This is a genomic window from Anabaena sp. FACHB-595 (assembly GCF_048568275.1).
GTDB lineage: Bacteria > Cyanobacteriota > Cyanobacteriia > Cyanobacteriales > Nostocaceae > Trichormus.
In genome coordinates this window covers 5,145,686-5,203,356 of record NZ_CP183473.1, presented here as the reverse complement: position 1 = coordinate 5,203,356, position 57,671 = coordinate 5,145,686, and the positions used below count along the sequence as shown (strand labels likewise).

51 protein-coding genes (1 of these 51 cut by a window edge) are annotated in these 57,671 nt (G+C 41.8%); 30 read left to right on the top strand and 21 right to left on the bottom strand.

What is annotated here, in order from left to right:
• The first annotated feature begins 707 nt into the window (after positions 1-707).
• Positions 708-1,625 (top strand): polysaccharide deacetylase family protein, encoded by a 918-nt coding sequence (locus ACN222_RS21720; protein WP_010998482.1) that lies wholly within the window; start codon positions 708-710, stop codon positions 1,623-1,625.
• Between the two features lie 85 nt (positions 1,626-1,710).
• Here the strand turns inward: ACN222_RS21720 and ACN222_RS21715 are convergent, their stop codons facing one another.
• Positions 1,711-6,390, bottom strand: coding sequence for a glutamate synthase-related protein (locus ACN222_RS21715; protein WP_010998481.1), 4,680 nt, complete (start codon positions 6,388-6,390; stop codon positions 1,711-1,713).
• Between the two features lie 880 nt (positions 6,391-7,270).
• Between ACN222_RS21715 and ACN222_RS21710 the strand changes: the two genes are divergently transcribed.
• From ACN222_RS21710 to ACN222_RS21670, 9 genes are all read left to right on the top strand, one after another.
• Positions 7,271-9,253, top strand: coding sequence for a phosphodiester glycosidase family protein (locus tag ACN222_RS21710; protein ID WP_010998480.1), 1,983 nt, complete (start codon positions 7,271-7,273; stop codon positions 9,251-9,253).
• 389 nt (positions 9,254-9,642) lie between these two features.
• Entirely contained in the window at positions 9,643-10,065 is a 423-nt protein-coding gene (locus ACN222_RS21705; protein WP_010998479.1) for a phosphomannose isomerase type II C-terminal cupin domain, read from the top strand.
• A 230-nt stretch (positions 10,066-10,295) separates the two neighbouring features.
• On the top strand, positions 10,296-10,634 hold the full coding sequence (locus ACN222_RS21700) for a HesB/IscA family protein (RefSeq protein ID WP_010998478.1): 339 nt from the start codon (positions 10,296-10,298) through the stop codon (positions 10,632-10,634).
• Positions 10,635-10,730: 96 nt separating this feature from the next.
• Positions 10,731-11,114 (top strand): 30S ribosomal protein S12, encoded by a 384-nt coding sequence (rpsL, locus tag ACN222_RS21695; RefSeq protein WP_006196398.1) that lies wholly within the window; start codon positions 10,731-10,733, stop codon positions 11,112-11,114.
• Positions 11,115-11,614: 500 nt separating this feature from the next.
• The gene (gene rpsG / locus ACN222_RS21690; protein ID WP_010998477.1) at positions 11,615-12,085 is read left to right on the top strand and encodes a 30S ribosomal protein S7; all 471 of its coding nucleotides are present in this window, start codon (positions 11,615-11,617) and stop codon (positions 12,083-12,085) included.
• Positions 12,086-12,225: 140 nt separating this feature from the next.
• Positions 12,226-14,304, top strand: coding sequence for an elongation factor G (gene fusA, locus ACN222_RS21685; protein WP_010998476.1), 2,079 nt, complete (start codon positions 12,226-12,228; stop codon positions 14,302-14,304).
• Positions 14,305-14,326: 22 nt separating this feature from the next.
• Positions 14,327-15,556 carry an elongation factor Tu gene (tuf, locus tag ACN222_RS21680; RefSeq protein WP_010998475.1) on the top strand — a complete coding sequence of 410 codons (1,230 nt, stop codon included), beginning with the start codon at positions 14,327-14,329 and terminating at the stop codon, positions 15,554-15,556.
• 201 nt (positions 15,557-15,757) lie between these two features.
• Positions 15,758-16,075 (top strand): 30S ribosomal protein S10, encoded by a 318-nt coding sequence (gene rpsJ / locus ACN222_RS21675; RefSeq protein WP_010998474.1) that lies wholly within the window; start codon positions 15,758-15,760, stop codon positions 16,073-16,075.
• 201 nt (positions 16,076-16,276) lie between these two features.
• Positions 16,277-16,927, top strand: a complete 651-nt coding sequence (locus ACN222_RS21670; protein ID WP_010998473.1) for an LON peptidase substrate-binding domain-containing protein — start codon at positions 16,277-16,279, stop codon at positions 16,925-16,927.
• A gap of 40 nt (positions 16,928-16,967) precedes the next feature.
• Here ACN222_RS21670 and pheA read toward each other — a convergent pair whose 3' ends face one another.
• The gene (gene pheA, locus ACN222_RS21665) at positions 16,968-17,840 is read right to left on the bottom strand and encodes a prephenate dehydratase (protein ID WP_010998472.1); all 873 of its coding nucleotides are present in this window, start codon (positions 17,838-17,840) and stop codon (positions 16,968-16,970) included.
• A 437-nt stretch (positions 17,841-18,277) separates the two neighbouring features.
• Here pheA and ACN222_RS21660 point away from each other — a divergent pair, with 437 nt between their 5' ends.
• The gene (locus ACN222_RS21660; protein WP_010998471.1) at positions 18,278-18,865 is read left to right on the top strand and encodes a DUF1997 domain-containing protein; all 588 of its coding nucleotides are present in this window, start codon (positions 18,278-18,280) and stop codon (positions 18,863-18,865) included.
• A gap of 79 nt (positions 18,866-18,944) precedes the next feature.
• Here the strand turns inward: ACN222_RS21660 and ACN222_RS21655 are convergent, their stop codons facing one another.
• The 4 genes from ACN222_RS21655 to ACN222_RS21640 all read right to left on the bottom strand — a co-directional run bounded on the left by ACN222_RS21655 (position 18,945) and on the right by ACN222_RS21640 (position 25,640).
• The gene (locus ACN222_RS21655) at positions 18,945-19,622 is read right to left on the bottom strand and encodes a ribonuclease HII (protein ID WP_010998470.1); all 678 of its coding nucleotides are present in this window, start codon (positions 19,620-19,622) and stop codon (positions 18,945-18,947) included.
• Positions 19,623-19,892: 270 nt separating this feature from the next.
• A complete protein-coding gene (locus ACN222_RS21650; RefSeq protein WP_419756873.1) occupies positions 19,893-21,956 on the bottom strand; it encodes an Rne/Rng family ribonuclease in 2,064 nt (687 codons plus the stop codon).
• Positions 21,957-22,511: 555 nt separating this feature from the next.
• Positions 22,512-25,151 (bottom strand): TIGR03960 family B12-binding radical SAM protein, encoded by a 2,640-nt coding sequence (locus ACN222_RS21645; RefSeq protein ID WP_010998468.1) that lies wholly within the window; start codon positions 25,149-25,151, stop codon positions 22,512-22,514.
• A 150-nt stretch (positions 25,152-25,301) separates the two neighbouring features.
• Positions 25,302-25,640 carry an STAS domain-containing protein gene (locus tag ACN222_RS21640; protein ID WP_010998467.1) on the bottom strand — a complete coding sequence of 113 codons (339 nt, stop codon included), beginning with the start codon at positions 25,638-25,640 and terminating at the stop codon, positions 25,302-25,304.
• Between the two features lie 473 nt (positions 25,641-26,113).
• On the opposite strand from ACN222_RS21640, the gene ACN222_RS21635 reads away from it, so the two are divergent.
• Together ACN222_RS21635 and ACN222_RS21630 are read left to right on the top strand one after the other, a co-directional pair.
• Entirely contained in the window at positions 26,114-26,320 is a 207-nt protein-coding gene (locus tag ACN222_RS21635) for a hypothetical protein (RefSeq protein ID WP_010998466.1), read from the top strand.
• A gap of 215 nt (positions 26,321-26,535) precedes the next feature.
• Positions 26,536-27,708 carry a pyridoxal phosphate-dependent aminotransferase gene (locus tag ACN222_RS21630; protein ID WP_010998465.1) on the top strand — a complete coding sequence of 391 codons (1,173 nt, stop codon included), beginning with the start codon at positions 26,536-26,538 and terminating at the stop codon, positions 27,706-27,708.
• A gap of 16 nt (positions 27,709-27,724) precedes the next feature.
• On the opposite strand, the gene ACN222_RS21625 is transcribed toward ACN222_RS21630, so the two are convergent.
• On the bottom strand, positions 27,725-28,087 hold the full coding sequence (locus tag ACN222_RS21625; protein ID WP_044522158.1) for a hypothetical protein: 363 nt from the start codon (positions 28,085-28,087) through the stop codon (positions 27,725-27,727).
• Positions 28,088-28,353: 266 nt separating this feature from the next.
• Between ACN222_RS21625 and clpS the strand changes: the two genes are divergently transcribed.
• On the top strand, positions 28,354-28,635 hold the full coding sequence (gene clpS / locus ACN222_RS21620) for an ATP-dependent Clp protease adapter ClpS (RefSeq protein WP_010998463.1): 282 nt from the start codon (positions 28,354-28,356) through the stop codon (positions 28,633-28,635).
• A 159-nt stretch (positions 28,636-28,794) separates the two neighbouring features.
• Positions 28,795-29,625 (top strand): CPBP family intramembrane glutamic endopeptidase, encoded by an 831-nt coding sequence (locus ACN222_RS21615; RefSeq protein WP_044522157.1) that lies wholly within the window; start codon positions 28,795-28,797, stop codon positions 29,623-29,625.
• A gap of 13 nt (positions 29,626-29,638) precedes the next feature.
• Here the strand turns inward: ACN222_RS21615 and ACN222_RS21610 are convergent, their stop codons facing one another.
• From ACN222_RS21610 to ACN222_RS21585, 6 genes are all read right to left on the bottom strand, one after another.
• Complete coding sequence (locus tag ACN222_RS21610) at positions 29,639-30,535, bottom strand: beta-1,6-N-acetylglucosaminyltransferase (RefSeq protein ID WP_010998461.1); 897 nt, start codon at positions 30,533-30,535, stop codon at positions 29,639-29,641.
• A gap of 222 nt (positions 30,536-30,757) precedes the next feature.
• Entirely contained in the window at positions 30,758-31,729 is a 972-nt protein-coding gene (mdh, locus tag ACN222_RS21605; protein ID WP_044522156.1) for a malate dehydrogenase, read from the bottom strand.
• Positions 31,730-32,011: 282 nt separating this feature from the next.
• The gene (locus tag ACN222_RS21600) at positions 32,012-32,224 is read right to left on the bottom strand and encodes an NAD(P)H-quinone oxidoreductase subunit O (RefSeq protein ID WP_010998459.1); all 213 of its coding nucleotides are present in this window, start codon (positions 32,222-32,224) and stop codon (positions 32,012-32,014) included.
• Positions 32,225-32,354: 130 nt separating this feature from the next.
• A complete protein-coding gene (locus tag ACN222_RS21595; protein ID WP_010998458.1) occupies positions 32,355-33,206 on the bottom strand; it encodes a DNA-formamidopyrimidine glycosylase in 852 nt (283 codons plus the stop codon).
• Between the two features lie 236 nt (positions 33,207-33,442).
• On the bottom strand, positions 33,443-33,655 hold the full coding sequence (locus ACN222_RS21590; RefSeq protein WP_010998457.1) for a photosystem I reaction center subunit IV: 213 nt from the start codon (positions 33,653-33,655) through the stop codon (positions 33,443-33,445).
• A gap of 309 nt (positions 33,656-33,964) precedes the next feature.
• Entirely contained in the window at positions 33,965-34,549 is a 585-nt protein-coding gene (locus ACN222_RS21585; RefSeq protein ID WP_010998456.1) for a PAP/fibrillin family protein, read from the bottom strand.
• Positions 34,550-34,792: 243 nt separating this feature from the next.
• Between ACN222_RS21585 and ACN222_RS21580 the strand changes: the two genes are divergently transcribed.
• From ACN222_RS21580 to ACN222_RS21570, 3 genes are all read left to right on the top strand, one after another.
• Positions 34,793-35,029 (top strand): DUF3134 domain-containing protein, encoded by a 237-nt coding sequence (locus ACN222_RS21580; protein ID WP_010998455.1) that lies wholly within the window; start codon positions 34,793-34,795, stop codon positions 35,027-35,029.
• Positions 35,030-35,107: 78 nt separating this feature from the next.
• The gene (gene mraY / locus ACN222_RS21575) at positions 35,108-36,217 is read left to right on the top strand and encodes a phospho-N-acetylmuramoyl-pentapeptide-transferase (RefSeq protein ID WP_010998454.1); all 1,110 of its coding nucleotides are present in this window, start codon (positions 35,108-35,110) and stop codon (positions 36,215-36,217) included.
• A gap of 404 nt (positions 36,218-36,621) precedes the next feature.
• Positions 36,622-37,059 carry a COG3650 family protein gene (locus ACN222_RS21570; protein WP_010998453.1) on the top strand — a complete coding sequence of 146 codons (438 nt, stop codon included), beginning with the start codon at positions 36,622-36,624 and terminating at the stop codon, positions 37,057-37,059.
• A 390-nt stretch (positions 37,060-37,449) separates the two neighbouring features.
• Here ACN222_RS21570 and ACN222_RS21565 read toward each other — a convergent pair whose 3' ends face one another.
• Positions 37,450-37,692, bottom strand: a complete 243-nt coding sequence (locus ACN222_RS21565) for a DUF6761 family protein (protein ID WP_010998451.1) — start codon at positions 37,690-37,692, stop codon at positions 37,450-37,452.
• Between the two features lie 537 nt (positions 37,693-38,229).
• Between ACN222_RS21565 and ACN222_RS21560 the strand changes: the two genes are divergently transcribed.
• Positions 38,230-39,000 (top strand): response regulator transcription factor, encoded by a 771-nt coding sequence (locus ACN222_RS21560; protein WP_010998450.1) that lies wholly within the window; start codon positions 38,230-38,232, stop codon positions 38,998-39,000.
• Between the two features lie 69 nt (positions 39,001-39,069).
• On the opposite strand, the gene ACN222_RS21555 is transcribed toward ACN222_RS21560, so the two are convergent.
• From ACN222_RS21555 to ACN222_RS21540, 4 genes are all read right to left on the bottom strand, one after another.
• Positions 39,070-39,825, bottom strand: coding sequence for an ABC transporter ATP-binding protein (locus ACN222_RS21555; RefSeq protein WP_010998449.1), 756 nt, complete (start codon positions 39,823-39,825; stop codon positions 39,070-39,072).
• Between the two features lie 85 nt (positions 39,826-39,910).
• A complete protein-coding gene (locus ACN222_RS21550) occupies positions 39,911-40,465 on the bottom strand; it encodes a hypothetical protein (RefSeq protein ID WP_010998448.1) in 555 nt (184 codons plus the stop codon).
• An 81-nt stretch (positions 40,466-40,546) separates the two neighbouring features.
• The gene (locus tag ACN222_RS21545; RefSeq protein WP_010998447.1) at positions 40,547-41,008 is read right to left on the bottom strand and encodes a DUF4079 domain-containing protein; all 462 of its coding nucleotides are present in this window, start codon (positions 41,006-41,008) and stop codon (positions 40,547-40,549) included.
• Positions 41,009-41,158: 150 nt separating this feature from the next.
• Positions 41,159-41,533, bottom strand: coding sequence for a DUF1830 domain-containing protein (locus ACN222_RS21540; protein ID WP_044522154.1), 375 nt, complete (start codon positions 41,531-41,533; stop codon positions 41,159-41,161).
• A gap of 519 nt (positions 41,534-42,052) precedes the next feature.
• Between ACN222_RS21540 and ACN222_RS21535 the strand changes: the two genes are divergently transcribed.
• Positions 42,053-43,642 (top strand): photosystem II high light acclimation radical SAM protein, encoded by a 1,590-nt coding sequence (locus ACN222_RS21535; RefSeq protein WP_044522153.1) that lies wholly within the window; start codon positions 42,053-42,055, stop codon positions 43,640-43,642.
• Between the two features lie 94 nt (positions 43,643-43,736).
• On the opposite strand, the gene ACN222_RS21530 is transcribed toward ACN222_RS21535, so the two are convergent.
• Entirely contained in the window at positions 43,737-43,946 is a 210-nt protein-coding gene (locus tag ACN222_RS21530; protein ID WP_126987440.1) for a hypothetical protein, read from the bottom strand.
• A gap of 88 nt (positions 43,947-44,034) precedes the next feature.
• On the opposite strand from ACN222_RS21530, the gene ACN222_RS21525 reads away from it, so the two are divergent.
• On the top strand, positions 44,035-44,436 hold the full coding sequence (locus ACN222_RS21525; RefSeq protein WP_010998444.1) for a DUF2809 domain-containing protein: 402 nt from the start codon (positions 44,035-44,037) through the stop codon (positions 44,434-44,436).
• An 84-nt stretch (positions 44,437-44,520) separates the two neighbouring features.
• Here ACN222_RS21525 and ACN222_RS21520 read toward each other — a convergent pair whose 3' ends face one another.
• Positions 44,521-45,744 carry a PrsW family intramembrane metalloprotease gene (locus ACN222_RS21520; protein ID WP_126987443.1) on the bottom strand — a complete coding sequence of 408 codons (1,224 nt, stop codon included), beginning with the start codon at positions 45,742-45,744 and terminating at the stop codon, positions 44,521-44,523.
• A 180-nt stretch (positions 45,745-45,924) separates the two neighbouring features.
• Between ACN222_RS21520 and ACN222_RS21515 the strand changes: the two genes are divergently transcribed.
• On the top strand, positions 45,925-47,319 hold the full coding sequence (locus tag ACN222_RS21515) for a DICT sensory domain-containing protein (RefSeq protein WP_010998442.1): 1,395 nt from the start codon (positions 45,925-45,927) through the stop codon (positions 47,317-47,319).
• Complete coding sequence (locus tag ACN222_RS21510) at positions 47,316-47,957, top strand: pentapeptide repeat-containing protein (protein WP_010998441.1); 642 nt, start codon at positions 47,316-47,318, stop codon at positions 47,955-47,957. Before ACN222_RS21515 ends, ACN222_RS21510 begins: the two co-directional genes overlap by 4 nt.
• 49 nt (positions 47,958-48,006) lie before the next feature.
• Here ACN222_RS21510 and ACN222_RS21505 read toward each other — a convergent pair whose 3' ends face one another.
• Positions 48,007-48,276: a hypothetical protein gene (locus ACN222_RS21505; RefSeq protein WP_044522151.1), complete on the bottom strand. Its 270-nt coding sequence runs from the start codon at positions 48,274-48,276 to the stop codon at positions 48,007-48,009.
• 314 nt (positions 48,277-48,590) lie between these two features.
• Here ACN222_RS21505 and ACN222_RS21500 point away from each other — a divergent pair, with 314 nt between their 5' ends.
• The 7 genes from ACN222_RS21500 to ACN222_RS21470 form a co-directional block, all read left to right on the top strand.
• Positions 48,591-49,274: a hypothetical protein gene (locus ACN222_RS21500; protein WP_010998438.1), complete on the top strand. Its 684-nt coding sequence runs from the start codon at positions 48,591-48,593 to the stop codon at positions 49,272-49,274.
• Between the two features lie 33 nt (positions 49,275-49,307).
• On the top strand, positions 49,308-51,200 hold the full coding sequence (locus ACN222_RS21495; RefSeq protein ID WP_044522148.1) for a hypothetical protein: 1,893 nt from the start codon (positions 49,308-49,310) through the stop codon (positions 51,198-51,200).
• Positions 51,201-51,210: 10 nt separating this feature from the next.
• Entirely contained in the window at positions 51,211-52,680 is a 1,470-nt protein-coding gene (locus ACN222_RS21490; protein ID WP_010998436.1) for a DUF1802 family protein, read from the top strand.
• A 440-nt stretch (positions 52,681-53,120) separates the two neighbouring features.
• Complete coding sequence (locus ACN222_RS21485; RefSeq protein ID WP_010998435.1) at positions 53,121-53,777, top strand: Nif11-like leader peptide family natural product precursor; 657 nt, start codon at positions 53,121-53,123, stop codon at positions 53,775-53,777.
• A 160-nt stretch (positions 53,778-53,937) separates the two neighbouring features.
• A complete protein-coding gene (locus ACN222_RS21480; RefSeq protein WP_010998434.1) occupies positions 53,938-55,449 on the top strand; it encodes an AAA family ATPase in 1,512 nt (503 codons plus the stop codon).
• Positions 55,450-55,579: 130 nt separating this feature from the next.
• Complete coding sequence (locus tag ACN222_RS21475) at positions 55,580-56,062, top strand: SH3 domain-containing protein (protein WP_010998433.1); 483 nt, start codon at positions 55,580-55,582, stop codon at positions 56,060-56,062.
• 614 nt (positions 56,063-56,676) lie between these two features.
• A protein-coding gene (locus ACN222_RS21470) for a peptidoglycan-binding domain-containing protein (protein WP_010998432.1) crosses the window boundary here: on the top strand, positions 56,677-57,671 show its 5' portion. It continues 532 nt past the right edge of the window; the window shows 995 of its 1,527 coding nt (coding positions 1-995); it begins with the start codon at positions 56,677-56,679; its stop codon lies off the right edge, out of view.

Here is a 57,671-nt window from a genome sequence, read left to right as displayed (position 1 = left end):
CATTCATTTAACTCAAAACTTAATTTTTTCTTTAAAAGGTAAACATGGTAGTTAGCAGTAAAATATTTCTTATCAACAAGCGACCTTATACAGCATTTTTTAGGTGATCGAATATCTAGTCTTTATCGCTCATGAAGTTTCACAAAATTAACCAAGAAATTGCTGTGTTCTATTAGACGTTTGAATAAATGAATTAATATAACTCAAGAATTGTCTTTGCTTCTGTTTGCTTAAAATCTATGCAATGCAGCAGGATTATGACTCAGTAAGAAGTGAGAAACTTCATCACTTAACAACATTGAATGATAGTAATTTTTCTATTGGAGAATACCGAAAATTTGATGGCTTTTCATATCTTAGCTAAGACGTTTATATCCATTGTCTAAAAGCTAAAATCTAACCCATATCTTTGGTAACTATACTTCACAAGTAGAAACATAAGCTCCACACAGTGAGGATAAGTTTATTTATGATATTCAACAATAGCAGTTACTACATAGATTATTAGCCTATCCTATTGGCTGATTTAGTGTATGAAGCCAACCTAAATCAGCTATAGCTGGTATATTTTTAAATTTCCTTTAATTTGTATTAAAAATTTCAGGATTAATAGAAATTAGCTCAGTATTTAAATGTTAATACAGAAATGTGTAAAAAGTTACTGTCGTCATCGTCACAAAGAATTCTACCCCTGAAGGAGCTATGAAGTGGAAAACAATAAGTCTTTTCTTTGGCCACAAGGAATATTATTTGCATTATTAGCTCTCAGTGCTAGTTTGAGTGTTGGTGTGATGATGTTGCTCAAACCAAACGCATCAGACGCACAAAGCAGAGTCAATATCAACAATATCAACATAACTACTACACCCGCTAAAGCAGGAACTCGGCAGCGAATTGAGAAATTCAAATCGATGATGCTGACTAGTTGGCAGCAAGAAGCAAAAACTAAGGGTTTGTCTTATGCTGTTCCGTCTCGTTTTCAAGGTGCGACTATCAAAACAGCAAAACTCACCCACGGACAGAAAGTCATTGCACTTACTTTTGATGACGGTCCTTGGCCTGAAAGTACTACACAAGTATTAGATATTCTTAAACAAAATAATATTAAAGCAACGTTTTTTGTCGTTGGACAAAACGTAAAAAATTACCCAGATTTATTAAGAAGGGTGGCTGCTGAAGGACACGCCATCGGCAATCATACTTGGCATCATTGGTATCATTTCATGAATCCTCAGGTAGCAGCTTATGAAGTTAATAATACAACAAACCTTATATATCAAATAACAGGTGTGAAAACAGACTTATTTCGTCCACCGGGAGGCATGATGAATAATGGACTAGTCTCCTATGCCAGAAATAATAAGTATGCGGTGATCATGTGGTCATCAGACTCAATTGACTACTCACGTCCCAGCGTACCACGGTTAATTAATAATGTGTTTAGACTAGCAAAACCTGGTGGGATTGTACTTATGCACGACGGTGGTGGTAATCGGACTCAAACTGTACAAGCATTACCAGAAATTATTGCTAGATTTCGCAAGCAAGGTTACAGTTTTGTAACTGTTCCCGAACTCTTAGAAATGCAAGATAAAGATGAAAAATTAATTGCTAATCAAAAGTAATTTGTAATAAAAAAAGACGCGATACATCGCGTCTTTTTTTTAGCTAATAGTCAAAAGTAACTGTTAACCTACTAATAACCAATCACTAGACAGAACTCAGATATTTCTCTACTACAGCTTGGGGGTTAGCTTCTGGGCTTTCAGCCTCTGAAGGTGGTACTAGTTGCCAGAATTTAGGCAAGTATTCCTGCCAATTGTCTAAGATCATTTGAGCTTTTGGCGAACCTGTACGTTCTGCATGAGCTTGAATTAAGTCTTGCAGTTGTTTCTCCCCGGCTGTGGTTAGCACCCGTTGAATTTTCACGATTTCCCGGTTAACTAATTCAGGGAATAAACCATCTTCATCTAAGAAGTAAGCTAACCCACCAGTCATCCCCGCAGCTACGTTGCGTCCTACTTTGCCAAGGACGACAATTGTGCCACCTGTCATATACTCGCAGCAGTGATCACCAGTACCTTCAATTACGGCTACACCTTTAGAGTTACGTACAGCAAAGCGTTCTCCGCCTAAACCATTGGCAAACAATACCCCACCTGTAGCACCGTAGAGACAGGTATTACCCACAATGACGTTTTGTGCAGGATCATAAGTAGCCTCGGTTGGTGGTTTGATAATAATTTCACCACCATGCATTCCTTTACCTACGTAGTCGTTGGCTTCTCCCTTCAGGGTGAGAATAATACCAGGGAGGTTGAAAGCACCAAAGCTTTGACCGACGCTACCTGTGAAATTAAGGTTAATTTGTCCCTCAAAACCACTATCACCGTATTGAGAAGCGATCGCCCCAGCTAGTCTTGCTCCCAATGTTCTGTCAGTATTGACTATAGGTAAGGTTTTGGTAACAGCAGATTGGTTGCGAATGGCTGCTTGAATATCAGGGTCAGCCAGCAATTGGTCATCCACAACTGGGCCGTTGCTGTGGACTTGTTCATGGACCAACCAACTACGATTTTCTTTGGTGTCTGGTAGCTGGAGTAAGCAGTTGAGGTTGATAGCTTGGGTTTTGGGAAGTTGTACGTCTTTACGTGTTGTCAGGATGTCAGCCCGGCCGATGATTTCCGACAAAGAACGATAGCCAAGTTTTGCTAACAGATGACGCACTTCTTCCGCAACGAAGTAGAAGAAATTAACAACGTGTTCGGGGATACCTGTAAAGCGTTTGCGTAATTCTTCTTTCTGGGAAGCAACACCTACAGGACAGTTATTGGTGTGGCAGATTCTCGCCATAATACAGCCTTCTGCAATCATGGCGATGGAACCGAAGCCGAATTCCTCTGCACCCATCAACGCCCCAATTAACACGTCCCAACCACTCTTGAGACCGCCATCTACACGTAAAACCACGCGATCGCGCAGGCTATTTTCCATCAATACCCGATGCACTTCACTCAAACCTAGTTCCCAAGGTGAACCAGCGTGTTTAATGGATGAGAGTGGTGATGCACCTGTACCACCGTCATGACCAGAAATTTGGATGATATCCGCATTGGCTTTCGCCACACCAGCCGCAATTGTCCCAATACCAATCTCTGCTACCAATTTCACTGATACTTGGGCTTTAGGGTTGATTTGGTGTAGGTCAAAAATCAACTGTGCTAAGTCTTCAATGGAATAAATATCATGGTGCGGTGGTGGTGAAATCAAGGTTACACCAGGCTTAGACCGCCGTAACATGGCAATGTATTGGCTGACCTTTGGCCCTGGTAGCTGTCCACCTTCCCCTGGTTTTGCACCTTGGGCAATTTTGATTTCGATTTGTCTGGCGCTGGCTAAATACTCTGGTGTGACACCAAAGCGTCCTGATGCGACTTGCTTGATGGCACTAGAAGCTGTGTCTCCGTTCCGCAAACCTCGCAAATGGGGCAGAGTTGGTGAGTGTCCCGATGCGTCCACATCATCTAATACTTTGTAACGTACTGGGTCTTCTCCACCCTCACCAGAGTTGGATTTACCACCAATCCGGTTCATGGCGATCGCTAATACTTCGTGGGCTTCCCGTGACAATGCACCCAAGGACATCCCTCCAGTACAGAAGCGCTTGACAATATCGCTCACTGATTCTACTTCTTCTAGAGATATGGGGGTGCGATCGCTGTGGAAATCTAGCAAGTCTCGTAAGGCTGTAATTGGTCTGTCTTGCAAGTACTGTTTGTAAACTTCGTAGTGGTCGTATTTCTTCCCATCTACAGCTTCGTGCAGCGCTTTTGCCAGCTTGGGGTTGTTCATGTGATACTCGCCGGTAGGGCGGTAGTTGACAAACCCTAAGTTTTCTAACTTGTGGGTTGCTAGTTCTGGGAAAGCCTTGCTGTGGATGGACAAGACCTCTTGGGCTAACTCGCTGACACTCAAGCCACCAATGCGAGAAGCTGTTCCTTGGAATCCCAAAGCTAACAAATCGCCACCAATACCGATGGCTTCAAAAATCTGCGCTGCTTGATAGCTGGAGAGGAGGGAAATTCCCATTTTTGAGAGAATCTTCAACAAACCTGACTCTACAGCTTTACGATAGTTGGCGATCGCTTGCTCTAATGAGAGGCTAGTGATTTTACCCCGTTCCATGAACTGTTGGGTTGCAGGGTCTGACCACCAATTCCGCACTGTCTCCAACGTCATGTAAGGACAAACAGCACCTGCGCCATAGCCAATTAAACAAGCAAAATGGTGTGTACTCCAGCATTGAGCCGTATTGACAATTAAAGATGTCTTCGTTCGCAATCCTTCCCGAATTAAGTAGTGATGCACTGCACCCACGGCTAATAGGGGCGGAATATAACTATATTCTGTGCTGATACCCTCACCTGCGCGATCGTTCAAAATTAGAATTTTCGCACCAGCCCGGACTGATTCAGCTGCTTGTTGTTGCAAGGCTAGGACTGCTGCTTTTAGACCATCTGGCCCACTAGCGATCGCAAACAAAGTAGACAATTCAGCCGTAGCAAATCCCGATAGCTTAATCGCTGCCAATTCTGACTCTAATAGTACTGGCGATTCCAGCTTCAGTCTTCTAGCGTATTCTGGCTTGGGTTCCAATAAGTTACCTCTCTCGCCCAGTTCCACTTTCAAAGACATCACCAGCTTTTCCCTTAATGGGTCAATTGCTGGGTTGGTTACTTGGGCAAAACGCTGTTTGAAATAGTCATAGAGCAAGTGGGGTTTGTCTGTCAGCACTGCCAAGGGGATATCATCGCCCATACAGAAAGTCGGTTCTGAACCAGTGGCGGCCATCGGTTGAATCACCATCTCCACATCTTCTGTGGTGTAACCAAAGGCTAATTGCTTACGCAGTAAGGTTTCTTTGTCAATCTTCGCAGTGGTTACATGACCATTACCATTACCGTTGCCATTACCATTACCGTTACCATTCACCTGAATGGTAACTTGCTTAAGTTCTTGACGGTACTTTTGTAGCCATTCCCCATAAGGTTGCTGTTTGGCAATGCGCTGCTTAATTTCCCAATTTTTTAGTACTTCATGGTTAACTAAATCCACCGCAATCATTTGTCCAGGGCCTAGTCTACCTTTCTCAATAATGTCTGCTTCTGGGAAATCTACTACCCCAGCTTCTGAAGCCACCACTATATAATCATCTTTGGTAATGAGATAACGAGCTGGTCTTAAACCATTCCGGTCTAATGTTGCACCTACTGTTTTACCATCCCCAAATACCAACAGTGCTGGCCCGTCCCATGCTTCTTGCAAACCACTGTAATATTCGTAAAAATCAATGATTTCGGGATAGTTACGCAAGGATGGTTGATTTTGGTAAGCTTCTGGAACCATAATCATCAAGGCTTCCAAGGGGCTACGCCCAGAATGCACCAATAATTCGAGGACGTTATCGAGAGTTGCCGAGTCACTGTTTCCCATGAGAACTGATGGCTTGAGTTCGTCAAAGCGATCGCCCCAAATGGGATGACTCAAGTTAGCTTCTCTAGCCATCATCCAGTTAATATTTCCCAATAGGGTATTAATTTCCCCGTTATGACCCAATAGCCGCATGGGTTGCGCTAATGGCCACTTGGGCATAGTATTCGTACTAAAGCGACGGTGATAAACAGCAAAGGCGCTCTTATAAGCTGGATTTTGTAGGTCTAGATAAAATGCTCCTAAAACTGCCGATCGCACCATGCCCTTATAAACAATTGTGCGACTGGACAAAGAACAAATGTAAAATTCTTCAGAGATACTTTTTACCGCTTTGAATAGACGCTTACGGGCGATGAAAAGTTGCCTTTCTAGTGCATCACCACTGTTATCGGCGCTCAATATAACTTGCTCAATTCGGGGTTGATTTTCTTTTGCCTGTATCCCCAATAAATCAGGTTGTACCGGAACTACTCGCCAGCCCAATACAGTAAATTTTTCTTCCGTGGCAATTTGCTCAAAAATGGCTTTGGCTTTTCGGGCAACTTCTCCATCTTGTGGCAAAAAGATCATGCCCACAGCAATATTTTTGCTTGACAAAAAGTCTATCTGTCCCTGGGGATAATCTTGTTGCAACAATTCCCAAGGAATAGCGGTTAATATACCTGCACCGTCACCAGAATCTTGGTCAGCACTACAACCACCCCGATGTTCTAAACAGGTCAAAGCCGCTAAAGCTTTAGCCACAATTTCGTGACTGCCATGATTTTGACGATGAGCTATAAAACCTACACCACAGGCATCTCGTTCTTCTACTAACCACCTTTGCCCCTGGTAGGTATCCCCTGAATTATTATTCGCCGTGATTTGTTGGTTTTGATGCGTCGAGTTATCATTCATAGCCTGTTCCTGAGATCGTTGAGTCACGAATTGCGCCACTGTTTGTGAGAAAAATTGCTAAATTTCGTATTCTATGAATACATAAAATCACTGAAATTTAGAGAAAAAAAATTTTAACTCCGGCTTTTTACTACCCCCGTTAAAATTTTGACGTTATGTTTTATGTGTTTATTCTATGGAAGACAAAATCTCTGTGCCTTGACAGTCCCCTAATTAATATCGTCCAGCTTGATATTTTCTCAATTTCTTTGTTTTAATTTTTCCAGCGAAGCGTATTTTTGAGCGCTAGCAATCACCTAAGGTGGGGCATAGCCCATCGCACATCAACTTCACACTTCACTGTTCTTTGGCTAGAAATAATCCTGATTTAGCAGCAAAATCAGCGTAGTACAATATATACCCCTTTGACAATTACTCAAATATTTTCATTGTTGTGAGATTTTCGCTGTTACCACTACACTCCCTACTGTGTAACCTTCACTCAAGTAGCAACAGCAGGAACAATGTATCAGGATTTAATATCTTATCCAAATATAATAACCAAAACTACTAAGCTGTCAGGCCTTTAACTTGCACATCTTTTCGTGATGGCTGTTGACAGTTGACAGTTAACCGTCAGTACTCAACAAACCATACAAGTGAGTATGTAATTTAAAAGCGTAGTAGCTTATTTTTAGTTTTGTTATAACTAATGCTAGTTAAAGCATTCAGTTACAGTGGCTTTTGTGGCAAAATTCTAGCTTGTCATCTTTAAGAGATAAGAAGCCAACATATATCATATCATATTTATTACTAAATTAGCTCTCTATGTTTCAAGATTTCCACACAATTAGCTAACTAGGTCGTTGGGTGATAGGTTTCAAAAGTAACTATGTAAATTATGGACAAAATGACAAATTATTGCCGACGAAAAAATCACAATATTGTTACTAAACCATTAAGATACAGTTTCTTGCCAGCTATTGTGTCCTCTCTAACGGCAATATCACTATGTTTGACTGCTGCCTATGCCACTACCGCCCAGCAGCCACAAAAAGTTGGACAAGCTGCACCTCGTTCAACACCACCGGCATCAGTGAGATTATCTTCAGGTAGCCAAATTTCTCTCAATGGTCGCACCTTACCAGGAGCTTGGTTGCAGCAACCAGGAGCAATACTGATCAGCGACGGCGCTCTTAGGCAATTAATCGGGATAGATTTATTAAGCAGCAACAACCCAGCTAGACAACCAGTTGTGTGGTTTTCATCAACTACCCAGCCATTAGTTTTAGCAACGAAGCTTCAGGGTGGATATCGCTATCTAGATATTACTAATTTTGCCCAAATAGCAGGATGGCAGATCCAACCCCAAGGTAACACATTAGCGATCGCTACTCCCTCAGGGCAAGTAAGAAATATTCGCTCTAGTCAGCGACCAGGAACCCCACTTGTCCCATCTTTGCCAGCAACTCGCATTGTTGTGGACTTAAACCGCCCGACACCTTGGCAAGTCAGACAAGGGCAACCAATCAGACCCCCAGTTGACCCCAATACACCCGATGCCAAGCCTCCCGCGTCTACCCATAGAGAGTGGACAATCGTCCTAGAAGGCATAGCTGATGAGGGTTTAATTCAGCGCTACACACCTTTACCAATAGCGCCGCCACCTGCATCTGATCCAAATTTACTCAAACAATTACCGACACCTGAACCATTAATCACAAAAGTAGAGGTGGTGAATAACCAAACCCTAATTCGTCTCAGGGTTCCCTTGGCTTTATCTCCTAAGGTTAGCACCATCAATAACCCCGATCGCCTAATTATCGACTTGCGTCCTGACCCTTTGGAACCAAGAGATATAACCTGGGCAACAGGACTGCGCTGGCGACAACAGTTTGTCAATTTAGGTACAAATCGTTTCCCTGTCGTCCTCTTGGAAGTCAACCCCAGGACTATCGGACTAACTTTAAAACCAATTGTCACCAACCCAGATACTTTAGTAGGCACGGCACCCATATTGCAAACGGCCCAACGCTACTTTGCAGTAGGTGCAATTAACGGGGGATATTTTAACCGCAATAACCGCTATCCCTTAGGCGCAATTCGTCAGAATAATCAGTGGTTATCTAGCCCTATCTTAAATAGAGGTGCGATCGCTTGGAACGATGCCGGACAATTTTACTTTGGTCGTCTCAGCTTACAAGAGACTTTAGCGACATCTAGTAATTTGCGAGTACCAATCTTAGCCCTTAACAGTGGCTATGTCCAGAACGGTATAGCTCGTTATACACCAGCCTGGGGCAAGATGTACACTCCCTTAACTGACAATGAACGAATTGTCATAGTCCAAAACAACAAAATTACCAATCAGTTTCCAGGGAATAAAGCAGGTCAAACTAACTTTCCTATCCCTAACAATGGCTACTTACTTACATTACGTGGCAATGCCACCACGGTAGCATCACAACTCCCCGTCGGTACTGATGTGCAGATTACCAGCGCCACTACACCTGGTGAGTTCAACCGTTACCCCCACATCATTGGAGCCGGCCCCTTACTCCTCCAAAATAGTCAAATCGTCCTCGATGCCAAAAGCGAACAATTTAGTAACGCTTTTATTGCTGAAAGGGCTGTTCGTAGTGGCATCTGCACTACCGCAAATAATACCTTATTGATTGCCGCAGTCCATAACCGTGCAGGCGGCCCAGGCCCAAACCTAGCAGAACACGCTCAACTGATGAAACTGTTAGGCTGTGTAAACGCCCTCAACCTAGACGGTGGTAGCTCAACTAGCCTGTATCTAAGTGGGCAACTCTTAGATCGCTATCCTAACACCGCCGCCCGCGTCCACAACGGCATCGGGATTTTTCTCCGACCAAAATAGGGGTCTAGGCAGATAGTTTAGATAAGTAAGTAGGTGGATGTGAATATTGATGATTAGGGTTGTGCAGGAGAAAAGAGGGTTTTAGCCTAGTTTCTCTTTCTTAAGATAGCTGTGTTTTTCCCACCGACTTACTGAGTCGAAACCTTCATAACTCATCCTCATCGCCAGTTTTCAAATTTAAAGCTGAGAATAAGCGGATGTTCTACTTGATGAAGAATTGATATAAACCTAGAGTTTCAACTAACATTCTGTACCCTACCCAGTTTCACTTTGCTATGTTTAGCAAGGTGCTGAAAAATTCCTGATTTCACGGTTGTAAAATCCCTCTAAATTTTCCATCAATTATTCAGAAGTAATGATAGTTTGTTTTGTCTGCAAATGAGGTAACTATGGCTCAAACTCAAGAAACCACAACAAAAACTCACACTTTACCCCTACCTACTACCATTACTAGCCGTGGTGTTGCTGCAACTGAGTTGCGTCCTTGGGGTTCTTTTACAGTACTGGAAGAAGGACGTGGATACAAAATCAAGCGGATTGAGGTGAAACCTGGACATCGCCTCAGCCTACAAATGCACCATCACCGTAGTGAACACTGGATTGTTGTCTCTGGTACAGCCAGAGTAGTATGTGGTGAAAAAGAAATCTTATTAGGTAATAATCAGTCTACCTACGTACCCCAATGTACTGCTCACCGTCTGGAGAATCCTGGCGTAATTCCCTTAGTACTCATTGAAGTACAGAATGGTGAATATTTAGGTGAAGATGATATTATTCGCTACCAAGATGACTACTCTCGGACATCTAATTAAAGACTATTGGCAAACTATCTCCGTCTAATAACTTAAATACTAACTTTTCTTTGTGCCTCTGTGTTTAAAAGCGTTTCCAGCACCAAGGCACAGAAGCGCAGAGAATTAATATTAAGATATCATCTGTTGGACTTTACCCTGCTTTCTTGCCTTTTCGCTGACAAGTAAATTCTTTTGGCAACCCATCTGTAATACTAAAAGATGGTGTCTTCACTTGCCCAAACTAGTATATGATTCATTTGAGCCAAGCCGCAGCCAGTGAAATCAATCGCTTAAAAGCAAAGCAGCATTCCACGTCCTTATTTAGACTCACCGCTAAACCAGGTGGCTGTTATGATTGGTTTTACGAGATGTCTTTCGATGAAAAAATAAAAGAAGGCGATCGCATCTTCGACATCAATAATATTCAAGTAGTAATCGATAATGCCAGCTATAATTACATCAATGGTTTAGCCATAGATTATTCAGAGGATCTTATGGGTGGTGCATTTCGCTTCCAAAACCCCCAAGCGATCGTTACCTGTGGCTGTGGTAATTCCTTCTCTACCACTGCACCATCTAATGTTTAACGAATAATATGGAAGTTTGACATAAAACAACAAAAAAAGATATAATCAGGATTTGTTAAAACTTAGACCTATAAGCAGCTTCACGCGCTGTGACTCATGCCAACAATACAGCAATTAATACGCACTGAACGCGAAAAAGCGCGTCAGAAAACTAAGTCCCCTGCTCTGAAGCAATGCCCTCAACGTCGGGGTGTTTGCACCAGAGTATACACAACTACACCTAAAAAGCCTAACTCGGCTCTACGGAAAGTAGCACGGGTCAGACTTACATCGGGATTTGAAGTTACTGCTTACATCCCAGGGATTGGTCACAATTTACAAGAACACTCAGTTGTAATGATTCGTGGCGGACGGGTGAAGGACTTACCAGGTGTAAGATACCACATCATCCGGGGAACCTTGGATACAGCCGGAGTTAAAGACCGCAAACAAGGTCGTTCCAAATATGGAACTAAGCGCCCGAAAGAAGCGAAAAAATAAATCAGGCGATTAATCGTGTTTGATTACGATTAGTCGCTTCATCAAAAGCTCCTAAATTCAGGTAAAAGAATCAATGCTTGTTCTGAAACAGTAATTGATTCACAGAATAAATAATCTGTTTCTGAAAATCTGCTCTAGCCTCTACCGCCACCTGCACTCAGCGAGCAAGTGTAGGCATGATAAAAAGCCCTGTAAACGACAACAGCATTTAATCATAAATATTTCGGTATTAATAATGCTGTTTGTTTGTCTACTAAATTGAAGTAGCCATCATGAACTGAGTAAATCAGGATGGATGAAAAAGGACAGAACAAGAGGTTAGAGACTAGTGTTTACGCACCACTCAGCCCTCGGAACTTTTTCAAGTCAGCAAGTCTCTTAAATTGGGTTTGCTGCAACCGTAGAGCCAAAATGCGGAATTATGAGTTGCTCTAGCACTCAGAGAATACGCTGTCTGATAGCATATAATTTCGTTGCCAAATCCGAATTAAAGGTAAAGTATGTCTCGTCGTGGTGTTATTCAAAGGCGGCCAGTCCCGCCTGACTCTGTATATAACAGTCGCCTGGTGAGTATGATCATCCGGCGGATTATGCGTCATGGAAAGAAATCACTAGCTGCACGCATTGTTTATGATGCGTTGAAAACAATTGAAGAACGCACTGGTAACAATGCTTTAGAAGTTTTTGAAAGAGCAGTGCGGAACGCAACACCTTTAGTAGAAGTAAAAGCGCGCCGTGTCGGTGGCGCAACCTACCAAGTACCGATGGAAGTGCGTACAGAACGTGGTACTACCCTAGCACTACGTTGGCTGGTACAATTTTCTAGAAGTAGACCCGGACGGACAATGGCCAGCAGGTTGGCTAATGAGCTACTAGATGCTGCCAATGAAAGCGGGAACGCGATTCGCAAACGGGAAGAAACACACCGGATGGCGGAAGCAAACAAAGCATTTGCACACTATCGTTACTAAGTACAAAAGCGGTATATCGTGCATCAAAAAGCGGTATATCGCGGAATTACCGTACACCAGTCGGTTTTCCCTAAAAGTATAGAATCTTAACAAAGAGTAATATACAAGATATCATGAGGCAAAAACTATAGGAGGTTATTGTGGCACGTATAAACCCGCTAGAGAAAGTACGCAATATCGGTATTGCGGCGCATATAGATGCGGGCAAAACCACGACAACAGAGAGAATATTATTTTACTCTGGAATAATTCATAAAATTGGTGAGGTTCACGAAGGAACTGCTGTAACCGACTGGATGGATCAAGAGCGGGAGCGGGGAATTACCATCACTGCTGCGGCAATTAGTACCAGTTGGAAAGATTATCAAATTAACATTATCGATACTCCAGGTCACGTAGACTTCACAATTGAAGTTGAACGCTCCATGCGGGTGTTAGATGGTGTAATTGCGGTATTTTGTTCCGTGGGTGGTGTACAACCCCAATCAGAAACTGTGTGGCGGCAAGCAGACCGTTACAAAGTACCTCGGATTGCCTTCATCAACAAGATGGATCGTACAGGAGCGAACTTTTACAGAGTTCATGAGCAAATGCGCGATCGCTTGCGGGCAAATGCCATTGCCATCCAATTGCCTATTGGTAGCGAAAACGACTTCAAAGGCATTGTAGACTTGGTGCGGAAACGTGCATATATGTACAACAACGACCAAGGTACAGATATCGAAGAAACTGATATCCCAGCAGACTTACAAGATCAAGTCGAAGAGTACTACACCAAGCTGGTAGAAGCAGTCGCAGAAACCGATGACGATCTGATGTCCAAGTACTTCGATGGCGAACCACTGACAGAAGAAGAAATTCGGTCTGCCCTACGGAAAGGTACAATTGCCGGTACAATCGTACCCGTGCTTTGTGGTTCCGCTTTTAAAAACAAAGGTGTGCAGTTAATGCTGGATGCAGTGGTAGATTACCTACCCGCACCCACAGAAGTACCCCCCATACAAGGTACACTTCCCAACGGCGATGCTATAGAGCGTCGGGCTGACGATAACGAACCGTTAGCAGCTCTGGCCTTCAAGATTATGGCTGACCCTTATGGTCGCCTCACCTTTGTTCGCGTTTATTCTGGCGTTCTGAAAAAAGGTAGCTACGTATTAAATGCTACCAAGAACAAAAAAGAACGGATCTCCCGTTTAGTTCTTATGAAAGCAGATGACCGGCAAGACGTAGAAGAACTACGTGCAGGTGATTTGGGGGCTGCACTAGGATTAAAAGACACCTTGACTGGTGATACTATCACTGATGAAGGCGCACCAGTAATTCTGGAATCCCTATTTATTCCAGAGCCTGTGATCTCGGTAGCGGTTGAACCCAAAACCAAGAACGACATGGATAAATTATCCAAGGCTCTGCAATCTCTCTCAGAAGAAGACCCAACCTTCCGCGTCAACGTTGACCCAGAAACCAACCAAACTGTAATTGCAGGGATGGGAGAACTCCACCTAGAAATTCTCGTAGACCGGATGTTGCGTGAATTCAAAGTGGAAGCCAATGTTGGTGCGCCACAAGTAGCTTACCGCGAAACGATTCGTAAACCAGTTACTAACGTGGAAGGTAAGTTCATCCGTCAAAGTGGTGGTAAAGGTCAATATGGTCACGTTGTGATCAATTTGGAACCAGGAGAACCCGGTACTGGCTTTGAATTCGTCTCTAAAATTGTCGGTGGTGTAGTACCTAAAGAGTACATAGGCCCTGCCGAGCAAGGTATGAAAGAAAGCTGTGAATCTGGTATTTTAGCTGGATATCCACTAATTGACGTGAAAGCAACGCTAGTTCATGGCTCTTACCACGATGTAGACTCTTCGGAAATGGCTTTCAAAATTGCTGGATCAATGGCGCTGAAAGAAGCTGTGCTTAAAGCTTCACCAGTACTGTTAGAGCCTATGATGAAAGTCGAAGTGGAAGTTCCTGAAGACTATATTGGGAACGTCATTGGCGACCTCATCTCCCGTCGGGGACAGATAGAAAGCCAAAGCACTGAACAGGGACTCGCTAAAGTGGCATCAAAAGTTCCACTAGCGACTATGTTCGGCTACGCCACTGATATCCGGTCGAAAACCCAAGGTCGGGGTATCTTTACGATGGAGTTCAGCCACTACGAAGAGGTGCCTCGCAGCGTAGCTGAAACTATCATTGCAAAAAGCAAAGGGAACGCTTAATTAAAAAAGGAAACGAGGATTCATGGCACGCGCAAAGTTTGAAAGAACGAAACCCCACGTAAATATCGGTACGATTGGCCACGTTGACCACGGTAAAACAACCTTAACGGCAGCAATCACCATGACCTTGGCAGCCCTTGGTCAAGCGGTCGCTAAAGGCTACGATCAAATCGACAACGCACCAGAAGAAAAGGCGCGGGGTATCACCATTAACACAGCCCACGTTGAATATGAGACCGCTAACCGTCACTACGCTCACGTAGACTGTCCGGGTCACGCTGACTATGTGAAGAATATGATCACAGGTGCGGCTCAGATGGATGGAGCAATTCTCGTAGTTGCTGCTACCGACGGTCCTATGCCTCAAACTCGTGAACACATCCTGCTAGCAAAACAGGTAGGCGTTCCTAAGCTAGTAGTCTTCTTAAATAAAGAAGACATGATGGAAGACGCTGAACTACTAGAACTAGTAGAACTGGAATTAAGAGAACTGTTGACCGAGTACGAATTCGATGGTGATGATATTCCCATCGTCAGAGGTTCGGGGTTGCAAGCTCTCGAAGTTATGACCAAGAATCCTAAGACCCAACGCGGAGAAAATCCTTGGGTAGATAAAATCTACGAATTGATGGATGCTGTAGATTCTTATATTCCCGATCCAGAGCGGGATATAGATAAACCATTCTTGATGGCGGTAGAAGACGTGTTCTCTATCACTGGTCGTGGTACTGTTGCTACCGGTCGGATCGAACGCGGTAAAGTCAAAGTTGGTGATGTTGTAGAACTAGTAGGTATTAGAGATACCCGCAACACAACCGTTACCGGGATCGAGATGTTTAAGAAGAGTCTCGATGAAGGTATGGCTGGAGACAACGCTGGTGTACTGCTACGCGGTATCCAAAAGGCGGATATTGAACGTGGTATGGTGTTAGCCAAACCTGGTTCCATCACTCCTCACACCCAATTTGAAGGCGAAGTTTACGTTCTCACGGAAAAAGAAGGTGGTCGTAAAACTCCCTTCTTCGCTGGCTACCGTCCTCAATTCTATGTGCGGACAACTGATGTAACAGGTACCATTAAAGCCTTTACTTCTGATGAAGGTGAAACTGTAGAAATGGTAATGCCAGGCGATCGCATCAAAGTCACTGTTGAATTAATCAACCCAATTGCGATCGAGCAAGGGATGCGCTTCGCTATTCGTGAAGGTGGCCGCACCATCGGTGCTGGTGTCGTTTCCAAAATCGTCAAGTAGCACCTTTTTAACCTAATAAATAAGAGCAGAGATGCCGAAAGCTTCTCTGCTCTTTTATCTGAACTTACATAAGGTACTGGGGATTAGGTATTAGGAAAAGACAAGAAGGACAAACAGTGATTTTTGTCTAAGTGTCCCAATCCCCAACCCCCAATCTCCAACCCCCAATCCCTCGATTCATCAGAACCTGGAAAATTTAAGATGGCAACTCTACAGCAGCAGAAGATTAGAATTCGTTTACAAGCTTTTGACCGTCGTTTATTAGATACATCTTGCGAGAAGATAGTTGACACAGCTAACCGTACTAACGCTACAGCCATAGGCCCAATTCCCTTACCCACAAAACGGAAGATCTACTGCGTCCTGAGATCGCCACACGTAGATAAAGATTCCCGTGAACATTTTGAAACCCGTACTCACCGCCGGATTATTGACATTTACCAGCCTTCATCTAAAACCATCGATGCGCTAATGAAACTGGATTTACCATCAGGCGTAGATATTGAAGTAAAGCTTTAATTAGTCAGTAGTCAATAGTTATTTGTTTGCCAAGGACTAGTAACCGCTAGGAACTGACATTAGTAAAAATATTTACTCTGCCCTGAAATAAATTTTTCAGGGCATTTTATTTAGCCAGAAAACAAATGATAGAATGTAAAGAAAATACGGGAAAAGCAGAGAAAGAGAAATTTTAAAGATTAAATTTATACTCAGGTAAAAATGACATCTTCTTCTAGAATTGCCGTCCGCGAACTACCTCTGTTCCCGTTACCCGAAGTAGTTCTGTTTCCTACCAGACCATTGCCCCTGCATATATTTGAATTCCGCTACCGAATCATGATGAACACGATTTTGGAAAGCGATCGCAGGTTTGGTGTCTTGATGGTTGACCCAGTAAAAGGCACAATTGCAAATGTAGGTTGCTGTGCAGAAATTATTCACTATCAGCGTCTACCAGATGACCGCATGAAAATGTTGACTTTGGGACAACAAAGATTCCGTGTCTTAGAATATGTGCGGGAAAAACCCTACCGTGTCGGTTTAGTGGAATGGTTAGAAGACCATCCACCAGCAAAGGATTTGCGCCCTTTGGCAACAGATGTAGAGCAACTGCTGCGTGATGTTGTTCGTCTTTCAGCCAAAATTACAGAACAAAATATAGAGATTCCTGAAGAACTGCCAGATTTACCCACAGAATTATCTTACTGGGTCGCCAGCAACTTATATGGGGTAGCTGGAGAGCAGCAATCATTACTGGAAATGCAAGATACTGCTGCTCGCCTAGAACGAGAAGCGGAAATTTTAACAACCACTCGCAATCACTTGGCAGCTCGTTCTGTTTTGAAAGATACATTTAATCCAAAGCTATAAGTTGATGTCGTGAAGTTGAGCAATAATGCAGTAATAATTACTATTGATTGTTAGCCGAAATTACACTGTAACTACCAAAAATTTTTAAGACTTCTGTGTAAGTAGTTAATTCAACCAAAGCAGATTTCATCTGTGGTGTATTGACATCAGCTTCCAAATCAATAAAAAATAAATATTCACCGAGCGATCGCTTTGTCGGACGAGACTCAATTCGACTCAAGTTAATATCCAAGTGGGCAAAAACTTGTAGTGTTTTGAGCAATGCACCAGGTACGTTGGCAGGTACACTAAAAGCGATAGAAGTGTGAGTGAGTTTTTGTAAAGGTAATTGGTGCGTAATACCAGATTCTGCGTGACTGATTGCCCAAAACCGAGTACAATTTTCTGGATAGTCGTTAATGCGACTAGCTAGTATGGGCAAATTATAAAGTTCAGCAGATCTACTAGAAGCGATCGCCCCTACTGCTAAATCTTGCTCTAGTTTTTCCAGCGCCTCAGTTGTTGAATTACTAGGAATCAGTTGGACATCAGGAAGAAATTCTCTCAGCCACCCTTGACACTGGGCTAAGGCCTGGGGATGAGAATAAACAGTTTTTATCCCAGCTAAACTATTTGCACAAGAAATTAAAGCATGAGCAATAGGCAAGACTAAAGCTGATTGAATTTGCAAACTATCCATCTGCCACATTGTATCCATTGTCATGGTGACACTGCCTTCAATAGAATTTTCTACAGGCACAACAGCTAATTGAGTTTCTCCTTGAGCTAGAGCTTGGAGGGATTGAGCAATGCTGGAATAGGGATGTAAAACAGCTTCGAGTCCAGTATTATGAGTCAGCCATTTTACATAAAAAATAGTAGCTTGTTCTGCATAAGTGCCAGGTGGCCCTAAATGAGCAACAGACAATGTCATTATGTTTTTACCTATAGTTATATATTTGGTGTATAGACTTTATCATAAGTACAAATAGAATATGACTGTCAGCAACTAACTATGAACCAAAAATCAAGTGACGGTATAGGTTGTAGAAGTGCATTGTCGTCCTATCATATCTAAATCAATAGGTGGGGGCGCATTGTCTTGCAAATAATGAATATCAAAACTATGAATTAAATTCTGGAATATCTAGGTCAACGGTATCTTTATTGATAAAGATATGAGCTATAATCTATATACTTACGAACCATAAATGCTTTTCATTTAAGCATCCTAACTATAAAAATGAATTATAACTAAGTGGCATTTAGCCCATCAACTACTTTGATTGAATAGTTTTTTCCATAATAAAATCTATCGAGTCATAAACTAATTAATAATAACAATATTAAAACAATTACTTCCCGTAACTCATGGCTACCAAGTTCACTGCCTCACAATCGGTAGAAATTGCTGTACCGCAGCAGCCTATTCCTATTCAGCACTACTTGCGTCAGCCCCAACGTCTAGTTAATGCTTTGGTAGATCAAAGGCGTATTCAGCAACTTTCTGAGGAAATATTTCGTCTGAAAATGCGCCCTTTAAATTTCATGTCCTTGAGTATTCAACCTACTGTAGATATGAGAGTTTGGGCAGAATCTAACGGAACAATTTATCTGCGTTCAGTAGGTTGCGAAATTCTTGGTTTTGAGTACATTAACCAGCGCTTCTCCCTCAATCTAAGAGGGTATTTATCGCCATATCAATTAAATAGTGCTACTCGCCTAGAAGGTAGGGCTGATTTACAAGTGCAGGTAGATTTACCACCTCCTTTTTCTCTAACACCCAGACCGATTTTAGAGACTACTGGTAATGGTTTACTCAAAAGTGTCTTATTGACAGTAAAGCAAAGATTGTTGCACCAACTATTAGTGGACTATCGTCAATGGGTAATTTCCCAAACTCAAGAACAAGCTTTAGCTAACAATGATCCTCAATTGCCAATTTTCAATATAGAGTAATATGTTCATTTTTCTGTAGCAGAAAACAAATGCTACTTCTTTTCTGTTGAAAGAAAAGAACAGTTTAATTACGAATTAACTAGTCAGGTGATATTTGACAAGGGCGGAACGACTGACGATGTAAGGGTGAAGCCCCGTGTTGTGCCAGGGCTAACAAATGCTTTTTGCTACCATAGCCCTTGTTACTCTTTAAGTCATACATTGGATATTTAGTTGCCAGACGCTGTATCAAATCGTCACGCCAAACTTTAGCCATGATGCTGGCGGCGGCAATATTGAGCGATCGCTCATCTCCCTTAACAATAGTTTGTTGTAACATTAACAAGTCTTGCACTGGTTGATTACCATCTATCAAGCAGAGGATGGGCTGTAATTTTAGCTTTTTTACAGACCGTTTCATGGCTAACAGTGTTGCCTGCAAAATATTAATTCGGTCAATTTCAGCCGTTGTCGCATAACCAATTCTCCAGTCTATAGCTAGGGTAGAAATTTGCTGCGCTAGCTGGACTCTGCGAGAATGAGATAGTTTCTTGCTATCTTTAATTTCGGCTGTCATCAGGTGAGGAAAAGCGCTAGCTGGTAATATGACAGATGCTGCCACTACAGGCCCAAAGAGAGCGCCCCGACCTACTTCATCGACTCCTGCTACCAGTCCTGAAATATTCGACCAATCAGGGGAAGACTCCAACCAACCACTTGCGTTTAGGGATATTGGCAACTTTAGATTATTAGTAGTTTGCTCTTTCTTTAGCATCATCAAAGCTTACACTAATACACAATATCTCACGGTTAGGTGTGTGTCTTCCCATGAAAACAAACTAAAAAATACACTACAGGTACTCCCTTAGAGAACTCAGGAAATAGTAGCGCGTCTACTGTCATCTGGTGCATAAATATCTTTCACTATCTCCGTATGCTCTGTACCTCTATAGTTTATTAATGCACTATGGATAGACGCGCTAATATGCAGCTAAAAAATGTCTGAAATTCTAGTTTAAATCTGTGGCTCTGCTTCGCAGAATTGGTCTTAACTGTCCTCCCCCGTATCTGAGTCGGACGCGGAAGAACGACGACGACGACGACGGTTAGCAGTGCTAGCGGCATTCACTTCAGATTCTTCCATCGTTTCTGTCAACTTTATGGGTTCGGTTGCAGCTACCGACACAGACTTAGATTCCAACTTTACCTTTGGTGTATTCACTTCAACACTTGGTGTTACTTTAGCGACAGGCTCCGGAGTTATTTCAGTCGGTATAGTTGGTGTTTGTCCCGGTTGAACAATGTTAATAATGACGGATTTAGGATTTTTCACCTCCTGCTCTAATTTAATTAGCGGAGAAATCCCCATGAGAGCAAAAATATCTTGTTCTTCTGGAGTCATTTCTACAGTCCTAATCTCCGGTGGTTCTACCACTGGCTTAACTGGCTCTGTTTTAATGACTTTAGTCCGTTCTGCTCTTTCAATCCAGCCTGATTTGCCCAGGTTAGGTGTGGGTAACTCTGGTGGAGCGCTTAATTCTACATCTCCATCAAGGTCTAAATCTGACTCACTGATAAAAGCTAGTGGGTTGGCAGTAATTCTTTGTTCATCTTTGCCATTTGTACCATTGATGCCAATCCGACTGCGACGGGTACGGGCGCGACGTTTATTGTTATCGTTCAGTTCTTGATAGCTAGGATGATTAATTAAATTTAAAGCACCCAAGTCGGAGTCGTTTTCAAATGCTTCACCAAATCCATCGTAGGTTTCTCGTGGTTCGGTGGTGCGTGCAGTTGGTAAACGAGGCTCTCGTGTAGGCAGAGATACAAAACGTTCGGGAACTTCTGCTGCTGGAGTGGGTAAGCGATTCTCCGTTTCTCCGGGTAAGCGGACTGTATGTCCTAAACCACCGCAGGCGGGGCAAGTATCACCAAACAATTCATAAATATTTTGCCCTTGCCGTTTGCGAGTCAGTTCTACTAAACCTAACTCTGTGAGCTGGGCGATTTGCGGACGAGCTTTGTCTGCGCGCAGGGCTTTATTAAAGTGTTCAAGAACTTGTAATTGGTCACGACGTGATTCCATATCAATGAAATCAACGACGATTACCCCAGCGATATTCCGCAGACGTAGCTGGCGAGCAATTTCTGTTGCTGCTTCACAGTTGGTCCACAAAACGGTTTCTCTAGCTGTGGCCGATCGCGTAAAGGAACCAGAGTTAACATCTATTACTGTTAACGCTTCTGTTGGTTCAATAATAATATAGCTGCCAGAAGGAAGGTCTACTCTTGGTTTAAGGGCTTCTCGAATTGCGGCATTGATCCGGAAATATTCTAAAATTGGGGAGCGATCTCGGTGATGGTCAATCAGCAATCCTTGGGGTGTCTGACCGCCACTCCAGTTCTGCAAGTACTGCTTGACTCGTTTCAAACCAGTACTGGAATCGACGACAATCCGATTCACATCCGCGCCATACATATCACGTAGTACGCGCTGGATAAAGTCATCGTCCCGATTCAGGAGTGCTGGCGCACGGGTAGACTGGGCTTCTTGCTGAATGGCTTCCCATTGCTTTTGCAGAACTTCCAAATCTTCGATGATTGCTTCTTCTGGCTTGCCTTCTGCCTCTGTACGCACCAGCAAACCCATGCCGGCAGGTTTAATTAAAATTGCTAATGCCCGTAAGCGGTTACGTTCACTCTCACTCTTAATCCGCCTCGATAAATTTACACCCCTACCATAGGGCATCAGTACCACATAACGTCCAGGCAGAGTGATATTACCTGTGAGCCTTGGGCCTTTTGTTCCCGTTGGCTCTTTCATTACCTGCACCAGAACTTTTTGTTGTGGTGCTAATAATTCCGTAATTGCTGCTGCTGTTCTTTTGAGTCGTAAAGGGCCTAAGTCAGTTACATGAATAAAACCATTACGTTCTGGGTCTCCAATGTTGACAAAGGCTGCATCAATACCTGGTAATACATTTTCTACTACACCTAAGTAGATGTCACCGATTTGATGATGGCCTGTGGCTACAACGAGTTCTTGTATTTGGTCTTCCGAAAACACAGCAGCTATTTGATGCTGCTCCGCGATAATAATTTGTTTTGGCATTCAATTTCCTCAAAAATCGGCAGTATCAACAGGCTTGGAGGTTTGTTATCCCTCTCGCCCCTGCCAGCCTCCAAAGACACTGCTGGTAATAAAAATTGTGAAGTTGAGCTTCAAAATAAAAAGCTATTGACTGGGGAATTGCGTCGATACGCCTGATTATTCCAGAACGGCTGCATATTGTCTAAGCAAATAAATCAACCGTCCGTGGTTGATTTCTGATGTGATACCTTCACCATCTAGGGATTAGGCATTCAGCAGTTGTTTTAAAAGCATGGTGGTAGAGAAGCGACGGAGCCTGCTGTTAATCACTAGTTCACACGATAGCTATAAAGAGAGAGTTCTTTAATCTGCCTTAGTTTCTCTGGGATAAAATCCTAGAATTTTCACTCTAATACCTTTAATTTCGCTCCCTGATGATCAGGGTAATAGTGAACTAGCTTCTTCTATGCAGCGCCAGAAAATTTCTCTTCACCCCATTCTAACGCAACCTTGCTAAAAATCAATTCCCACGATGTACCACAGTAGAGTAACTACTAGCAAGTTACCCTTCAGAGATTATACAGCTAAAATTAGTTGATTGCGATGGATATGTAGAAGATGAAATTCTTCTTTACTCGCTACTATTTCTAGCATAGATAGAGTTTGTTCGGGGCGCAACAGTACACCGTCGGGGCGACAGCTACCTACATAACGCAAAACGGCTGTAGGTTCAATTTCGCTCTCGTGGGTTTTAACTAATTCCAACTCAAACAAACGTGAGCGCAGATTTACTAAATGGCTTTTCCCAGATTTGGTTGTCTGTTCGGACAAAACTTCGTCTTTTGCCAAAATCATATCGATCCAGTTTTGCCATTGTGTAGCATTCACCTGCCTTGAGGCTGCCACCGTAATTACATATTCTGCCCTATCTAATACTTGGTTAGCAGATGGGGATTTTAAATCTATCTGTTCCACACGATAGATTGGTATATCTGGTGGCAGTTCATCAACTAGTTTCCGCACAAAAGCATCTGCTTCTACTAATTGAGTTAATTCGAAATCCACGATTTCACCACTGCTAGTAGCTCCCAAGGCTAAGGCACTAGCTGCAACAATCCGGGGATTGGGATGAAATCCTCCAGTATAAGCAACTGGTAGACTTGCTCTTCTGATGACCCGATCTAGTAGACGCATTAGATCCAAATGGCTGACTAAAGCCATGTCACCTTGTTTACCGAACCAAACTCGTAGTCGTTGTGACTTAGTGGTGTTGGGAACAAACTCACCGGCAAATTCAGGAATTGGCGGTGGCTCGATCACAATGTTGTGACCAAAATCAGTGCCACAAACACCACAGTGAGAACAACCTTCAAATGAGCAGTCTGGAACAATTGCGGCTTCTAGAGCGCGTTTTAAGTCCTCTTGCAACCACTTTCTGTCAATTCCTGTATCTATATGATCCCAGGGGAGGGGAGAGTCTAGGGAGTACTGAGTGAGATTTGATTTTCCCTCATCTTCCTCTACTTCTTCACCTTCCAGAGCGTCTGCATAAAACAGATTCCACTCACCATTCTCTACTAAGCGGTATTTCCAATCTAGACCGGCTTGGGCGATCGCCTGACTCCAAGCAGCGAAAGCTTGATCTAGCCCTTCATACCAGGAATCCATGCCTGCACCTAATTCCCACGCCCTACGCACTACTTTACCTAAAGAGCGATCACCTCTACCGATAAAGTCTTCCATTGCTGAAATGCGGACATCGGTGAAGTTTACCTTTACTCCTCGTAGCTGGCGGAATGCTTGCCGCAACAGGCCTTGTTTGCGTTTAAATTCCGCAGTCGCCACAGAGTGCCACTGAAATGGCGTATGGGGTTTGGGTGTGAAGTTAGAAATTGTAATGTTGAAGTTGAGGGGTCTTCTGCCTCTTTCCCTACATTCTCGCTGTAGCCAACTTACCGTTTCTGCAATCCCGAAAACATCCGCATCGGTTTCTCCCGGTAAGCCAATCATGAAATACAACTTGATTTTATCCCAGCCTTGTTCCCAGGCTGTTTTTACACCTCTTAATAATTCTTCGTTGGTTAAACCCTTATTGACAATATCCCGCATTCTTTGGGTTCCGGCTTCTGGGGCAAAGGTTAGTCCGCCTTGCCGTGTACCGCCCAGGATATTGGCAATGTTTTCATCAAATCTATCTACTCGTTGACTGGGGAGAGACAAGGAAATATTTTCATTTCTTAACCGATTTTTAATCTCCATCCCCACGGCTGGTAGGGACAAATAATCAGAACAACTCAGGGACAACAAAGAAAATTCATTATAACCAGTTGCCCTCATTCCCTGCTCTATTGCGTCCACTACTTTCTCCGGCTCTACATCCCTAGCCGGTCGGGTTAGCATTCCCGGCTGACAAAAGCGACAGCCACGAGTACATCCACGGCGAATTTCTATTGTCAAGCGATCGTGTACGGTTTCTACGTAGGGTACTAGCCCAATAGAATAAGCGGGTATGGGAGTTGCTACTCGCCGCAAGACGCGTTTTGGTACATCTGGGCGTAGAGGCTCCACTGCTCCACCTGCTGTCATCTGATAAAATTGCGGCACGTACACGCCTGGTATTTGTGCCAAATCGAGGAGGAGATTTTCTCTACTCAATCCTGCTTGTTTACCTTCTTCTAATACCAAACCAATTTCGGGTAAGAGTTCTTCCCCATCTCCTAAGGCGAAAAAGTCAAAAAAGTCGGCGTATGGTTCCGGGTTTGATGTTGCTGTTTGTCCACCAGCAAAAATCAGAGGGTAATTGCCTTGTGAGCGTTCTTGCCAAGTAAGAGGAATCCCTGCCAAATCCAACATTTCCAAAATGTTGGTGGCTCCTAATTCATAACTAAGACTAAAACCTAAAATATCAAATTCACTTAGCGATCGCTTGGACTCGACAGCAAACAAGGGTGTATTTGTAGCCCTGAGTTTTGCTGCTAAGTCTTTCCCTGGTAGGTAAGCGCGATCGCATAATTGTCTTGGTTGGGCATTCAAGATGTTATACAGAATGATATGCCCTAAGTTGGATGCTCCGACCTCATAGACTTCCGGGTAGGTTAACACCCAGCGTATGACGGCGGTCTTCCAAGGTTTGTGTACTGCCAGACGTTCGTTACCCAAGTAACGCGCTGGTTTTAAGATATCCGGTGTGATTAAACTTTCAAATGCGACAGCCACTGTGCTAACTTCGAGCTACTTTAATTACAGCTACTCACCTCCAACATTAGCATTGATTAGCTCTTTCAACAGGTTTTGGGGTAGCAACTTAGAACTCCGTTACACTAAGCAGTGCTAAACCAGGTTATTTGTTAATATTTATGGACTGTTTTAATATAATTGCCTTACTACCAAGTCTGCTTCGTGTTCAAAGATTTCAAAAATTTCATTGAGTTGGGTTAACTCAAAAATAATCTTGATTGCCGGGGAAACAGAGTAAAGCTGAAAACCCTTACCCAGGTTCTGAGCTATTTTCAGTGCAGATACTAAAGCCATCAGTCCAGAACTGTCTAAGGATTCAACATCTGCTAAATCCACCCACAAGCTTGATATGTCCTCCTTTGCCAGCGTTTTAGTTAATTCCTGTTCAAATTCCAAAGCATTAGTTGCATTCAGGCAGCCATGAGGACGGATTACCTGAATTTTCGGACACTTCAGTACTGCTTGCATATGAAATCCTAATTAGAGTTACTGAATTGTGGAGCTTGAATTTATTTGAACATAAACTTTTTGCCTTGGCATCGACCATACGTCCTAACTCTCTTTGCTGAATCTTTATGTTTGTTACAGGTCTGTTTAAAGATTGTCATAACTTACTAGGGAAATGTGTTCATATATACTTTTTTTTCATGAGGGTTCCAAAAAAATCAACAATAGTAAGGATACCCAACGAAAGCAATCACTAAAATTTGTGCTACGAAGCTTGACTTATTCGTAAACACTACTTATTGAGCCATATTTTGAGTAGCGATTTAAATGATGAAATCGTTGTAAATCTTCATGTCAAAGCGTGAGTTAAATCAGGAAATACCTACTTAGTTTAAGTGTGATCTAAATCACTAAAATAGACATGACAAGATCACATTTTATACTTAACTTTATCTTGGATAATTTAGTATCACCGAAAGTTGGTTCATACACCTATGAAAACTAGATATGCAATTCGGCAGTTGGTAGAAAAAGCACTGGACATTAAAAAATTGACTCCAGAGATCGAAAACGAGATTAATGTTGAGTTGACTGCTATGGGTCACATCTCTGACGTTGACTACGAAGCCCTAGAATTATTGATGGCAGAGATGGATGCTGGTCGTGTTCAGTTAGTTCCTAGTCTAGGGTTAGGATATTAAATCTGCTCATCACCTTGTTGTTTTTTCTCTGAAAAAATAATTCCGTAATAATTAGTAATACTAAGGTAAAAAAAATACGTAATTAGTAGCAAAAAAAGTCGCTATCACAGTCAAATTTTAATAGCGAATAAACAAAGGGCTGCTGTGATTTATTTACCTAGTGTGGCGTAAACTGTGCTAGAGAGCATCCACTTTTGCATTAGTTACAAGTTGCCATGCAGTTTGCTAAACGTTTAGAAAAAATTCCTCCTTATTTGTTTGCTGAAATTAACCGTAAACGGGAAGCACTAATTGCCAAAGGAGTTGACATTATTAATATAGGGGTAGGTGATCCTGATAAGCCAACTCCTGCTCATATTCTCCAGGCGATGCGTGAGGCAATTGACGACGCTTCTAACCATAATTATCCACCTTATGAAGGTACACAAGAGTTTAGAGAAGCAGCTGTTGAGTGGATGGAACGTCGATTTGGGGTGATGGATTTAAACCCCAACACTGAAGTTGTGTCTTCTATTGGATCAAAAGAGGCTATACACAATACTTTTTTAGCTTTTGTGGAAGCAGGAGACTACACGTTAATACCAGACCCTGGTTATCCCGTATATAGAACTTCTACGATTTTTGCTGGGGGCGAAGCTTTCTCCATGCCTCTGAAAGCAGAAAATAAATTTTTACCCGATTTGGATTTAATCCCTGAGGAAGTTGCCCGTAAAGCAAAAATGTTGTGGATTAATTATCCAAACAACCCTACTGGGGCTTTAGCAACATTAGAGTTCTTTGAGGAATTAGTAGCTCTTTGTCAGCAGTACAGTATTTTGTTGTGCCATGATCATGCTTATTCAGAAATGGCGTATGATGGCTACAAACCACCGAGTGTCCTGCAAATTCCAGGTGCGAAGGATATTGCCATTGAGTTTCACAGTCTATCGAAGTCATATAATATGACAGGCTGGCGGATTGGATTTGCAGTTGGTAATGCCTATGCTATTAAAGGCTTGAGTCAAGTAAAAACGAACGTTGATTCTGGAGTATTTAAAGCAATTCAAAAAGCAGCGATCGCTGCTTATGCCACTGATGAAGTAGAATTACAAGCTGTAATGTCAGTTTATCAAAGTCGCCGTGACATCATCGTTAAGGGATTGCAATCTTTAGGATGGCCTATCGAACCACCAAAAGCCACTCTTTATGTTTGGGTTCCTGTACCGCCTGGATATACCTCTACTGAATTTACTACTTTGCTGTTAGATAAATGTGGTATCGTCGTTCCCCCAGGGGTTGGTTATGGCGCGTCAGGCGAAGGTTATTTTAGAGTTGCCCTCACTATCTCTGATGAACGTTTACATGAAGCGATTCAACGGATGCAGGATGCGGGGATTCGATATGCTTAGTCATTAGTTTTTTCCTTTACTCCCTACTCCCCACACCTTCTTGATAAGCTTGCCAAAGTTGTTGAATAAACTGATGGAGTTGCTGCTTGACTGCTAAGTCTGGTTCTGGTTTTGGTTCTTTGATTAAAATCTGACTCAGGACGGCAATTACTTCTGTGTCTAATGCGTGTCGAAATAGGTTGATGGGCCAAAGTAAGTCAGAGCCATCCCGCAGGTCGATTATTATTGTTGGTTCTGGCGTATAAGTCACTAATAGTAAAGGACGTACCCAGCATAATCGGCGGGAAAGTACAACTTGAATCACTTCTGCATACAGATTTCTGTCGCCATGCTCTAAAGACACAATTTGTCCTGGTTGAAAGTTAACATCTATGTCCATATTCATGTAGGGCAGTGGCAAGAATGAATTTGCAGGTTTCTTCTTCCTTCATTTTAAAAGTGAAAGTGGGGTATTATGGTGAAAACATACTGTAAAATTATTGCAGTATTCGTGGTAATATCATTTTGCCGAGACCGAATAATGGCAAGAAAATTTTACGTGCCATAGAATTTTGATGAAAATGCTATAAAATGGGTAGATAACTGTATAGTGATCACTGTACAGAGCCTGTGTTGTAGTAACTCCAAAAACCAAGAGCAAAAGCTGTGTCAGTCGAAACCATTGAGAAGCGTTCCACATCCCGCAAGCTCGCGCCTCGGTATCGCGTTTTGCTCCATAACGACGACCACAACTCTATGGAGTACGTGGTGCAAGTACTAATCACCACCGTGCCGAGCCTAACCCAGCCTCAAGCTGTGAGCATCATGATGGAAGCCCATACTAATGGGCTAGCCTTAGTTATTACCTGCGCTCAAGAACACGCAGAATTTTACTGCGAAACCCTCAAAGATCACGGTCTTAGCAGCACAATAGAACCCGATGAATAAATCGGTAACCAGGTAAACTTCTCAGTTAGCTCAATTACCCAGGGGTTTTAGAGAAAGCAAATATCTCACCCCCATAATGAATATTGCCAACCGCGCAGTACGGATTACTAATGATTATGTCATCAGTCATAATCTGGAGTGCTGACTGGTGAACTCTATATGAAAAACAGACTTGCTCTTTTAGCCCAGCGTCCAGCCCCAATTAGGCTGGTCTATTTTATTCTCGCTTTATTATTTTTATGGCTACCCTTGGCTGCACCAATTTACTTATTAGTACATGATACTAATTTAGCAAGTATATTGACAATGGTATTGTTGTATGCAGAGTTTATTTTTCTGCTGAGACTTTGGGGTGAAAATGTCTATCAGCAACCGCAAATACTTCGGCAGTATGGTTTAGAATTTACACGGCGTAATGGTGTGGAGATGCTGTGTGGCTTGGGAATGGGGTTGATTAACATTCTGATTTTATTCACTATTGAAGGTTTTTTGGGTTGGCTAAAATGGCAGCAACCAACAATTTTGTTACTCAAGATAGTTTTAGAAGGGTTTTTCGTCAGTTTGGGTGTGGGATTTGCTGAAGAATTGTTATTTCGTGGATGGTTGCTGGATGAGTTGCAACGAGATTACAGTCCACGCTTGGCATTGTGGATAGATGCAGTTACATTTGCATTATTACATTTTATTAAGCCAATAGAAGTCATTATTCATACACTACCGCAATTTCCAACTTTGGTCTTGCTGGGGCTAACGCAGGTATGGGGTAAATGCTGGCGTAGGGGACGATTGGGTTTACCAATTGGGTTACATGGTGGTTTAGTCTGGGGATATTACATTATTAATGTAGGAGGATTGATTCAATATTCAGGTCAAGTTCCTGATTGGGTAACCGGGGTAAATAATAATCCCCTACAAGGAATAATGGGAGTGGTGTTTATGGGTGTACTAGCATTGTGGATGCGAAAGCAAGGTCTGAAAGTACTTCATTAACAAGCCATTTCATTCAAGCAATATTATCATTGATAAACTTAATCACTTCGTCTGAATCAGGGGCAAATTTCCTCGCAAAAAGTACTTCACCGTATCCACCTATACTATGGTTGTAAATTGCGTCCATACCTTTAAAGTCTCGCACTATTTCTACGGTTATATATTCTGGGTGTGCTGTATCATTCCACTTTGTAAAAGTGAGATTAGGTTTAACTTTTGTTAGAAAATCGGAATTAGCTAATATCGTATGAAAAAATGATTCATCAGGAATTAACGCAGTTTGAAAGAACTTTAATATTTCTGGGTTTTTAGCAATGAAATTCAATATATAGTTGCAAGCATCTCCAGATAAAGCCCACCATTGACTACCAGCATATGGTTTTAACTCACCTAAAGATTTTCTATAGTTACGTTGCCAATGAAATAAATCATTGATAATACAATTGATTACCCTCCTGAATGCGCGCAAAACTATATTCTTAGAGGAAAAGCTGATTCGATATTGATATAGCCTATTTAAATTTTTAGAGGCTTGCTCATTAGGTAATTCTACCAAATTTATAAACTCTGAGCCCTTGTTTTTGGAAAAAAAATCTTTAATATATTGTGCATTTTTAAGAGGATAATCACTTCCACTAATCAAGATTAAATAGTCGAAGTCTTGTTTATTTAAAGCGGTTTTCATTAAATCTATAGTAGCTTGTACTATAGAAAATTCGCCCCAAAAAATATTTCTTCTTTCTTGGACAAAAGTAACTTTATTACTGATAAGATTAGCCTGAAAAGGTAATATATTGCTCTTGCCATCTATGTGTACAAAGAAATGAACATCTGAAGTATCAAGAGAGCTAATCAGTTTTTGTAAATGGTTAGGGTTGTTATGTGCTAATATTAAATATGCTAAATTCATTGTTAATGTATTAATTATATAAATAATTTTTCTATTGTTCAGTTCTGCGTAATGTTAGGCAAATACGTATTTGCAAAAATCATTTTTTAAAAAACCTAGTTTCATAGAACTTGAAACATACCAATATTTTTAAAATATATATCTCAGGTTAGACATTCTTATATCATCAAGAAGTATTAGTAATGAGTATACTTATCAAGTGACGCTCAAATTTTATTGATATCAGCTATTCTGGAGAGAACGCCATCGCTCAATATTTTTCTGCACTGATTTAGCCGAGATATGTAAAGCTTCTCTTTCACTATCACTGAGATTTAATTCTATTACACTCTCAATTCCATTTAATCCCAACCGACAAGGAACACCAATCACTACATCTTTTAAATCGTATTCGCCTTGCAGATATATAGACACAGGTAACAGCCGGGACTGATTCAATAAAATTGATTCCACCATCAAACTTGTAGCTGATGCAGGTGCAAAAAACGCGCCACCAGTCTGCATCAATTCCACAATTTCCGCACCACCATTACGGGTTCTTTCCACTAACCTTTCTATTGTGACTGCATCCAACAATTGTGTAATGGGGATACCATTAACTGTGGCGTAACGAGACAGGGGAACCATCAAATCCCCGTGGCTACCCAATACCATTGCTTTGACATCCGCAGGTAATACCCCTAATTCTAAAGCAATAAAAGTTTCAAATCTTGCCGAGTCTAACACCCCAGCCATACCCATGATGCGGTTACGGGGTAAACCTGTGGCTTCCCAAGCTAAATAAGTCATCACATCCAAAGGATTGGTGACTACGATAAAAATAGCATAGGGAGAGTAGGCGATCGCTTGCTTTGCTGCCTCAATAACAATCTTGGCGTTAGTTCTCAACAAATCATCCCGACTCATCCCTGGCTTGCGGGGAAATCCGGCTGTTATGACAACGATTTGCGAACCAGAGGTATCAGCATAATTATTTGTGCCGATAATCTGACGATTATGCAATTCAATACCCCTAGCTTCTAATAAATCTAGTGCTAATCCTTGAGGTATACCCTCAACAATATCTAATAGCACCACATCTGCTAAATTTTTCTCAGCAATACGTTGAGCTAAAGTGCTACCAACCCTACCAGCACCAATAATGGCGACACGAGGTAGACAATGCAAAATTGGGGAGTCTGGAGAAGAAAACATGGTTCGAGTAGAATTGCATCCTTAAGCTATGACGCTTTTAAATTACATACTCACTTGTATGGTTTGTTGACTGCTGAAAGTTAACTGTCAACCGTCAACTGTTAACAGCCAACACGAAAAGATGTGGAAGTTAAAACAAGGGCAGCTTACACTATCCACATTAACAACTCAGATTAATTCGTAACTCGTAATTCGCAAATTGTAATTTGTCATGGGGTTAATTGGCTGGAAGCAAGGAAACTCAAAATTAATCAGCTAAAGTCTCTTTCCTCACTCCCCGCTTTAGAATGATTCAATTTGATCCAAACGTAACCAGATATTTGGCGTTGGTACCTGTCCAAACATGACCAGCGCGTAATCACCTTTGATATCTACGACTTCACCCTTTGTTTCAAACAAGTAAGCTGGAAAGCGAGTATCGCTGGCTTTCGCTTCTACACTATTTTCTAGTTTCTCGCGGATAGCGCGAACCATCTCGCCTTTTTTAACTGGCATAAATCCCCTCTATTTTTTTAATCGGCTTATAGAGGATTTTAGCTTGCAGTCGAGTACAAAAGTTCAACTCACCAAGGGTGCAACAAGTATCAATACTTTCGATGGAAACAATTATGTTTTTTATACACCCCTAAACTTGACACTGGCGGCAAAAATGGCTGGATCTTCCACCTAACTTGATGCGCTGAATTACATCACCACAAACTTTACATGGTTCCCCCGCGCGATTGTACACCCAGGCGACACCACCATAATTACCATTGACCCCTTTAACGTTGAGGAAATTACTAAAAGTTGTACCACCAGCCTCAATACTGGTTTCCAAAACTTGAATAATCGCCGTTCGCAAAAGCTTAATTTGCTTTAACTGCACTTCTGTACATAGAGTTTCTGGTAACACACCACTTTTAAACAATGCTTCGTCAGCATAGATGTTACCTAATCCTGCAACAACCGACTGGTCTAATAGGGCGGTTTTGATGGGACGGCGACGATTATGCAGCTTATTTGCTAAGTACTCAACAGTAAATTCAGGTGAAAAGGGATCTACAGCAAGTTTAGCTAAACCAGTAATCACGCTTTCTACAGCTATTCCTGGTGGAACCCACCACATTTGACCGAAAGTTCGCTGGTCAACAAAGCGTAATTCCTGCTCTTCCTCAAAAAATATTCTTACCCGCGTATGCTTGTGTAAAGGCTCATCTTGGTTTAGCCAAAGTAATTGACCAGTCATCCTCAGATGCACACCTAGCCAAGGGATGGAAGTAGTGGAGGGAGACGCAGAGAGTTCCGCGAGGAGATATTTACCGCGACGATGCCAAGTACTAATGGTACTCCCGGTAATCCCATTCAAAAAATCACCAACAGAAAAAGGGTGGGCGATGGTGCGATGAAGCAACACATCTCCACCCGTAATTTTTCGGTTCAGGGTTAGTTGGTTTAAACCCCGCCGCACTGTTTCAACTTCAGGCAATTCAGGCATTTAAGCGGATTGAGCAAGCAGTGGGAATACTTTTTGGAAATTAAAACGAGAAAGAATATAGACACTTTAAGTTTTGGTTGCACTACCCAGCAGAATCCGTAAATATCCGCATGGCGGTTTGTATACGGTAGAGTAGGCTGAGGTGAAGAATGAAAAATTATAATTTCATACTTCGTATCTATAATTTTACCCTTCTCCCATCATCCCATTAAAGAATCCCTTTGAGGCTTGGTGGCTTATTTTTTAGCCTTAGCTTTAGGTGCTTCCACTTCGATTAATTCATCTACAGCAAAGTTGTTGGTGTTGATGCCGGCGTAGTTTACCTTATCAAAGCGGACAATTACTGGGTATTTGATGCCACTTTGGTCAACAGAAGCTACAGTTCCGACATCTTGGAACCAGTAGGATTCTGGGCGGAGAATACGTACTTTAGAACCACGTTGAACCATGAGTATCTTCCCTTTTAGTTATCAATTGCCAATATATAGGGCTATTTGATTTCACTCTACATCTTGAACGCCATCACTAGAGGCTTTGTTAAGTTATTTGTCTGATTGGTTAGTTTTCATCTGTCAGTTGTCAGTTGCTCATAGTCAACAGTCATTAGTTTTTCTCGATTTTTTGCCTCTAGTGTCAATCTCCTCCTTTAGTAACTGTTCCCTTGCCAATCTCAGCCTTAAGATGGGGGTCAGACCCTCCTTGACAAAGGTTAAATGATCGCGTAACTTCGTTCGCAAACATATTTTTAAGAAAAAAACTTATGTTTTGCTTAAAACAAACACACTACCCTCGTTACCCCTGCCAATGCGTAAATTGTTATCTATGTAGGTGATATCTAACCATCCCTGCTGTGTATCACTTTTAATCAGTACATCTAAAGCAGTGAACTTTTTACCAGCTTCGATTTGTTGGATAAAATCTCCTGGGGAAGTGTACCCGATTAATCGTTGTAAACCCACGATGGAACGTTGGAATTTCACTTGGACACGCCGTTCTGAAACTGGCTCAAATTTGGCAGCTACGCTAACTAATCCTTCGAGATAAGGTAAGCCATAAATCTCTGCTATGTTGTAAACGCTGGTAGTTTCTACCCGAATACACTGATAAATTTGTCCAAGTTTATATACAGGTACGCGATCTAAGTTTAAAAGAGCTTTGCTGGTGGTGTATAGTAGTCGCCAATTGCCTTCTAGTAAATTGGCAGTTTCTACTGGACGCGGTGTAGGATTGAGGTCTTCTAATGTAGCGATCGCTGCTAAGATAGCCTGTTTCTGCTGTTCACTAGCTAATAAACCGCGATTAGTCCCGGCGATCGCATCTAATAAAGCTGTTTTTTTCAACATCACATTCCTTTAACAAGCGTCATTATTAAACTCACATTAAATTGATATTAATGTCCTATGTATGGAGGTGGAAAATAACTAAAAATCTATTCCCAATTAGTTTATCTTTATTAAATAAATTATTTTTGCCAGCTTGCGGATTTATCAATCCAATAGTTGAAGAAATAACTAAATTATCCCGTCTCAAGTGATAGACTGCTTAATGTCTAGTTACATAAGTCTTTTTGCTCATTAGATATCGATATGTTGAATTCTCCTTTACGTGAAGAACCTCGTAACCAGCGTGCGGCTGTCATCCCTCTAAAGCAAGAATCTTCCCTATTAGATTGGTTGCAAGCCAACGGTCGTCTGATTTCCCGCGACGTTCATGAACCAGATTTTTCCGATGAAGAAGAAGAAATATCAGAGTTCCTGGGTGGAGAAGATGGCATCGATTACCTTGATGATGATGACGACGATATCACCATAGACGAAGATTAGTCTTTTGAGACTGGGACTCTGTTATATATAGTCCCTATAATTCAGTTTTATTAAAGTGTGGAGTGAAGGGAAACTTTTGTGGACGCTAAATTATCGCCTAATCAAGGATTAAATATTTCTGGTATTGGTCTAGCTTCTTCCTTAGCCGCCGGGCTAGGCATAGCAGCTTTAACTTTGGATTGGATGGCAAACAGAAATCCCTGGCAAGGTACATCGCTGACCTTGCCCCTGTTGCTATGTACTATTGCTTCAGCTATTGCAGGTTACTTTGTAGTGCCTCTACTGCAAGCACTGAAAACTGGGCAAATCATCCGTGAAGATGGCCCTCAAGCCCATTTGAAAAAAGCCGGCACACCCACAATGGGGGGGATATTTTTTATTCCTGTTGCCGTGGTAGGTGCTTGTGTACTGTCTAACTTTGCCACAGAAGTACTTGCAGTCTCGGCTCTCACCCTCAGTTATGGGCTAATTGGTTGGATTGACGATTGGCAAATTTTGCGCCGCAAGTCCAATAAGGGTATATCCCCCCGGATGAAATTGGCTTTGCAAATCGGTTTTGCAGCAGCCTTTTGTTTATGGTTAATGTTTAATCAACCTGCTAATATTACGAGTATTGCTTTACCCTGGGTAAGCTTTGCCCTACCTTTGGGATTTTTATTCTGGCCTTTGGCTGGCTTTGTCCTCGTGGCAGAGAGTAATGCAACTAATTTAACTGATGGTATTGATGGATTAGCCGGAGGAACTGTAGCGATCGCCTTACTCGCATTAGGTGCTATCGTTGCCCCAACATCCCCCGCATTAATGGTTTTCTGTGCAGCTTTAAGTGGTAGTTGCTTAGGTTTCTTAGCTCACAACCGCAACCCAGCCAGGGTATTTATGGGTGATACAGGTTCCCTAGCACTAGGAGGTGCTTTAGCGGCTGTGGCATTACTAACTAACAGTTTAGTAGCCCTGTTTATCCTCAGTGGCATCTTCTTCGTCGAAACCCTTTCTGTAATGGCACAAGTAAGCTATTACAAAGCCACCAAAGGCCCCGATGGGAAAGGCAAGCGCCTCTTGAAAATGGCTCCTCTGCACCACCATTTAGAATTATCAGGCTGGTCAGAATTACAGGTAGTTAGCTCATTTTACGTGATAGCTGCCATCTTAGCCGCCATCTGTCTGGCGATCGCCTCCGGTGGAGCATAGCTCATCGCCCCATTCTGAATATTTCACAAAATTAATCATCAACAAGAAATAACTCTCTGCATATACAGAGGGTTATTTTTTGTTATTCGGGTATTTTGGGCTTTCCGTATACCTGATATAGCTGTTGACGGTTGACTGTGAGGCAGTCGCAGTCTTGGCGCTTTGCGTCGATTGCGAACTGCCGAACCCGGAGGGTTGTCTGTTGACAGACTTGGAAGCCTTTTATTGTCAGGGTTTTATCTTAGCTTGATGTCCTAATCTATCTGGCTACGGCTATAAATTTGTAAGTCCGAGTGGATGGGGTATCATCACTCTCAAAATCTCGAACATCCAGACGGAAAATATATTGTTAATGTTGTAGTTAAAAAAGTACTGAACTAACTACTAAATTTAATTAGCGAGCTATGAAAACACAAGTTTCGTCTATATTCTTAGCTGGAATTACTACTATTTTAATGTTGAGTGACCCTAGCAGTGCCAACAGCAAAAGAGAATATGTTAGTAATGATTTCTTGGTTTCTCAAGCTACCAATCGAGGCGCTAGTGAAGAATTGATTGTCAGTGGTACAGAACCGTTTTGGAGTGTAACTGTTAGCCGAAAAGGAATAATTTACTCTACCCCTGAATCTAGTCAAAAGTTTCCTTATATTGCCCCTTCTACAGCATCAGGAAGACCAACAGATTTAGTCAGAGTCTATCGTTTGCGAGGGCGCAATAGCACAAATACCCTGGTAATCAGAAAAGGTTCTTGTAGTGATGGGATGTCTGATACCAAATACCCTTACTCAGCCGTATACATTGCAGGTAATACTGTTTTGGAAGGTTGTGCTAGAGCTAAATAACTCCCTTCTAAAAATTAGAAAAAGTAGGATTTACGCGTAATACTCTTTCATAAAAGTTGGGTATGGGGCATAGGAATAGCCCAAAGATATTTTACCAAAGGTATCAGACTAGACATTATGGAAAATTAGCCAATTTCCCATTTCCTACGCCCTATGTTCCTGTAATTTTGGATTGGCAATTCTAGATGTTCAATTAAAAATCCAAAATTTAAACACCTTTTCACCCAATTCTCATGATTGGAAATCCCTAAATAACTGAGAGACTGATATCCATAAGTAAAGTATTTCCCCAAATTACCGCCATTGTGGCTCTTGACCATTACAGATAATATGCTAAGATCATCTGCGTGCGTTGAGCTACAGGTGCTATTATTGGCTCTTTGGCAAGGGTTAGTAATAGTCTGGTTGTGGTTGTGTTTTCACAAAGTTTGACACATCGTACAAGTAGCGACTAGCTTCCTCCTCTAAACGATGAATCAGATAAGGCTCAATGACGTTACTGTGTCGCAGCGCGGCTAGATACCCGTCCAAATACATCCGCATTTCATCCGTGCGATAACCGCGATTCCACAAATCGACGAAGGCGTCGGTAATTCGTTGGTAATAGCGGATGGTTTGTGTGTCTTGGAGCATAACTGCTGATTTATGTCTTTGGAATGAGAATTGTAAATGATTCAGGCTGAAATGTGAAGGGTAATTTCTGCTTCAATTTCAGATGCAATTCCTTTTGGTCACTTTTGATAGTTACTCCAGCAGCTACAATACAGTTAGATTTTATTCCAGAAAACTTGCAATCACGTTAAGTCGTTAGGCTATTTTTATACTTTCAGTTGCAGGGAACAGCTTGAACAAAGAAAAAATGGTTGAATTAACTAAATTACAAGCAAATTTAGCCAAAAATTAACTCTGTGTATTCTTTTGCTCATGACGTTGGGTTACATTGCTAGTTTTTAAAACGTAAGTCATTTAGCTAAAAGAACTTTTAATAACTATAACAAAAATTTAATAATATTATCAACTTCGCTCTGGACAAGGCATAAACTCAACATTTTGCCAACATAGGTTATAAAAAAACGTAGAGGTAATTGTGGCTAGAGTAACAAAGACTACAAAACCTTGGGCATGGGCTTGTTACTTTGAAATTCATCGACGCTAAGGGGTCTTGCCGCCGTGGGTTCGGTTTGTATTGAAATCGTTGAGGGGAATCCCCATCTGAGGTCGTTGCTGGGTTGGCACTTGCAACAATTGGAATACCGTGTGCATCAAGCCGCCAGCATATATCAAGCAAGGGAAGCCTTTTTGAGCCATCAGCCAACTCTAGTGATTCTGGATGCTGATTTGCCAGATGGTGACGGTATTGAATTTTGCCGTTGGCTGCATCGTCAGCAACAGCCGCTAATTCTCATGTTATCTGCTCGGACTAATGAGGCTGATATCGTTGCCGGGTTGAAGGCGGGAGCTGATGATTACTTGAGCAAACCATTTGGGATGCAGGAGTTTTTGGCTAGGGTAGAGGCATTAATCCGCCGCAAGCGCACACCTACTGCTCCTGCTTATTTGGATTATGGTACTTTGCAAATCGATTTAGTCCAACGCCGTGTACGATTCCAAGGGGAGTTTATCGACCTGACTCCACAGGAATTTAGTTTGTTGTACGTTTTGGCGCAAGCTGGTGGAGTACCTTTGAGCCGATCAGAGTTGCTACGTCGTGCGTGGCCTGACGCTATCGACAATCCGCGTACCATTGACACTCATGTTCTATCGTTACGTAAAAAAGTAGAACTTGATCCCCGCCAACCTAGCCTCATTCAGACTATCCGCAATGTTGGATACCGATTTAACATGGAAATTTTGAATGCTAATCCTCCACAAACACAAGCAAAGTTAACAAAAGAAAGATTTAGCAACCAACGCTCAACTCTAAGTGGGCAGAGGGTGTAGAGGAGGCAGAGGGAGGAAAAATAATGATTTTTACTCCTAACTCAGCACTAATGACTATTGATTATTAACTTAGTTCCATTCTTCATCGGCTTGGTTTTCGGCGTGCATCAACCTTTTTTGTAAGTCAATCCAGTCGATGTTAGAAGCTGTTTGATTAACCAATAAACGTCCTTGCTGTAAATACAAAAGCCGATTACAAAACATCTGAGTGAAGTCTAGCTGGCTGTTTACCATCACAATTGTTGTGTGATGAGTTTGAGTTAGCTGGGTTAAGACTTGGATAAGATGGGAGGCTATACCAATATCTAGATGAGAGGTTGGCTCATCTAACAGGAGGATTTTCGGTTGAATGACTAAAGCACGAGCGATCGCTACGAGCTGTCTCTGTCCAGCCGAAAGTTGTACCTCAGTGCGTCCTAACCAATCACCAGGGATTTGCAGCTGTTCCGCCCAATGACTGACTCGCTGCTGAATCGTCTCTTTGGTCAAACCGCGCAAAATTAAAGGGTAAGCTAAGGCTTGTTGGACTGTCATCCCCAGAAACTTTGGCTCTTGTAATACCAGGGTCACTATCTGGCGCAACTGGATAACAGGAATTTGCGGATATTCTTGATTTTCTAAAAAAATTTTGCCGCTATTAGGTTCACTGAGGCGGTTAATTAGACGTAGTAAAGAAGTTTTACCAGCACCGGAGGGGCCAATAATTGCTAGGCGATCGCCAGAGTTAATCTCAAAAGAGATATCCTGCAATATTGGGTAGCCCTGAAGCTGGGTTTTTAGCTTGGCAAACAGATTAACTTGTTCTAGCCTTAATTGGGCTGTCATTGGGAATTTAGGAGTGTAGGGTGTAGGAATGTAGGGGTGTAGGGGAGAAGTTTTTTACCCAGTCCCTAGTCCCCAGTTCCTAATCTTAGATGGCTATAGCTGTGGCGATCGCCCAAGCATCAATTAAAAGTAGTAATAGTGTAAATCCTAATAAAATCAAATACATCCACGGTTGCGCTAAAGGGCGAACATCAGTGGTGTCTATACCTGTTTTGCTTTGGACAATGTTTACTAGACGGGCAAATCCAGCTACGCGCATCGGTAGCAAATAAGCTTTTCCTTCTTGACTGAGAAAATAATAAACCAGCCCTCCTTGACCTGTGGAGCGAGGTTTAATCTGTTTTACTTCTTTCCAAGGTAAAGACCAACCTTTACGGAAGAATTTGGGAACCCAGACTGGGTATGTTACCTGTATTCCTTGGTCATCCACCACTACTCGTTCAGTCAACACCGCATACAAGCCAACAAAACCTATGCTAATTCCCACCCATAACAAAGTCGGTGGTGTAGGTGCATTTGTCGCTTCTGCTAAGAAAGGTAAGGGGACTGTGAGCGCTATATATAGACTTAATAAGGTAATCCGAATTAAGGGAGATAGGCGGAAAACGGTAGTTGAATTATCGACTAAATTTGCTGTCACGGCTCAATTAGGCTTATAGGCTTTTAAATTTAGTCTAACTGGGATAGTGAGAGTAGGGAGTAGCTGATCGCTTAGTTACATTCATGGTAAATACTTCTGTACCACACTCCAACCAGTGAATGATACCCAAGTGAAGCCGACAAATAAAATGGTGTTTAAAGTGATGTGTAACGGTCTAGCCCAAGTCTTCCCGAACCTAATCTGTGTCGCACTCAAGGCGGATAGTAAAACTAATGCCACAACGATTAATCCAGCCCACAGGTGCGATGAGTGACCTAAAGAGCCAAAGTGTCCCAAAGTGCCAATAATTCCGATCGCCAGCAGTAACAGCACTAAACCGACCATGCTGACACCCATAATCAAGTGCAGCGTTACCCATTGTGAACGACCCCCAGCAAACATCATAAAACTAGGAATTGAGCGCGAATTTCTCATTCGCCACATCCAAAAGCCTGTGGTTGCTAGCAGCATATAAGCCAATAGCGATAATCCCATCGACCACGCAGCTATTTTCCACAGCCAAATAAATGAAGGTAGGTGCATAAATATTTATTGTAGATGGGAGTGGGACTTTTAAGAGGCAGGGGAGGCGCGGGATTTTGGGAAAACTACTGACAACCGACAACTGACAATTGACCAAACAAAAAAGCTGCTGAATCCAGCAGCCTTTAATATTTGACTAAAATTATTTTCTTATTCAACGGATGCTAGACCAGCAACTGTTAAAGGTTTTGTATTATTTGTCTGCACTACGGATTTTGTACTAATAGGGTCTGTCCCTACGGAATCTGTATTAAATTCATTGCTGCTGGGTTCGCTCATAATCAGGCGATCGCACGGAATGGTGTCAGACAAAATTGCACTTGCCATCATACCTGTATGAATCTCCATTTGCCCTTCGATGGGAGCTTCAAACACGAGGCGTTGTCCAGGGAAAACCACCCTTTCAAAGTACCAATTGGGAATATTGGTGATGCGAGCGACCTGGATTTTGCTCGTGGCATTAACGTAGCAGCAGAGAACTTTTCCTGATTGCTCAGGTGGTAGAGGATCTAATATTTGAGCCATAACTGCTGAGGAGCTTGTCGCCACAATTTTACATTACACCTGCAAAGTTAACACTGGCTGATCCCAATATGTTGTAACTCCGACTACCAACTGAAATTTTCTACGCTATTTATATCTAAAGATATGTTCAAGTTATGGAATTTATATAAAAGAAATTATTGCCCATAAAATTATACAGTAATAAATATTTTTTCTCAATTTATGACCTATTAAATTCATAATTAATACCATTGACTCATCATTATTCCAGCGCTGCAATAAAACCTCTAACGGAAAATTTTCGGTTTCACCCTTCTTAGGGCTTAACTATAGGGATCATCGCTTAAGGAATGAACTCAGTGTTATGGTAAAGATATATGAAATTTTTCTTCATAAAGCCAATCTATATTATTTCCATGCCAGGAAAATCTGCTTATCAAGAATCTGCTTAAATGTCAAGCAGGCTTGTAATAAACACGTCAGACTAAAACACACTTGGCATATTGACTATTTTTTCAACTCTCCTCAACAGACGGCAAGATGGAAGTTAAAACACCGATGATGGAAAATCGAATTCTCTATGTTCGCCTTCCTTGTAACCCCATCTTTCCTATTGGGGTTGTTTACTTGAGCGATCATGTCCACAAGATGTTTCCCAACATCGAGCAACGGATTTTTGATTTGGGAACAGTTCCACCTTTAGATTATGCCTCTGCCTTGGATCGTTGTATCGACGAATTCCAACCTACCCTATTGGTATTTTCTTGGCGGGATATTCAAATTTATGCCCCAGTGGGTGGACGTGGTGGCAACCCTCTGCAAAACGCCTTTGAATTTTACTACGCTAAAAATCCCCTGATTAAATTGCGTGGGGCTTTAGGTGGTTTACGCATCTTCATCGCCTACTATGTAGAGTTGTGGCGTAACCTGGGATTAATTAAACGTGGCTTAAAACGTGCTGCCAAATATCACCCTGATGCCCGTGTGGTTGTAGGTGGTGGTGCTGTTAGCGTATTTTACGAACAACTGGGTAAAAGCCTACCCAATGGCACAATTATTTCTGTGGGTGAAGGCGAAACTTTACTCGAAAAATTCTTAAGTGGCAAAGAGTTTCGGGATGAACGCTGTTATGTAGTGGGAGAAGCGAAGCCACGCCAGCGTTTAATTCATGAACAACCAACCCCATTGGAAAAAAGCGCCTGTAACTACGACTACATAGAGCGTATCTGGCCGGAGTTTAACTATTACCTGCAAGAACAAGACTTTTACATCGGTGTCCAAACCAAGCGCGGTTGTCCTCACAACTGTTGTTACTGTGTGTACACCGTAGTGGAAGGTAAACAGGTACGTATTAACCCAGCTGATGAAGTCGTAGCGGAAATACGGCAGTTGTATAATCGCGGCATTCGCAATTTCTGGTTTACAGATGCCCAATTCATTCCTGCACGGAAATTTATTGATGATGCGGTGGAACTGTTACAGAAAATTGTTGATTCTGGCATGACAGATATCCACTGGGCAGCATACATCAGAGCCGACAACCTCACACCAGAATTGTGTGAGTTGATGGCAAAAACTGGGATGAACTATTTTGAAATTGGGATTACCAGTGGTTCTCAAGAACTCGTGCGAAAAATGCGGATGGGTTATAACTTGCGGACTGTCTTGCAAAACTGCCGTGACTTAAAAGCTGCTGGGTTTAATGATATGGTTTCTGTCAATTACTCTTTTAACGTGATTGATGAACGTCCTGAAACCATCCGTCAAACCATCGCCTACCACCGCGAATTGGAAAAAATCTTCGGTGCTGATAAAGTCGAACCAGCTATTTTCTTTATTGGCTTGCAACCCCACACCCATTTAGAAGAGTATGCTTTTAAAGAAGGTGTCCTCAAACCAGGGTACAATCCCATGAGTTTGATGCCGTGGACAGCCAAAAAACTTTTGTGGAATCCAGAACCTCTTGGTTCATTCTTTGGCGAAGTCTGCTTACAAGCTTGGCGACGAAACCCCAATGATTTCGGGCGAGAAGTCATGAACATCCTTGAGGAAAGATTAGGGTGTGCGGATTTGGAAGCAGCACTTTCAGCACCAATTGAGACGAAAGATAAACAGTTAGTGGGGGTTTGATTTAGAAGTATTCAGGAGTTAATCCTTTCCCTGCTCGCAGCTACCGTGTACACACAAGTACTATCTGCAAGGGTTTCAAGCCGTAAAGACCCTTTTAACCGTCATTACGAGCGGAGCGAAGTAATCGCATCATCCTGTAGTTTTTGTGATTGCTTCGTCGTTCCTCCTCGCAATGACAGGCTTCCAGAGCGATCGCACAGCCTAGAGCTAGACGACGAAACCAAGCGTTAGGCGTAATTTCAAGACTTGTGTGTACACCGTAGCTGCTCGCAGGGGAGACAATCGGTGGGGACTTGAACCCCACTAATGGTTATGGACAGTCTGTGGTGTCACGTTTAAAATCGGTGCATCTCCTTTTATAAGGGGAAATCATGGATTTTAAACCCTAAATAATGCCAATACTCACAAACATTCGCTGGCGCACCCTTCTTTCCCTGACTATTATTCTCTCCATTGGACTCTTATACAGCCACTATCGCCATTCTATTTGGTGGTTGAATCAAGAGGTAGGAGGGATTTTTTATGAGATATTTTGGTGTTTGTTTGCTTTTCTATTGATTCCCACTCGTCGGGCAGTTTGGCAAATTCCTTTATGGGTATTGGTAATTACTTGCCTGTTAGAATTTATGCAATTGTGGAACCCACCATTTCTCAATTGGGTGCGTTCATTTTGGTGGGGAAGAATGTTAATTGGTACTGTCTTTACTTGGGCAGATTTTCCCTATTATTTTATTGGTAGCGGCTTAGGATGGCTGTGGTTGCGGCTGATATTTGGGGGAGCGAAGGTAAAATAATGTGGCACTATATTTCTCCTACATAGATAGTTCAGTATTTGTTACAAAACTCCATTTAATAGCAGCGATAATGCTAGCGCAGAATTAGTTTTCAGAGTTATCTGGCGGTAAAATCAGTCTCTCCAACTCTGCTTGCTGCATTTCTGCTACCATTTGTTGGCTGCGACGCAAATAAGCAACGAACAACAAAATGGTAAAGCTGATGATTACAAGACCAAGGATGCCATCGCTAAATGTGTTGTAAGCACCATGTAAAACAGCAGCCAAAGCTACACCGATAAACATAATTGGTAGCTGTCGAGAGCGATTAATTGCTGCCAGTCCCAAAAAATAACCGACTATTCCCGCTAAAATGGCGTGGAACAAGGGTAGGGAGACAAAGCGAATGGTATTTATCAAGATGTAAGTGCCAAAACCTGATTGTCCTCTGACTAAATTGAAGGCGTATAGTAGAGAATAGGAACTACCTTCAGCGATCGCAAATCCTAATCCTGACATAGCCCCATAAAATGCCCCTGTCAGTGGTTCTTTGAGTTTTCTGGGACGCAGCAAGAATAGATATACTGGCAAAGCTTTACAAATTTCCTCTAATACTCCTACACCGAAAATAAACCCGATTAATTGAGGAATGAGTCCTAAATTCGACTCCGTTGCGGCGTAAAGTAACTGGAATAGGGGAAATTGTTGAATTAGCAGTAGTAAAGGGATGCCCACAATAGCAGTAAACACAACACATTTCAGTGTTTCTTGCCAAGAAAACCAAGCAGGTTTGATTAAATTGTATAAAACTACTCCCCAAATACTGGCGTAATAAATACCAAGTAACCAAGCAGTCTGTTCCAAATTACTAGACTTAGCAATTAAGCCAATGCCTAAAGGAAATAGTCCAAAAAATAACAATAGTTTAACTGTATTATTACTATATAGTTCAGCACTAAAGACATCTTGATACGGAACTACAGAAGCAAATTTAAATGTCCGTAGTGCTGCTAAAAACGTTGTAGTTTCAGACTGTTGTCTGATCAGTGAAAAAGCCTCTTCCCAATCTGGAAAAGATTGATCAGCCCTCAGACCATAAATTCGCACATTAGTAATTAATGTAGATTGCCACGTAGATAATTCCTGACGAATAAAAGTTACAGATGATGCTTTATCTGGAACCTGTTCAGACTCCAATATCAACTGTAAACAACTATTTTTGATACTAGCTTTAACAGTGATGCCTTGCGGTTGAAAATATAAGCTCATCAATGAGGCGATCGCATTTATATCGCCTTGTTTAGCAAATTGCAAATAATCATTAGTCAAAAGTTATTCTCCTTTACTCCTTTCACGGGTTTGCTAGATCCCCGGCTTTTTCAAGAAGTCGGGGATCTAACAACTGACACGCAAAGCACAGTAAACTAAAGATTCAGCAGCATAAATTTATCACCTCTGGATTAAATCCTGTTTTCCCTAGCGCCTTGGCGATTCATATAATCAAACCCCATGTTAGAAGGTTCAATTCTACAACAGCTAGAAGCGTCCCATCGCTACAGCACCAGACCAGTCCGATTCGGGGTGTATTACAAAAATACCCTGGTTGCGCTTTGTCATGCTTTAGAAGACCATATATTGGCGGATGAGAATTCACCTTTGGTAATTACTGCCTTCCAACGGGGTAAGTGGTATTTGCAAGAGGCTGAAAGATATGCAGACATCGCTCAGTGCAGTCGCCAAATTGCTATTATGGCAGCACCGGATGCAGGCTTTGCTGAACATCCCACTAGCCAAATGCCGAATGTCGATTTAGTGGCTTTAGATCCATCTGACCCAGTAGCTCAAGAATGGCATTTGATTATTTTGTCGCCTAAATACACGGCAATGGTACTTTGTCAAGAGTTGTCTGATGCTGATTATGGGGTAGGTGGCAGACCGGCTTCTGATGTCGAGCGTAAATTTTATGGCTTGTGGACTTTTGAGCCAGAACTAGTTAAAGAAACGGCAGAGTTAGCGATCGCTCATATTCAAAAATACAATCCAGAATTAGCAAAGAAACTCCTGATTCATGATCAGGAAATAGGAAGGGGTGCGATCGCATCAACAGACCTGACCACAGTTGTTTCCCGTGTTGTAGATTATCTGCAAATAGGACAAGAACAATTATCTATCCCCGCCGCCGTGCGTCATCAAGCCTTAGATAGTAACTTGGTTTCCAACGAAATCCAGGCATTTCTGCGGATGGCGCAACTGATGGATTTGGCTGATATCACAAATCCACAAGCCGCTACAGAAGTAGCAGCCTTAGCAGAAACCCTGGGACAGCTTTTGGATTTACCTGCATGGCAGATTAAAAGATTAAAACTAGCAGGATTGTTGCACCGCATAGATCCACTGCAAAAAGCAGAGAGTATTTTTACACCTGGAACTTCAACTCACCACCAAGAATCAGCCCCCAGTTGTCCTTTGACTTGCTCTTTAGTCCCAGGAGCGCAAGCATTACGCAAAATGTCAAGATTACGGGCAGTAGCTCAAATTATTACTCATCAAACTGAGTGGTGGGATGGGACAGGGGAACCTGCGGGTTTAGCTGGTGACGAAATTCCTCTAGAGTCGAGAATTTTGGCGTTAGTTGCAGACTTTCAGTGGCAAGTTAACCAAAAAAGAGCCGCTAGCAAAAATCGGCAAGAAATATTTGTGCAAGCCTTGGAAGAATGCCGACAGCAAGCAAACCGCTTTGACCCTAAACTAATAGATGCCCTATTTTTATTAGTCATGGGTTTGCAACAAGGACTCGACTTACCCCTAATGACACCAAAAGTCAGCATCGGTATGTGGCTACTTGATTCCCGATGGGATAGCCAGAGCAAGACTAGTGAAGAGATGAGTAGTTACCCACAATGAATATTGACGCTATTAAACTAGGACAACTCAAACAACTGCCAGGGGCGAATTTAGAAGATGAGGAACTTTCTCAACTGGATTTAAGCCGCATTAATTTAGCTGGCGCTCACCTTGTGGGTACTAACTTTACTCGCTCTAAACTCGAAGGTGGACATTTAGAGGGTGCAAATTTGATGGGTGCAACTCTCCAAGAAACTGACTTGCGGGCAAACTTGATGGGAGCCAATTTGATGCAGGCAGATTTAACAGGGGCAGACTTGCGGGGTAGTAATTTGCGTGGTGCTAATCTGATGGGAGCTAGACTTAGTGGTGTAGCTTTGGCTGGTGCTTTTTTGAGTGGCGCTAATTTAATGAACGTCAATTTACAAGGCGTTGATCTACGGGGCGCTGACTTGCGAGGTGTTAACCTAAGTGGTGCTAACCTGAAAGGCGCAGACTTAAGCCGTGCTGATTTGCAAGGGGCGTTGTTGAGTGAAGCGAATCTCGAAGAAGCCGATTTACGGGGGGCGAATCTGGCGGGAGTGAATTTGACCGGGGCTAACTTACTCTGTGCAGAGTTGGAAGGTGCAAATTTACAAGGTGTGAATACAGATAAAGCTTGTTTGGTAGGGACAATATTAGAAATTGGTAATGGGTAATGGGTAATTGGTGATTGGTTGTTACCATTACCCATTCTCACAGTTGATATTATTCGTCCTCGTCTTCGTCGTCATAGCGGTCTCTGCCAGAACGACCAGAGTACTCCTCTTCATCTTCTTCGTCGTCATAGCGGTCATCACGGGAGCGGCGGACATCGCCGGAATAATCCTCCTCGTCCTCTTCATCTTCATCACGGTCATTGCGGGAACGGCGATCGCTTTCTCCCCAGCGTTCCTGATAACCACGCTCTTCCTCACGTTCTTCGTCTCTGGAACCACCCATAAAATCTTTCGCTTTACGGAAAAAATCACCCACCATAATCTATCTCCTGGGGAAATTCTGTCTGAGGACGTTTAACTGTTGTATATGGTGATCTGATTTGATATATATTCCGTCCTACCTTTGAGAGACATTGCGATCGCTCCAAAGAAATAGGCTTTTGGTTAGTAAGTATAAAGATATGTAGGGAGAAATTAAGAGCGATCATCACAAACAACCGTATTAGTTAACACAAGTAAATAACTTTCAATACTTGACAATATGGGAAATTAGTATATTTCTTTCCGCAGTTTCACGGCGCTTTTTCCGTAGTTAGCAAAACTATACTAGTTCTATTTGGCAGAACTAATTTTATGGTATCAAAAATCACTAGCTTCCAATGCGGAGAAACTCAAGCTAAAACTCGGCTCCTATTAGCTTTGTGGGATTTGGGAGGAACGCAGCAGGAAATTAAGAAAGGACTACTTACAAAACGAATTTTAACTAAAGGCAAGAAGGCAGCAGATTATCACAGTTTATTTGAAGACTTGCAAAACCACGGAGTAATCGCAGGCTCTAAACAAGGATACTTTTTGACATCTCCTAAGGGTTTAGAGGTATTGGGCGAGGGTTTAAGAACTGGTAATTTCCAATTTGAAGGAACTATTGTCGGAACTTGGGCGGCGAATGCTCTATTGAAATGGATTAGTCAGATAAATGTTTCTGTGACTGAACAAGCTAAATCAGTCAACGGCGTGAAGAGTGCAACGGGCTACGCATCCTATGACGAGTTTAAATCAACTGTACTGGAAGTCTACGACAAGTTGAACTATGAATACAACTTCAATCATCTAGTACCGATTTATCGGATTAGGAGAGAAATAGGCGATCGTTTAAATCGTACTCAATTTAATGATTGGCTGCTAGAAATGCAGGCTGACGATATTTTACAACTACAAGGCGGAAGTGTAGAAGATAGCGCGCCTGACAAGATAGAAGATTCCATCACTACGGTATTAGATGGATTACGCTGCTACGCCAAATTGTTAAAAGTCTGATTTTTGCTTACTCACTCTTAAATGTATAACACCATGATTGCTACTACATCTACCATTGATGAACTCATTAGAAATCAAAACCCTTTTGCTGGACATATTGTTGTCAGACCACAACAAATATGGGGTAAAAGTTATCCTGATGTTCCCTCAATTAATGCTCATGCTTCTAATGCAGTTTTTGATGCAGTTGAAAAAATCCATAATGGAAAACGTGAAACTGTAGGCATCACGATAACTGCTGAAAAGGGATTAGGTAAAAGCCATCTCATTAGTCGTATCCGGCATCGCTTACAGACAGAAGAGAATACTTTATTCATTTACATGAGTAAGTATGACAACTTGAATCAAATAAAATATCAATTTCAACAAACTGTTGCTTGTAGCCTAAGAGCATTTGGTAGTCAAAAAGTAATGCAGTGGCAAGAAATAGCCGCAGCTTTAATTAATGAGGCTAAGAATTGTCAATATACACCACAACAATACATCAGTAATATCTATCCAACTTGGTTAAATAAGTATTCGACTAAAACAATTGATGGATTAACAGAAACAGTGCTAAAAATTAAGCATGATGTTACTAATCCTTATATAATTCGAGCTATTTTGTGGACACTTTCTACAGCACACGCCCATTATGCGACCTGTTGGCTATCAGGTTTAGAGATCACTGGATCACAATCTGATGTATTGGGTTTACCAAATCCTAAAAATGAAGACAGGGAGGCTGAAGCATTAAGTAATGTGCGGCAAATATTAGATATAACTAGCCATTATAGAGTTCCAGTGATTTGCTTTGATGAATTAGATATTGCAGAGATTTCAGACACAGGTTTTACAGCAGCACAAATAATTGCCAATTTAACAAAGGATTTATACAATAACCTCAAACAAGGTGTTTTACTACTATCGATGTATCCCGAAACTTGGAATGAGCAAATTAGGGCATTACCACAAGCTGAGGCAGTAATTGATAGATTAGTAAGTGAACAATCTGATAGACAACCAATCTCATTAAAATATCTTAATTCTGATGATATTGTTGCTCTTGTTCAGCAATGGTTAAAAGAGTTTTATCAAGAGAATGAACATAATCCTCCTCATACTCTCTACCCATTTGATGAAACTAAACTCAGAGAGCTTGGCAGAGGTAAACCTACTATTAGATCAGTTTTAAAATGGTGTGCAGAAAATTTTTTCCTTCCTTCGCCTCTGAGTGGAGAAAGGATAATACCTACCCCTCCAGCACAAATCCTACATCCTGTTAAACCATACTTCGATAGTGAATTAGCAAATGTTGAAGCCTCTATTGATTCATTAATGGAAGAGGACGCAACTATTGCCGATGCTCTTTGGCTGGCTTTCAATAGTTTAGTAGGTGAAACTTTAGAAGGAGTAATCATTGAAGAAATTGAAGAAATTGAAGCTAGTACAGCAGACCAGGGCTATATAGATTTCAGAATTGTTAGCAAAAACAGAAAACAACGGATTGGAGTGGCTGTCGTGCAGAAAGATGGTACGTATATAGGTGCTGCATTAAAGCGATTAGTTGATTACAAAAAGTTTGATTTAACTCGTGGTTGCCTAGTTCGATCTAAAAATATTAGCCCAGGTGCAGCATTAGCTAGAGAGAAGTTAAAAACACTGCTAAAGCAGAAAGGTGGAGAGTGGGTAGGCTTACAAAGCCAAGACATTAAACCTCTCCTAGCTATTTATTTTGTTTGGTATAACAGCGAAAGCTACGAACTGACAGAAGAACAAATATTTGATTTTATTGAACAAAAACAAATAGCAATTAATAATCCTCTAATCCGAGAAATTCTTAGTGATCCTTCTGGTCAAGAACCGACTAATTTAACTGATGATGGATTACCTATTAGTATTCCTCAAAGCTTTGCGACTAGCGACCATATCGACCTCACCCTATAGCTAAATAGAAATGAACCAGCTGTTTTCAATTCCAACAGCGCTGTGTTTACCTGCCCCTGAGATTGAAGCTTTAATACAGGGGCGGACAATAGCAGCTATGCCTAAGATGTTTATTCGTCCTGGGCAGAAATTTTTACTTTATCCTGCTGATATCTCAATTGATACCCTTTCAATCGAGCAATACTATCGTGCAAATTTATTATCCGTCGCCAGAACTAATATTCAACAACATTCTTCTCAAACTGTGTTTATTAAAGCTTGGGCAAGATGTGAACTTTGCCAAGTTATAGATAAGACTAAACCTTTAAATGTTTTGTCTCAATTAACAATATGGACACCTAAAGCATTTGAAGCAATCATACAGAAACAAGAGAATATTTTTCTGGTTTACCTGCGTGTTTACCATTTACCCCAGGAGTGTAAAGTTACTGTTGATGCCAATATTCAAGAAAAATTCGGTAAATTCGTAAGTTTACCTAACATCGCTGGTTCTGAAGATAAACCAATTTTAAAAGATAGCATCTTCGAACGACGCAAACAACAACTAGAAAAAATAGAACCCCCACAGCATCCAGAATTAGATGAATTACAGAGTTTTCTAGCCCCACTTGCAATCAGTAACCCAGGAGCTAAAGAATTAGACGATGATATTCAAATATTTTTAGGTTGGAAGAATACTAAGCAGATTCAAACACTAAATACAGATTTAGCTTGGATAAATGACATTGCTAAGTTAGGCGATCGTAGCATAGAGCTGGACGAGAAAAAAAGCAATTACCAAGCTGGTACAGACTTTGAAAATATTACACGTCAAAGTCTAGAATTTTTAGGATTTAAGGTTGAATATGCTTATAAAGGTGGTGCTGGAGGCTTAGATTTATTCTGTTCACAACCTTACCCTTTGGTTTGCGAATGTAAAGCAGGTAAAAGTATTCCCGATCGTGCAGTAGAAGAATTAGATAGGATTGGCAAAAGACATCTTAAAGAAAATTACCTTCAAGCAGTAAAATTAATTATTGGCCCAGGTCAACCTACTAAAAACCTGAAAGACTCTGCTGAAATATCTAAAATCAGTATTATAAATGTAATGACTTTACAAAAACTAGTTGAACTCAAAGTCAAATATCCCGGTGCTATCAACTTAATTGAATTGCGAAAGTATCTAAAACCTGGACAGATTGACTATAAAATTAATGAATATATTGATAAAGTTGAACAAGCTATCAAGTTGCGATCGCATATTATTCAGCTTGTTAACAATTATCTAGAAAATTCAGGGACAGAATCTGCTGGTGCCGAAGCTCTACATGGTGCTTATTTCGCCTCACATCCACCACAACCACTAAAAACAGAGGAAATGCACGAGATTTTGATAGAACTTTCATCACCTTTAACAGGCTATTTAGGCAGAGTTAAAGGTAATGATTGGAGGAGCGATCGCTTTTACTACCTCCGCGATTTAACAATAAGCTCAAAGTAAGTACTGCATATTTATTTTACCTGTGTGTCCCTGTGGTTAATTCTCTACTACAGGGATATTTAGCATATACAGATAAATTTCATCTAATAATCAAGAATCAGAGATCGCCTTTGCTATCTCCGTAATTTAACCATACGTTCTATTTGTTACATAACTACATAAAGTTTTATTCAAGCAATCCTAAATAATTTATACAAACATTTCTATATATTTAGAAATTAGCACTATTTTTAACAATAGAAAATAAGCGATCGCTGATTATTTTGTTTCAGCAATCTTTTTCTATCAGCTATAGTTTTTACATGAAAATATACGTATGCTCTATGTGCTGTTATTCACAGAAAAAGTTTTGTGAATACTGTCGAATATACACGTTTATAGTTACTACACTGATACTTAATAATACTTTCACAAAAATTCAAAGAAAGGAAGCGTAAATTGTGTATTACCAAATATGGAATTTCTTTCTGAAAGAAGAAAAATATATCTTTTGGAAAAAAGAAATAAATCTTTATAATATTCCTAATAAGTTAACGTGGCAGAAAGTTATTGATTTTTTTGCTTTTGTAGAGCAAAACTTTTTCTTAAAAAGTCAATTAGGAGAAGTTGAGACCCTGGAAGGGTTTATTAACTTAGTAGTAGATAACGGATATTACTTAAGAGCAGAAGAAATTGCTTGGTTCCTCGTTACCAGGAAGCAGATTTGGAATTTATTTGATTTAGCACAGAAAACACCGTCGCTTAAAGATCAATTACTGTCAGCAAAAAATCCACAGCAGTTTACCAAAGTAGCGGCTGATTACGGTTATTACTTTTCTGTAGATGAATTAGCCTGGTTATTAACTGAAGTTAAATCATCCCCTGAGCTAGTATCTATCAACAATAGCGTCGGGGAAATTTTAACTGTATCCAGCTACGGCAAAATCGAAATAGGATACTGGATTTGGTTAGCAGAAGATTGGGGAATTGTGCCGCCATTCTGTCATAGAGTCCAACCAGGCACTTTCTTATCCCAATATATTGATAATCCTTTCTTACCTGATCGCTGTTTCTTACCCAAGAGCTACTTTAAGCAACAACTTGTTATGAGTCATTAGTCAGTTGTCAGTTGTCATTGGTCACTATATCCTTTCCTCCTGATCTCTGTTCCCCTAGTCCCCAATACCCCACTCCGTACTAGATCGCATGATCAAATGGGATTTTGGTTAAAGAAAGTTGTACATTGCCATCAAGAGCAACTAACCATAACCCCTAGATATGAACTTCCGTGAAGAGTTTAAACTGCTACTGAGAGCGCGTTATCCGTTAATTTACATACCTACCTATGAAGAAGAACGGGTAGAAACCGCTATCCGCGAAGAAGCAGCCAATCAAGGTAATCGCCCAGTATATACCTGGGATTTTGTCGATGGGTATCAAGGTAACCCCAATGACGCGGGTTTTGGGCGGCGTAATCCCCTGCAAGCTTTAGAATTTTTAGAAAAAATACCAGCATCAGCACCAGCAGTAATTATTCTGCGAGATTATCATCGATTTTTAGATGATGTAGCGATCGCTCGCAAACTCCGCAACCTAGCCAGACTGCTGAAGTCACAACCGAAAAACATCGTCCTATTGTCGCCACGCATCGCCATACCTGACGATTTAACTGAAATTTTAACGGTTGTCGAGTTCCCCTTACCTAACGCTCCAGAAATTAAAATAGAGATTGAACGTCTACTGCAAGCAACTGGTAATTCCCTCTCTGGGAAAGTTACAGATGATTTGGTGCGTTCTTGCCAAGGGCTATCGATGGAAAGGATTCGGCGGGTTTTAGCGAAAGCGATCGCTACCCACGGAGAATTGCAACCAGAAGACGTAGATTTAGTTTTGGAGGAAAAGCGCCAAACTATCCGCCAAACCCAAATCCTCGACTTTTACCCCGCCACAGAGCAGATTTCTGACATAGGAGGACTAGATAACCTCAAAGATTGGCTATTACGCCGTGGTGGTTCCTTTAGTGAACGCGCCCGCCAATATGGATTACCACACCCACGGGGTTTATTATTAGTGGGGATTCAAGGTACTGGTAAATCCTTAACCGCAAAAGCGATCGCTCATCATTGGCATTTACCCCTACTACGCCTAGATGTGGGACGATTATTTGGCGGTTTGGTGGGTGAATCAGAATCCCGTACCCGGCAAATGATTCAAGTAGCAGAAGCCCTCGCACCCTGTATTCTCTGGATTGATGAAATCGATAAAGCCTTTTCTGGACTGGGTAGTAAAGGTGATGCGGGAACTACTAGCCGCGTCTTCGGCACATTTATTACTTGGCTAGCCGAAAAAACTTCCCCAGTGTTCGTTGTCGCCACCGCCAATAACATCCAAGCCCTACCGCCAGAAATGTTGCGGAAAGGGCGGTTTGACGAAATTTTCTTTGTTGGTTTACCCAGTCAAGAAGAAAGAAAAGCCATTTTTAATGTTCATTTATCCCGACTGCGCCCCCACAATTTGAAAAATTATGACATTGAGCGATTAGCGTACGAAACGCCAGATTTTTCAGGGGCAGAAATCGAGCAAACTTTAATAGAAGCGATGCACATCGGCTTTAGTCAAAACCGAGATTTCACTACCGACGATGTTTTAGAAGCGGCTAGTCAAATCATACCCCTAGCCAGAACGGCTGTAGAGCAGATTCAGGAACTACAAGAATGGGCAGCAGCCGGGAGAGCGCGTCTAGCCTCAAAACAAAGTCCTTTGAGTGACACATTCGGCAAGCTACGCTAACAATTACAGTGTAAGTTGCCATAATTATTCCTAAGTCAATAGTCTAGAGTCAAAAACTGTTGACTATTGACTATTGACCATTCACCATTGACTATTGACCATCGATTAATAACTAATGAGGTTTTAAATTATGTTTTCCGCCTTGCTCAAGTTCATACTAGGAATATTATTAGCGATCGCAGTTTTATTAGGTAGCGGCGTTGCGGTTGGACTCTATTTCATGAATAGAACCGCCATACCTCCTACCAAGCCTATGTATGCTAATGATACTCCTGCGCTCAAAGACCCCGATAGCAAAAAGAAGAAGATAGAACCCATCTCCACACCTCAAGCTAAACCTGAGAAAAACCCTACCCCCAGCGCATCCCCCACAGAAACAGAAAAGCCATTGCCAAAAGGTGCTTATAAGGGGCGTATTACATGGCCTCAAGGCGTAAGCTTGAGGGCTGAACCAACTCAAGAGGCTGAACGAGTGGGAGGCGCTGGTTTTAACGAAAAAATTGTTGTCTTAGAAGAAAACCCAGATAAACTTTGGAAAAAGGTTCGAGTTGAAAGCAGCAAAATAGAGGGCTGGACAAAAGTAGGAAATATTGAACGAGTAGATGAAGAATAATTCAAAACTTCAGAAATTTTACACACTAATAATTAAATCACTGTCAATCATTTTTTAAGGTGCGTTGTCAAATAACGCAACACAGAAAGGCTAACGCTAATGCAGTAGCGTCTCCTAGAGTTCGCGGCAGATTTGCGTAGCAAAGGCTACTGTTATGACAATTCAAAATAGCCTACGGCATCTCTACGACGCTCCGCGAACGTAGAGAAGGCTTCGCTAACAAAATTCGCGCATTAGGAAAGGCAAACAGAATAAGAGTATGTCCGTATGTATCGGTTGCATTCTTTTTTCAAATTGGTATTATAACCGTATCCAGATAAAACCCTGACAATACAAGGCTTTCAAGTCTGTCAACAGACAATAGTCAAGCGTCAACAGCTATACATAATTTTAGTGAATTGGTATCACACTGAGAAAGTGGTATATTTTTCTCTAGGCGATACGCGCAGACATAGTAAATCTCTATAAATGCCAGTTAACAGCAGTGTAATAAGTTCACACATTATTAAGTAACTTTGCTGAATAACTGGAAAATAATCTGACCGTTGTGATTCTAATTCTTAAACCAACCCTGATCAGGGAATCCTTCTACCACGAAAAAAAGCAGGACATCTATGGACACCATCAGTTATTCCCATCTTGCTTCTATTTATGAGGCATCAGAATATATAGAATTTATTCCTATCAAAGTTAATCTAAAATTTTGGCAATGGCCTAAGTTTTCTAGTAATGCAACAATCAGGCTGTTATCTGTAGCCCTGAGTATAAGTATCTTGAGTGTGGCTGGAGAAGCTTTAGCATTACAAAAAGTAGGCAGTACTGGTTCAGAAGTTGCCGAAATCCAAAGATGTTTAAAAAGATTAGGCTTCTTTAATGGCCCCGTGAATGGCAGATTTGCTAGCATCACCCGTAGTGGTGTGATTGGTTTTCAACGTGCTAATAGACTCGCGGCTGATGGTGTTGTGGGTGGTGGGACACAAAGGGCTTTACAAAGAGCGTGTCGCTCTGCAACTCCTGGAGCTATCAGCCGTGGTGACTTGCGGCTAGGTAGCAGAGGAGCAGCAGTTTCCCAATTACAACAGAATTTGCGGCGGTTGCGTTACTTTAACGGCCCCAACACTGGCTATTTTGGCTCAGAAACTCAGCAAGCAGTCATCAGATTTCAACGTGCCAATCGTATAGGCGCTGATGGTATTGTTGGTAATCAAACTGCACAAGCCATCAGAAATGCAGCAACTGGTAGCGTAGGTGTTGAATCTCCAGTACTTTCAGAAGGTAGTACTGGCCAAGCTGTCACTAGACTGCAACAGCGTTTACGTCAGTTGGGTTATTTCAGCCCTAATCCTACAGGCAATTTTCGCGGTATCACTAGAGATGCTGTCATGGCCTTTCAACGCAAAGCAGGTTTACCTATTACCGGAGTCGTCAATCAACAAACTTGGAACGCTTTAGGTGGTGTTGCTCAAGCTCCCAATAGACCGGGATTATCTACTCCACAGGTGAGAGATTTGCAGCAACGTCTACGGGATTTGGGTTATTTTAATGGCAATCCCACCGGCTCTATTGGTGCAATGACAAGGGATGCAATCGTCCGATTTCAGCGTGACTA

Coding starts and splice junctions, on each gene's coding strand:
- ACN222_RS21625 (WP_044522158.1), bottom strand. CDS start 28,087: ATGGACATAGATGTTAACTTTCAACCAGGACAAATTGTGTCTTTAGAG.
- ACN222_RS21700 (WP_010998478.1), top strand. CDS start 10,296: ATGATTCATTTGAGCCAAGCCGCAGCCAGTGAAATCAATCGCTTAAAA.
- ACN222_RS21600 (WP_010998459.1), bottom strand. CDS start 32,224: ATGCCAGTTAAAAAAGGCGAGATGGTTCGCGCTATCCGCGAGAAACTA.
- ACN222_RS21705 (WP_010998479.1), top strand. CDS start 9,643: ATGGCTCAAACTCAAGAAACCACAACAAAAACTCACACTTTACCCCTA.
- mdh (WP_044522156.1), bottom strand. CDS start 31,729: ATGTTTTCTTCTCCAGACTCCCCAATTTTGCATTGTCTACCTCGTGTC.
- ACN222_RS21610 (WP_010998461.1), bottom strand. CDS start 30,535: ATGAATTTAGCATATTTAATATTAGCACATAACAACCCTAACCATTTA.
- ACN222_RS21650 (WP_419756873.1), bottom strand. CDS start 21,956: ATGCCAAAACAAATTATTATCGCGGAGCAGCATCAAATAGCTGCTGTG.
- ACN222_RS21590 (WP_010998457.1), bottom strand. CDS start 33,655: ATGGTTCAACGTGGTTCTAAAGTACGTATTCTCCGCCCAGAATCCTAC.
- ACN222_RS21585 (WP_010998456.1), bottom strand. CDS start 34,549: ATGTTGAAAAAAACAGCTTTATTAGATGCGATCGCCGGGACTAATCGC.
- ACN222_RS21615 (WP_044522157.1), top strand. CDS start 28,795: ATGAAAAACAGACTTGCTCTTTTAGCCCAGCGTCCAGCCCCAATTAGG.
- ACN222_RS21660 (WP_010998471.1), top strand. CDS start 18,278: ATGGCTACCAAGTTCACTGCCTCACAATCGGTAGAAATTGCTGTACCG.
- ACN222_RS21535 (WP_044522153.1), top strand. CDS start 42,053: ATGGAAGTTAAAACACCGATGATGGAAAATCGAATTCTCTATGTTCGC.
- ACN222_RS21540 (WP_044522154.1), bottom strand. CDS start 41,533: ATGGCTCAAATATTAGATCCTCTACCACCTGAGCAATCAGGAAAAGTT.
- ACN222_RS21510 (WP_010998441.1), top strand. CDS start 47,316: ATGAATATTGACGCTATTAAACTAGGACAACTCAAACAACTGCCAGGG.
- rpsJ (WP_010998474.1), top strand. CDS start 15,758: ATGGCAACTCTACAGCAGCAGAAGATTAGAATTCGTTTACAAGCTTTT.
- ACN222_RS21500 (WP_010998438.1), top strand. CDS start 48,591: ATGGTATCAAAAATCACTAGCTTCCAATGCGGAGAAACTCAAGCTAAA.
- ACN222_RS21715 (WP_010998481.1), bottom strand. CDS start 6,390: ATGAATGATAACTCGACGCATCAAAACCAACAAATCACGGCGAATAAT.
- ACN222_RS21640 (WP_010998467.1), bottom strand. CDS start 25,640: ATGCAAGCAGTACTGAAGTGTCCGAAAATTCAGGTAATCCGTCCTCAT.
- ACN222_RS21570 (WP_010998453.1), top strand. CDS start 36,622: ATGAAAACACAAGTTTCGTCTATATTCTTAGCTGGAATTACTACTATT.
- ACN222_RS21475 (WP_010998433.1), top strand. CDS start 55,580: ATGTTTTCCGCCTTGCTCAAGTTCATACTAGGAATATTATTAGCGATC.
- tuf (WP_010998475.1), top strand. CDS start 14,327: ATGGCACGCGCAAAGTTTGAAAGAACGAAACCCCACGTAAATATCGGT.
- ACN222_RS21495 (WP_044522148.1), top strand. CDS start 49,308: ATGATTGCTACTACATCTACCATTGATGAACTCATTAGAAATCAAAAC.
- ACN222_RS21565 (WP_010998451.1), bottom strand. CDS start 37,692: ATGCTCCAAGACACACAAACCATCCGCTATTACCAACGAATTACCGAC.
- rpsG (WP_010998477.1), top strand. CDS start 11,615: ATGTCTCGTCGTGGTGTTATTCAAAGGCGGCCAGTCCCGCCTGACTCT.
- pheA (WP_010998472.1), bottom strand. CDS start 17,840: ATGACATTGTCTGTTGCTCATTTAGGGCCACCTGGCACTTATGCAGAA.
- ACN222_RS21630 (WP_010998465.1), top strand. CDS start 26,536: ATGCAGTTTGCTAAACGTTTAGAAAAAATTCCTCCTTATTTGTTTGCT.
- ACN222_RS21595 (WP_010998458.1), bottom strand. CDS start 33,206: ATGCCTGAATTGCCTGAAGTTGAAACAGTGCGGCGGGGTTTAAACCAA.
- ACN222_RS21555 (WP_010998449.1), bottom strand. CDS start 39,825: ATGACAGCCCAATTAAGGCTAGAACAAGTTAATCTGTTTGCCAAGCTA.
- ACN222_RS21710 (WP_010998480.1), top strand. CDS start 7,271: ATGGACAAAATGACAAATTATTGCCGACGAAAAAATCACAATATTGTT.
- ACN222_RS21505 (WP_044522151.1), bottom strand. CDS start 48,276: ATGGTGGGTGATTTTTTCCGTAAAGCGAAAGATTTTATGGGTGGTTCC.
- ACN222_RS21670 (WP_010998473.1), top strand. CDS start 16,277: ATGACATCTTCTTCTAGAATTGCCGTCCGCGAACTACCTCTGTTCCCG.
- ACN222_RS21490 (WP_010998436.1), top strand. CDS start 51,211: ATGAACCAGCTGTTTTCAATTCCAACAGCGCTGTGTTTACCTGCCCCT.
- ACN222_RS21635 (WP_010998466.1), top strand. CDS start 26,114: ATGAAAACTAGATATGCAATTCGGCAGTTGGTAGAAAAAGCACTGGAC.
- ACN222_RS21525 (WP_010998444.1), top strand. CDS start 44,035: ATGCCAATACTCACAAACATTCGCTGGCGCACCCTTCTTTCCCTGACT.
- ACN222_RS21655 (WP_010998470.1), bottom strand. CDS start 19,622: ATGATGCTAAAGAAAGAGCAAACTACTAATAATCTAAAGTTGCCAATA.
- ACN222_RS21515 (WP_010998442.1), top strand. CDS start 45,925: ATGTTAGAAGGTTCAATTCTACAACAGCTAGAAGCGTCCCATCGCTAC.
- rpsL (WP_006196398.1), top strand. CDS start 10,731: ATGCCAACAATACAGCAATTAATACGCACTGAACGCGAAAAAGCGCGT.
- ACN222_RS21545 (WP_010998447.1), bottom strand. CDS start 41,008: ATGCACCTACCTTCATTTATTTGGCTGTGGAAAATAGCTGCGTGGTCG.
- ACN222_RS21480 (WP_010998434.1), top strand. CDS start 53,938: ATGAACTTCCGTGAAGAGTTTAAACTGCTACTGAGAGCGCGTTATCCG.
- ACN222_RS21580 (WP_010998455.1), top strand. CDS start 34,793: ATGTTGAATTCTCCTTTACGTGAAGAACCTCGTAACCAGCGTGCGGCT.